Source organism: Lysinibacillus sp. FW12, assembly GCF_050817245.1.
Taxonomy (GTDB): Bacteria; Bacillota; Bacilli; order Bacillales_A; family Planococcaceae; genus Lysinibacillus; species Lysinibacillus irui.
This window is the reverse complement of the sequence record NZ_CP139094.1, coordinates 3112207-3169877: the sequence shown is the minus strand read 5'-3', so window position 1 is coordinate 3169877 and position 57671 is coordinate 3112207. Positions and strand designations below refer to the sequence as shown.

52 protein-coding genes, 2 pseudogenes and 2 riboswitches (2 of these 56 only partly in view) are annotated in these 57671 nt (G+C 37.8%); of the genes and pseudogenes, 39 read left to right on the top strand and 15 right to left on the bottom strand.

Annotated features, from left to right (window positions below; all coding sequences use genetic code 11):
- Both SJW71_RS16505 and SJW71_RS16500 read left to right on the top strand, forming a co-directional pair.
- Positions 1 to 865, top strand: the 3' portion of a protein-coding gene (locus tag SJW71_RS16505; RefSeq protein ID WP_312505778.1) for a GerAB/ArcD/ProY family transporter. Its footprint begins 215 nt before the window's first position; the window shows 865 of its 1080 coding nt (coding positions 216-1080); the start codon falls outside the window, past its left edge; its stop codon occupies positions 863 to 865.
- On the top strand, positions 862 to 1971 hold the full coding sequence (locus SJW71_RS16500; protein WP_274796412.1) for a Ger(x)C family spore germination protein: 1110 nt from the start codon (positions 862 to 864) through the stop codon (positions 1969 to 1971). The genes SJW71_RS16505 and SJW71_RS16500 overlap by 4 nt, the downstream gene beginning before the upstream one ends.
- Positions 1972 to 2028: 57 nt before the next feature.
- On the opposite strand, the gene pgeF is transcribed toward SJW71_RS16500, so the two are convergent.
- Entirely contained in the window at positions 2029 to 2790 is a 762-nt protein-coding gene (gene pgeF, locus SJW71_RS16495) for a peptidoglycan editing factor PgeF (RefSeq protein WP_322610430.1), read from the bottom strand.
- Between the two features lie 168 nt (positions 2791 to 2958).
- Between pgeF and SJW71_RS16490 the strand changes: the two genes are divergently transcribed.
- The 5 genes from SJW71_RS16490 (at position 2959) to SJW71_RS16470 (ending at position 7922) form a co-directional block, all read left to right on the top strand.
- Positions 2959 to 3585: a hypothetical protein gene (locus SJW71_RS16490; protein ID WP_322610431.1), complete on the top strand. Its 627-nt coding sequence runs from the start codon at positions 2959 to 2961 to the stop codon at positions 3583 to 3585.
- A 210-nt stretch (positions 3586 to 3795) separates the two neighbouring features.
- Positions 3796 to 4404: a CAP domain-containing protein gene (locus tag SJW71_RS16485; protein ID WP_313470601.1), complete on the top strand. Its 609-nt coding sequence runs from the start codon at positions 3796 to 3798 to the stop codon at positions 4402 to 4404.
- A 201-nt stretch (positions 4405 to 4605) separates the two neighbouring features.
- On the top strand, positions 4606 to 5649 hold the full coding sequence (locus tag SJW71_RS16480) for a beta-propeller fold lactonase family protein (RefSeq protein ID WP_431811223.1): 1044 nt from the start codon (positions 4606 to 4608) through the stop codon (positions 5647 to 5649).
- A gap of 365 nt (positions 5650 to 6014) precedes the next feature.
- A complete protein-coding gene (locus tag SJW71_RS16475; protein WP_313470599.1) occupies positions 6015 to 7010 on the top strand; it encodes a VanW family protein in 996 nt (331 codons plus the stop codon).
- 87 nt (positions 7011 to 7097) lie between these two features.
- A complete protein-coding gene (locus SJW71_RS16470; protein ID WP_274796417.1) occupies positions 7098 to 7922 on the top strand; it encodes a methyl-accepting chemotaxis protein in 825 nt (274 codons plus the stop codon).
- 51 nt (positions 7923 to 7973) lie between these two features.
- Here the strand turns inward: SJW71_RS16470 and SJW71_RS16465 are convergent, their stop codons facing one another.
- Complete coding sequence (locus tag SJW71_RS16465; RefSeq protein ID WP_312505583.1) at positions 7974 to 8591, bottom strand: HAD-IA family hydrolase; 618 nt, start codon at positions 8589 to 8591, stop codon at positions 7974 to 7976.
- Between the two features lie 349 nt (positions 8592 to 8940).
- Between SJW71_RS16465 and SJW71_RS16460 the strand changes: the two genes are divergently transcribed.
- From SJW71_RS16460 to SJW71_RS16420, 9 genes and pseudogenes are all read left to right on the top strand, one after another.
- Complete coding sequence (locus SJW71_RS16460) at positions 8941 to 9108, top strand: hypothetical protein (RefSeq protein ID WP_274797400.1); 168 nt, start codon at positions 8941 to 8943, stop codon at positions 9106 to 9108.
- Positions 9109 to 9358: 250 nt separating this feature from the next.
- A complete protein-coding gene (locus SJW71_RS16455; protein ID WP_431811222.1) occupies positions 9359 to 10987 on the top strand; it encodes an ABC-F family ATP-binding cassette domain-containing protein in 1629 nt (542 codons plus the stop codon).
- 112 nt (positions 10988 to 11099) lie between these two features.
- Positions 11100 to 11225, top strand: a riboswitch (FMN riboswitch).
- Positions 11226 to 11414: 189 nt separating this feature from the next.
- A riboswitch (FMN riboswitch) is annotated at positions 11415 to 11540 on the top strand.
- Between the two features lie 221 nt (positions 11541 to 11761).
- Positions 11762 to 12400 (top strand): riboflavin synthase, encoded by a 639-nt coding sequence (gene ribE, locus SJW71_RS16450; protein ID WP_274796420.1) that lies wholly within the window; start codon positions 11762 to 11764, stop codon positions 12398 to 12400.
- A 16-nt stretch (positions 12401 to 12416) separates the two neighbouring features.
- Positions 12417 to 13016 (top strand): annotated as a pseudogene (gene ribB / locus SJW71_RS16445) (3,4-dihydroxy-2-butanone-4-phosphate synthase); the annotation flags it as partial.
- A gap of 54 nt (positions 13017 to 13070) precedes the next feature.
- Positions 13071 to 13538 carry a 6,7-dimethyl-8-ribityllumazine synthase gene (gene ribH / locus SJW71_RS16440; RefSeq protein ID WP_274796421.1) on the top strand — a complete coding sequence of 156 codons (468 nt, stop codon included), beginning with the start codon at positions 13071 to 13073 and terminating at the stop codon, positions 13536 to 13538.
- Positions 13539 to 13690: 152 nt separating this feature from the next.
- Positions 13691 to 15136, top strand: coding sequence for a spore germination protein (locus SJW71_RS16435; protein WP_312505580.1), 1446 nt, complete (start codon positions 13691 to 13693; stop codon positions 15134 to 15136).
- Between the two features lie 289 nt (positions 15137 to 15425).
- A complete protein-coding gene (locus SJW71_RS16430) occupies positions 15426 to 16733 on the top strand; it encodes an ATP-binding protein (protein WP_274796423.1) in 1308 nt (435 codons plus the stop codon).
- Positions 16734 to 16834: 101 nt separating this feature from the next.
- Entirely contained in the window at positions 16835 to 17383 is a 549-nt protein-coding gene (locus SJW71_RS16425) for a histidine phosphatase family protein (RefSeq protein ID WP_431811221.1), read from the top strand.
- Between the two features lie 13 nt (positions 17384 to 17396).
- Complete coding sequence (locus SJW71_RS16420; protein WP_312505575.1) at positions 17397 to 18242, top strand: GNAT family N-acetyltransferase; 846 nt, start codon at positions 17397 to 17399, stop codon at positions 18240 to 18242.
- Positions 18243 to 18340: 98 nt separating this feature from the next.
- On the opposite strand, the gene SJW71_RS16415 is transcribed toward SJW71_RS16420, so the two are convergent.
- Both SJW71_RS16415 and SJW71_RS16410 read right to left on the bottom strand, forming a co-directional pair.
- Entirely contained in the window at positions 18341 to 19684 is a 1344-nt protein-coding gene (locus SJW71_RS16415; protein ID WP_431811220.1) for a TldD/PmbA family protein, read from the bottom strand.
- A 3-nt stretch (positions 19685 to 19687) separates the two neighbouring features.
- Positions 19688 to 21076: a TldD/PmbA family protein gene (locus SJW71_RS16410; RefSeq protein WP_274796427.1), complete on the bottom strand. Its 1389-nt coding sequence runs from the start codon at positions 21074 to 21076 to the stop codon at positions 19688 to 19690.
- A 169-nt stretch (positions 21077 to 21245) separates the two neighbouring features.
- Here SJW71_RS16410 and SJW71_RS16405 point away from each other — a divergent pair, with 169 nt between their 5' ends.
- Both SJW71_RS16405 and splB read left to right on the top strand, forming a co-directional pair.
- A complete protein-coding gene (locus SJW71_RS16405; RefSeq protein WP_431811219.1) occupies positions 21246 to 21470 on the top strand; it encodes a transcriptional regulator SplA domain-containing protein in 225 nt (74 codons plus the stop codon).
- A gap of 9 nt (positions 21471 to 21479) precedes the next feature.
- Positions 21480 to 22508: a spore photoproduct lyase gene (gene splB, locus SJW71_RS16400; RefSeq protein ID WP_274796429.1), complete on the top strand. Its 1029-nt coding sequence runs from the start codon at positions 21480 to 21482 to the stop codon at positions 22506 to 22508.
- Positions 22509 to 22536: 28 nt separating this feature from the next.
- Here the strand turns inward: splB and SJW71_RS16395 are convergent, their stop codons facing one another.
- Positions 22537 to 22983, bottom strand: coding sequence for an NUDIX hydrolase (locus tag SJW71_RS16395; RefSeq protein ID WP_412926696.1), 447 nt, complete (start codon positions 22981 to 22983; stop codon positions 22537 to 22539).
- Between the two features lie 132 nt (positions 22984 to 23115).
- Here SJW71_RS16395 and SJW71_RS16390 point away from each other — a divergent pair, with 132 nt between their 5' ends.
- Both SJW71_RS16390 and SJW71_RS16385 read left to right on the top strand, forming a co-directional pair.
- Entirely contained in the window at positions 23116 to 24051 is a 936-nt protein-coding gene (locus SJW71_RS16390) for an arginine deiminase family protein (protein ID WP_431811218.1), read from the top strand.
- A 16-nt stretch (positions 24052 to 24067) separates the two neighbouring features.
- Positions 24068 to 25381: an amino acid permease gene (locus SJW71_RS16385; RefSeq protein WP_431811217.1), complete on the top strand. Its 1314-nt coding sequence runs from the start codon at positions 24068 to 24070 to the stop codon at positions 25379 to 25381.
- On the opposite strand, the gene SJW71_RS16380 is transcribed toward SJW71_RS16385, so the two are convergent.
- A complete protein-coding gene (locus tag SJW71_RS16380; RefSeq protein ID WP_431811216.1) occupies positions 25328 to 26134 on the bottom strand; it encodes a YqcI/YcgG family protein in 807 nt (268 codons plus the stop codon). The two genes, SJW71_RS16385 and SJW71_RS16380, sit on opposite strands and share 54 nt — an antisense overlap.
- 115 nt (positions 26135 to 26249) lie before the next feature.
- On the opposite strand from SJW71_RS16380, the gene SJW71_RS16375 reads away from it, so the two are divergent.
- Entirely contained in the window at positions 26250 to 26612 is a 363-nt protein-coding gene (locus SJW71_RS16375) for a hypothetical protein (protein ID WP_431811215.1), read from the top strand.
- A gap of 807 nt (positions 26613 to 27419) precedes the next feature.
- Positions 27420 to 27701, top strand: coding sequence for a hypothetical protein (locus tag SJW71_RS16370; RefSeq protein WP_431811214.1), 282 nt, complete (start codon positions 27420 to 27422; stop codon positions 27699 to 27701).
- Positions 27702 to 27945: 244 nt separating this feature from the next.
- Here the strand turns inward: SJW71_RS16370 and SJW71_RS16365 are convergent, their stop codons facing one another.
- A complete protein-coding gene (locus SJW71_RS16365) occupies positions 27946 to 28383 on the bottom strand; it encodes a MarR family winged helix-turn-helix transcriptional regulator (protein ID WP_431811213.1) in 438 nt (145 codons plus the stop codon).
- 119 nt (positions 28384 to 28502) lie between these two features.
- Here SJW71_RS16365 and SJW71_RS16360 point away from each other — a divergent pair, with 119 nt between their 5' ends.
- Positions 28503 to 29090, top strand: coding sequence for an NAD(P)H-dependent oxidoreductase (locus tag SJW71_RS16360; RefSeq protein WP_274796436.1), 588 nt, complete (start codon positions 28503 to 28505; stop codon positions 29088 to 29090).
- A gap of 23 nt (positions 29091 to 29113) precedes the next feature.
- On the opposite strand, the gene SJW71_RS16355 is transcribed toward SJW71_RS16360, so the two are convergent.
- From SJW71_RS16355 to SJW71_RS16340, 4 genes are all read right to left on the bottom strand, one after another.
- On the bottom strand, positions 29114 to 30187 hold the full coding sequence (locus tag SJW71_RS16355) for a sensor histidine kinase (protein WP_431811212.1): 1074 nt from the start codon (positions 30185 to 30187) through the stop codon (positions 29114 to 29116).
- Positions 30184 to 30861: a response regulator transcription factor gene (locus SJW71_RS16350; protein WP_322610448.1), complete on the bottom strand. Its 678-nt coding sequence runs from the start codon at positions 30859 to 30861 to the stop codon at positions 30184 to 30186. Before SJW71_RS16350 ends, SJW71_RS16355 begins: the two co-directional genes overlap by 4 nt.
- Positions 30862 to 30875: 14 nt before the next feature.
- On the bottom strand, positions 30876 to 32633 hold the full coding sequence (locus SJW71_RS16345; protein WP_407133410.1) for an ABC transporter ATP-binding protein: 1758 nt from the start codon (positions 32631 to 32633) through the stop codon (positions 30876 to 30878).
- A gap of 191 nt (positions 32634 to 32824) precedes the next feature.
- The gene (locus SJW71_RS16340; RefSeq protein ID WP_274796440.1) at positions 32825 to 34543 is read right to left on the bottom strand and encodes a PucR family transcriptional regulator; all 1719 of its coding nucleotides are present in this window, start codon (positions 34541 to 34543) and stop codon (positions 32825 to 32827) included.
- A 214-nt stretch (positions 34544 to 34757) separates the two neighbouring features.
- On the opposite strand from SJW71_RS16340, the gene SJW71_RS16335 reads away from it, so the two are divergent.
- The 8 genes from SJW71_RS16335 (at position 34758) to SJW71_RS16300 (ending at position 43722) form a co-directional block, all read left to right on the top strand.
- A complete protein-coding gene (locus SJW71_RS16335) occupies positions 34758 to 35366 on the top strand; it encodes an ankyrin repeat domain-containing protein (protein ID WP_312505549.1) in 609 nt (202 codons plus the stop codon).
- Positions 35367 to 35397: 31 nt separating this feature from the next.
- Positions 35398 to 36276, top strand: coding sequence for a DUF2877 domain-containing protein (locus tag SJW71_RS16330; RefSeq protein ID WP_431811211.1), 879 nt, complete (start codon positions 35398 to 35400; stop codon positions 36274 to 36276).
- A gap of 2 nt (positions 36277 to 36278) precedes the next feature.
- A complete protein-coding gene (fdrA, locus tag SJW71_RS16325) occupies positions 36279 to 37832 on the top strand; it encodes an acyl-CoA synthetase FdrA (protein WP_274796443.1) in 1554 nt (517 codons plus the stop codon).
- Entirely contained in the window at positions 37825 to 39252 is a 1428-nt protein-coding gene (locus SJW71_RS16320) for a DUF1116 domain-containing protein (RefSeq protein WP_431811210.1), read from the top strand. Before fdrA ends, SJW71_RS16320 begins: the two co-directional genes overlap by 8 nt.
- A gap of 32 nt (positions 39253 to 39284) precedes the next feature.
- Complete coding sequence (locus tag SJW71_RS16315; protein WP_431811209.1) at positions 39285 to 40763, top strand: cytosine permease; 1479 nt, start codon at positions 39285 to 39287, stop codon at positions 40761 to 40763.
- Between the two features lie 2 nt (positions 40764 to 40765).
- Positions 40766 to 41716: a carbamate kinase gene (gene arcC / locus SJW71_RS16310; RefSeq protein WP_407133419.1), complete on the top strand. Its 951-nt coding sequence runs from the start codon at positions 40766 to 40768 to the stop codon at positions 41714 to 41716.
- A 13-nt stretch (positions 41717 to 41729) separates the two neighbouring features.
- Positions 41730 to 42191 (top strand): nucleoside deaminase, encoded by a 462-nt coding sequence (locus tag SJW71_RS16305; protein WP_312505541.1) that lies wholly within the window; start codon positions 41730 to 41732, stop codon positions 42189 to 42191.
- 295 nt (positions 42192 to 42486) lie between these two features.
- Positions 42487 to 43722 (top strand): Zn-dependent hydrolase, encoded by a 1236-nt coding sequence (locus tag SJW71_RS16300; RefSeq protein ID WP_274796448.1) that lies wholly within the window; start codon positions 42487 to 42489, stop codon positions 43720 to 43722.
- Positions 43723 to 43799: 77 nt separating this feature from the next.
- Here SJW71_RS16300 and SJW71_RS16295 read toward each other — a convergent pair whose 3' ends face one another.
- A complete protein-coding gene (locus tag SJW71_RS16295) occupies positions 43800 to 45002 on the bottom strand; it encodes a CynX/NimT family MFS transporter (RefSeq protein WP_431811208.1) in 1203 nt (400 codons plus the stop codon).
- A gap of 132 nt (positions 45003 to 45134) precedes the next feature.
- Between SJW71_RS16295 and SJW71_RS16290 the strand changes: the two genes are divergently transcribed.
- The 4 genes from SJW71_RS16290 (at position 45135) to SJW71_RS16275 (ending at position 49609) form a co-directional block, all read left to right on the top strand.
- On the top strand, positions 45135 to 46013 hold the full coding sequence (locus SJW71_RS16290) for a LysR family transcriptional regulator (RefSeq protein ID WP_431811207.1): 879 nt from the start codon (positions 45135 to 45137) through the stop codon (positions 46011 to 46013).
- 243 nt (positions 46014 to 46256) lie between these two features.
- Positions 46257 to 47465, top strand: a complete 1209-nt coding sequence (locus tag SJW71_RS16285; RefSeq protein WP_431812218.1) for an MFS transporter — start codon at positions 46257 to 46259, stop codon at positions 47463 to 47465.
- Between the two features lie 372 nt (positions 47466 to 47837).
- A complete protein-coding gene (locus SJW71_RS16280) occupies positions 47838 to 48800 on the top strand; it encodes a S8 family peptidase (protein ID WP_274796451.1) in 963 nt (320 codons plus the stop codon).
- Entirely contained in the window at positions 48800 to 49609 is an 810-nt protein-coding gene (locus SJW71_RS16275; protein ID WP_431811206.1) for an endonuclease I family protein, read from the top strand. The genes SJW71_RS16280 and SJW71_RS16275 overlap by 1 nt, the downstream gene beginning before the upstream one ends.
- A 577-nt stretch (positions 49610 to 50186) precedes the next feature.
- Here SJW71_RS16275 and SJW71_RS16270 read toward each other — a convergent pair.
- The 3 genes and pseudogenes from SJW71_RS16270 to SJW71_RS16260 form a co-directional block, all read right to left on the bottom strand.
- Positions 50187 to 50414, bottom strand: a complete 228-nt coding sequence (locus SJW71_RS16270) for a hypothetical protein (RefSeq protein ID WP_431811205.1) — start codon at positions 50412 to 50414, stop codon at positions 50187 to 50189.
- Between the two features lie 175 nt (positions 50415 to 50589).
- Positions 50590 to 50721: pseudogene (locus SJW71_RS16265) on the bottom strand (tyrosine-type recombinase/integrase); the annotation flags it as partial.
- Positions 50722 to 50963: 242 nt separating this feature from the next.
- Positions 50964 to 52829 carry a multicopper oxidase family protein gene (locus SJW71_RS16260; RefSeq protein WP_431812217.1) on the bottom strand — a complete coding sequence of 622 codons (1866 nt, stop codon included), beginning with the start codon at positions 52827 to 52829 and terminating at the stop codon, positions 50964 to 50966.
- Positions 52830 to 53148: 319 nt separating this feature from the next.
- On the opposite strand from SJW71_RS16260, the gene SJW71_RS16255 reads away from it, so the two are divergent.
- From SJW71_RS16255 to asnS, 4 genes are all read left to right on the top strand, one after another.
- Positions 53149 to 54573 (top strand): tetratricopeptide repeat-containing diguanylate cyclase, encoded by a 1425-nt coding sequence (locus tag SJW71_RS16255; protein ID WP_431811204.1) that lies wholly within the window; start codon positions 53149 to 53151, stop codon positions 54571 to 54573.
- A 406-nt stretch (positions 54574 to 54979) separates the two neighbouring features.
- On the top strand, positions 54980 to 55462 hold the full coding sequence (locus SJW71_RS16250) for a DUF5590 domain-containing protein (RefSeq protein ID WP_016994292.1): 483 nt from the start codon (positions 54980 to 54982) through the stop codon (positions 55460 to 55462).
- Between the two features lie 16 nt (positions 55463 to 55478).
- Positions 55479 to 56672: a pyridoxal phosphate-dependent aminotransferase gene (locus tag SJW71_RS16245; RefSeq protein WP_274796455.1), complete on the top strand. Its 1194-nt coding sequence runs from the start codon at positions 55479 to 55481 to the stop codon at positions 56670 to 56672.
- Positions 56673 to 56700: 28 nt separating this feature from the next.
- Positions 56701 to 57671 carry the 5' portion of an asparagine--tRNA ligase gene (gene asnS / locus SJW71_RS16240; RefSeq protein WP_312505530.1) on the top strand. The gene runs 325 nt beyond the window's last position, so the window shows 971 of its 1296 coding nt (coding positions 1-971); the start codon lies at positions 56701 to 56703; its stop codon lies off the right edge, out of view.

Here is a 57671-nt window from a genome sequence, read left to right as displayed (position 1 = left end):
TCGTATCAACGAAATATTATTAGGAAAAATCATAGGAAAGGCCATTAACCTATTTTTTGTCTTGCAATTTATTGTCTTTAGTGCAGGTATCATTAGTAATTATATGCATCTCATTCAAAGTACAGCGCTGCCTGAACAAACGATCACATTGCCTGTTATTTGTTTATTACTTTTACTTATTTACATTGTAAGTGGCGGCATAAAATCAATAGCTAGATTTTGCATGATGACTTTTTTTATAACAATCCCCATGGTCTACTTTACACGGTGGGCAATTGAAAAAGGGGAGTTTAGCCATTTACTTCCGTTATTTAATTTTAATGCGAAACAATTTTTTGATGCGTTCAAAGATGGCTATTTATCAATCCTTGGTTATGAATTAATCATGATTTATTTTCCTTATATTATGGATCAGAAAAAGGCATTTCGCCATTCGCTAATCGGGATTTGGATTAGTATTTTTCTTTGTTTTTTCACAACAGTCGTAAGTGTCATCTATTATTCTGAATGGCAATTGAAAAATGTGGAGTTTTCTGTATTGAATTTATTTAAAGCTGGTGAATTTACGTTTGTTGAACGAATAGATATTATTGGGATCACGCTATGGGTATTTTTAATATTATCATCCGTAACTGCCTATGTATGGTGTGCCAAAATAGGAATTGACTCAGTATTTAAAAAGAAAAAAATTTATATACTCTATTTAATTGCAGCTATCATATTTGTGATTGTCAAGATGCCTTTTTCCCGCGAGGTTCAAGAAAAGCTATTTGCAGCAAGTAACTATATAGGCTATATGCTAATTATTTGGCCAGTCATATTAATGCTCGTATATGCAGTTAGAAAAAAGAAGGTGGAGCAATGAATAAAAAGCTTCTATGCATCATCCTTTCCTTGTTATTGTTACTAGTTGGTTGTGCAAGAAAGGAACAAAAGGTTCCACTAGAGGATATAGGTATGGTTGGTACAATGGCTTTTGATTATATAGATGATAAGCAAATGAAATTAACTGTAGCCATTCCGCAGTATTCGCCCGAAGCACAAAAAAACACACAAATTTTCTCTGTTGCTACTGACCTTGTTTCAAATGGAATAGTAGAAATTGAAAAGCTATCAGATAAAAAGATTGTCTTTAACCAATTACGTGTTGTCTTAGTCAATGAAGAGTTTGCACGAAAAGGGCAGGTGCGAAAGGTTATTCAGCATTTATACAGAAATGCAGAGGTAGGCAATAAGGTACTTATTGCTATTGCAAAGGACAATGCAGAAACTATTTTAAAGGGAGATTATCCTGATAAACCAAACATTAATTTTTATATTAATGATCTTTTAGAGCCAAGTATTAATACGGCGTTTAATCCCAATACAAATGTCCATGATTTCATTTACACCATTTCAAATCCAGTGATAGACACAATTCTTCCTTATATTGAAAAGCTTGATGATAAGTTAGAAATAAAGGGTGTTGCTATTTTTAAAGGGAGCCATATGCATGAACTAATAAAGCCAGAGGAAGCGCTCATTATTCAAGCTTTACAGGGACGAAAAAATCTGGCGCCGCTCCATTTAGATTTGCATGAGGGACATGGTGAAGAGAAGCTGATGATTGATTTAATTGAGAGTACGGTCAATATACAAAGCAATAAGGATATTGAGTCACCTAAGATAACCATTAACCTTAACATTAAAGGGACATTAAGCGAATATAAAGGCGCAAGAGAGTATGAGCTAAAAACTGCTGAGAGCATTAGTCATTTGGAGAAAGATGTTAATAAGCAGCTGAAAGAGGATATCACTAAATTTCTAGATAAATTAAAAACGATGGATGTGGATCCTAGTGGATTAAGTGAGAAATTTAGAATGTATTATCACGGAAAATGGACGACTAAAAAAACAAGGGAACTAATTAGAAAGCTAAATACAGAAGTACATGTTAAGACATCCATTATTAGTACAGGAACCTTAAAATAAAAGGACAATCAAATCTGCAATCCATTAGAGCGCAGAGCTGTTCGTCCTTTTTTATGTTTATGATTTGCGCATAATAAAGCTTAAATGTCTGCCTGCTTTTTTGTCCTGACGGTAAGAGAAGCCATCAGGGCTAAGGAATGTGCAGGTTGCATCAATTTGTATTTGCTCTGCTGGAATACCTGCAAGCTCACATTGTTTTTTGACGGTTTGTTGATTATCAATATGATATTTATTGGTTTCAGCATTAAAATACATGAATTGTTCAGCATAGCCCAGGCTATGGAATTTTTCGTAGACATCTGCGTCAACCTCAAACTTTTGCTGACTTAGAGCCATTCCGATTTGAACATGAAAATCCTCAGGTCGGCATTGTTCTTCATGTACTAGATGTTGGAATAACTTTAGGGTTATTTCTTTGACTGTTCCTTGCCAGCCTGAATGGATAACACCAACTAGTCCATTCACTGCATTATAAAAAATAACGGGAACGCAATCTGCGGTAAAGCTACATACTAATAAATTGGGCTCTGTGGTATAAAGAGCATCCGTATTTTTAACTGCTGTATCCATTTGCTCAGCTCCACGTCCTTTATCGGCCAATGTAACCTTGTGGAAATTAGCACTATGGGTTTGCTCTGTACAAATAAATTGTTGTAAATCACAGTTCAACGTAGCAGCTAATTGTTGACGATTTTCAATCACATCTTGAACATTGTCGCATATGTGCAACGCCATATTATTTTGCTCCAATTCCAATGGATCTTTTAAGGTAGTACCCGCAATAAATTGTTCATTATCTACATAAATTTTTGTTTTCATTCTAATCACCTCGTTTTACTATATAGGATTACTTATGGAAAGTATAGGTTGCAGTTATTTGTTATTTAGCTCTCTTTTACCCGACTATCAATCTTTTAGACATAATGAACCAATTTCCCTACATATAGTGGAAGGAATGATATTGATAGCTAGAGGAGAGGGCAAATTTTGAGTGAACTAAACATATTATTGATTTGCCAATTAGGTATGGGCCTTTTTTGGATTATTACATATATACTCGTTATTTATAAAGGATGGCGAGATAAACAATATGGCATGCCCATGGCGGCAATTTGTGCCAATATTTCATGGGAGTTTATCTTTGCTTTTTTCTACCCGCAAAATGATCTCCAACGATTCATTACGCTCATTTGGTTCCTATTAGACATCTTTATTTTAATGCAATTTTTACGCTATGCTCCAAATGAATACCGTAGAATGCTTTCAAAAAAATTATTGTATTTCTCCTTTTTGCTGACTTTAGTTTTCAGCATGTTGACGATTTTAGGCTTAGTCCATGAGTTTCATGATTACGAAGGGAAGTACGCGGCCTTTTTTCAAAATCTCATGATGTCCGGTTTATTTATCGCTCTATTGTTGCAAAGGGGGAATTTGGCGGGCCAGTCGATGGCAATTGCTATCTGTAAAATGTTAGGTACATTGTTTGCCTCAGTTGGCTTTTATCTCTACTTCCGCACGCCACTGATTACCATTATTTCTGTGGCAACGCTCTTTTATGATTGGCTTTATATTCTCTTAATCTATCGTTGGCAGAAGCAAAAACCAAAATTATAACAGATATACCTATTGGTAATGTATGCTAATTACAAATAGATTGCAACTTGATGACAAGGGAAAGGATAAAGAAGGGCGTCAAAATGGGCTTTTTCTGTTAATGTTGGGGGCATGTCATACAATTGTAAAAATCCTTCCAAATATTTTGTGATGATTATCGCACTAAAACTATTTACGATAGTAGTAGAGCAAAGAGGAAGGATGATTAACATGTTGAACAAAATCAAAAAAGCAGCATTTTCTTCAGTAATAGCAGCTTCTTTATTAGTACCAGTAGGAGCAATGGCAGCTGAATCCTATACTGTAGCATCTGGAGATACTCTATGGAAAATAGCGTTGAAAACAGGAACTGGAGTACAAGAATTAATTGATGCCAATCCACAGCTTGCGAATCCAAATCAAATTTCCCCTGGACAAAAAATCACTGTTTCTGTAAAGGAACAAGCAAGTGTTGAACAAGAGGTAGTTAAACTTGTCAATGCAGAGCGCGCAAAAGCAGGTCTACCAGCATTACATGAAGATTTAGAGCTATCAAAAGTAGCAAAAAACAAATCTCAAGATATGCATGATAAACATTACTTTGACCACACTAGTCCAACATATGGCTCACCTTTTACTATGATGAAAAACTTCGGCATCACCTATAAATCGGCTGGCGAAAATATCGCGAAGGGCCAACGTTCAGCTCAAGAGGTTGTCACAGCTTGGATGAATAGTGAAGGACACCGAGCTAATATTCTCAACAAAAGCTACACACATATTGGGATAGGCTATGTACAGGATGGGAACTACTGGACACAAATGTTTATTCAAAAATAATTATACAGAACTGCCCGAATTCAGTTGTCACTGATGAGGGACAGTTCTTTTTATGTAGATAAATAAAATCAAATCAATCCATTTAAAGTATATTAAACATCCCTTAATACTTTTCATAAACAATATGTTTGGGTAAAACGCACAAGAAATTACAATTTTTTCGGCATATTGTATCCATATATGATAGAAAGGGCGTTTATTGTGGGAAAAGAACAAAAATTTTTTAGGTTTAAGTTTAAATCCAATCCTGCTTGTCATTGTCATTGTTGTGGTTTTTGTTGCCCTTGCCGTTGTAAGCCACCATTTTTACCAGAACCACCAATACCAGTCTGTGATTATTTAGTATATGTGACGGATGCTGGGCAGTTAGAAACCCCTGATAATAGGGTATCAGTGATTGATACAGCGACAAATACTATTGTTGCTTCCATTCCAGTAGGAACGGCTCCTTTAGAGGTAGCGATCACACCAAACGGAGCATTTGGTTATGTTCCAGCACTCTTCTCCGATAATGTCACAGTTTTTAATACTGCAACAAATACGGTAGTCACTACGATTCCTGTAGGAGATGAGCCGCTTGGTATAGCGATTTCACCAAATGGTGCCCTTGCTTATGTCTCAAATCATGGACCAGCAGCTAACTCTGTATCCGTCATTGATACAGCGACAAATACCGTAACAGCTACCATTCCAGTTGGGCTCCAACCTCAAGGTATCGCTTTTACGCCGAATAGTGCGTTTGCCTACGTGGCAAACGAAAATTCAGGTACTGTATCGGTTATTAACACAGCTACTAATACGGTGGTTGCTACAATCCCTGTTGGAATTCGCCCAAGATCCATTGTTTTTACTCCAAGTGGACAATTTGCTTACGTTACAAATGAAAATAGCAACAATGTATTTGTCATTAATGTTGCAACAAATACAGTAATCAATACAATTCCTGTGGGAACAGGGCCTGTAGGAACAGCCATTACGCCTGATGGCACACTTTTGTATATTGTCAATAAAGGTAGTAATACTGTTTCTGTCATCAGTACAGCAACAAATATGGTGATAGCTACAATTCCTGTAAGATCATCTCCTGATCAAGTAACCATTTTGCCAAATGGAATGTTGGCATATGTCACAAATCAAACGGACAACACAGTATCTGTTATAGATATTGCAACCAATATGGTAGTGGATACAATTCCAGGATTTAATGGTCCGACTGGTATAGATACTGGAACAATCTGCCTATAGTAAATGAGCTAATTTTTTGAAGTACTCAAAGATTGCAAACAAAATTAAACTAGTAGCCTCCTAAAAATCAACACCACTAAAATTCAAGACGTCATATTGGGGTGTTAAAGAAAGTAATGGCCAAAAGATGTTCTGATAGAAAGTTACGAATGAATTGTATAGCCTGATTTTGGATAGCTCTCTCATTTTAAATTTTAGTATGGCTATCCTAACACTACATAATTTTATTAAATGTTGATTTCAAAGGTCGTTATGATTTATGTTTCCCATTAACAGATAAATAAATTTCCATAAAAACCACACACTATTAGCAATATACGAATAAGATGTCTCTGTAGTATGAAGATAGAGGTAGGTGTACATTGTTGAGAAAGAAGTGGATGGTTGCATTTTGCGTATTAAGTATGATAGGACTAGTGGGATGTCAAAAAAATGCCGCAAATGAGCATAGGCTAGAGCAAGAAAATCAGCAATTAAAGCAACAAATCGAAGAATTACAAAAGCCTGTTAACTCCGAGCAAATAACGCAAAATGAGCCGGCTATTGTAGAGATAGTGGATCCTACGACAAACACGATTATTGAAACGATTTCACCAAAGGAAAGTGGCTATGAGACAAATCCGCAAGCCTATCAGCAGTTTATCGAGCAAGTCGCTAAGGAATTAGCGAGAGGAACGAAAACAACCAATGGCTATGATCAGCGGATGGTGCTTGATCGATTGGATGAAACAGGGAATATAATTAAGGGAAGACCACAAACGATTTTAAAAGAAAGTGAATTAGTGGAGAGAGTTTTAGAAGCCTCAGCGACTGGTGGTCAAGTGGAAGTGCCACTTTATACCACTCAAAGTGGCTATTCGCTTGAGGATATTCCTTATTTAGAGGAGGTTGTTGTCGCATCCTTTACAACCTATTTTAATAGCGCTGATGTGGGGAGAAATAAAAACATTGAGCTTTCTGCCAAGGCCATTGATAATGTGATCGTTGGCAGTGGAGACCAATTTTCGTTTAATACGGTTGTGGGACCACGAGATGAAGCTCATGGCTATCAGCCTGCACCAGAAATTATTAATAAAAAAGTTGTCATGGGCATCGGCGGGGGGATCTGTCAAACATCTTCAACCCTATTTAATGCAGTGGATCAAATTCCAGTTAAATATGTGGAGCGCCATCACCATTCCTTAGACGTAGGGTATGTACCAAAGGGGAGGGACGCAACGGTGTCCTATGGTAGTTTAGATTTTAGATTTCAAAACACTAATGATGTACCATTTTTAATAAAGACTAGCTATGGCAAAGATTTTCTAACAATCGAAATACGAACAGCAGAGAAATATGTAGAATTATTGACAAAGCAATAATATAGTGAAAAGACACTAATAGACATTGGTGTCTTTTTTTAGGTGCCATGATATAGTTAATTTGAAAAGCTCTGGGAGGGGAAAACCATGCATCCAAAAATACAGGCAGTAATTGATTCTATTGATTTATACCAAGCGACATATCCAGAAGATGCTTGTGTCATAGTGGCAGATACAGAAAGGGTTCTTGCCTACAAACCAGGTAAACATGTTGACCTGAAAGTAGGGATAGGTGAATCCGTCCATACATATAGAGGAACCGCAACGGAAATAGCATTAAGTTCAGGTCGATTTGTGAAGGAAGAACGAAGTGCAGAAGGATTTGGTATGGCCTATATCGCCTCTGCACAGCCTATTTTTGATGGTGGACAAGTTATAGGCGTATTAAGTGCCATTATTTCGAATGAAAAAATGGATAATATGCGTTTATTAGCTACAGAACTTTCAAGTACTGTGGAAGAAATGACTACTACAAATGAAGGGTTAGCCACTGCTAGTATGGATGTTTCAAAACGTTTGGAAGAGCTATCTAATTTCTCTGAATCGATGGCTGGCGACATTGAACAAATCAATGTCATTGTTAATTTAGTAAAAGATTTGGCAATGAAATCAAAAATTCTTGGCTTAAATGCTTCGATTGAAGCTGCACGTTCTGGTGAGCATGGGCGTGGCTTCGCGGTTGTCGCTTCAGAAATTCAAAAAATGTCCCAAAGCAGTACTGATAGTGCAGATAGTATTACAAGACAATTAGAAAGCATTAAGCAATCTATTGATCAAGTGAATGCTTCTGCTAATCAAATTGCTGCCTTTACCCAGCAATTTGCAGAAAGTATGCACGAATTAACGGATGCCTATAAAGGGGTTAATAATACAGCAGAAAAGCTCATGCATATTAGCGAGATTAAAGGATAGCATAGAAAAAAGGATAATAGCCAAGTAGATTGCTATTATCCTACTCTATAATTAAATAATTTCTAAAATTTCTTGAGGAGTTGCTACCTTGTATTCAGGCTCTTCATTTTTAACCACTTCCTTGGCATCATAGCCCCATTCCACCCAAGCAATGGGCACACCTGCTTTTTTACAAGCCACAATATCCCGTTGTTCATCCCCGATATATAGCACATCGGATGAGTGAACATTCGATTCCTTTAAAAACTTTTTCATCACTTTATCCTTGCCGAAAATTCGGTTTGAGCAAAGAACATCGGCTACACAATGAATACCGTTCATTTTTAGAAATTCTAAAATATTGTCCTTAGAATTTGAGGAAATAATGAGGATTTTATAGCCTCTTTTATCAATTTCCAGCAGTACTTCTTTCATTCCATCAAAAAGATGAACATCATTTAACGATTGGCGATACAATTTATAAAATTGCGGTAAAATCATCGGCAATTTATACATTGGAAAATCAAATAATTTACTCCGTTCAGAAATCGATAATTTTTTCAAGGCATCAATTTCCTTTAATTCGATGCCTTTAAATTTATATTTTTGAGCTAATGTATTCCATGCTGATGCAAACACGGCAGTTGAATCTGCCAATGTTCCATCAAAATCAAAGATAATATGCTTCATTGCAAACTTTCTCCTTTACCATCTAGTTGTATTGACGTTTTATGCTTAAAAATGTTACATGGAATGGGCTAACAACTGCCTCATGAAACAACAACCATTTTGAGCGTACGTAAACATCTTATGGTAAATATTATCAAAAAATACTGCGATTGCAACGGAAATGGTCGTACAAAAAAGCGCTCTCTCAAAAGAAATTGGGCTTTCAAACGATAGACGCCAACTCAAAAAAATAAGTGTTTGCCTATTGTTTATGCATTAAAATGAAAAAAGCCAGTATTTAAAAACAATTGTAATCTCTAAAAATTTGTGTTAGATTAATTGATACTATTATTCGAAAGGAGGTAAAAAAGTGATGGAAGCTAAATTCGCAAAAGGTTTGATTGAGATAGAGGTGAAATCTTACAATTTCTGTGGGGACTTGCTGGCAAAGGGAGAGGTCTGCCCTTTTTTAAGCAAATTTCATATGGAAACAGGTTCCGGAAGCTTTTTACCTTCAAATTATCATAATTATTTTTAGTAGTATTACTGTAAAATAGAAAGCAGGGTAAGCGCCGGTTCTTGATCGGCGCTTTTTGTGTTTTATTGTGAAATATAGAATAAAGCCTCTTCATTACAGAGGTTTATTTTTTCAAAGGTGCCGTTTATTACGGTGCCTTTTTTTATTGGGGGAGGAGAGAGAAGTGATGTGTAACCTTATACGTCCATTTATTTCTTAAGTGCTAACGCTTGGTGAAATGATGGCCAAAATAAATAAGGAGATTGAAAAAATGATACTTCAATTAAATGGAATTAGTAAAAGCTATTTAGGAGATCCTATTCTCTCAAACATTACCTTAAAACTGGAACGTGGGGACCGCATGGGCCTTATTGGGGTAAATGGAGCTGGAAAATCAACGTTACTGAAAATAATTGCAGGAGATCTTCCATACGATCAGGGGGAGATTTTCATGGGGAAAGGGGTTAAAGTAGGCTATTTAAAACAGGACAGTGGATTGCAGATGGAACAAACGATTTGGTCTGAAATGCTCGGGGTATTTACGGAGCTACTAAAGGTTGAACAGGAACTTCGAGAACTGGAGGCGCAAATGAGTGAGCCATCTTTAGTCCATAATCCGGATAAATTTGAGCAAATAATGACACGCTATGCTGGCAAGGCGGATTGGTTTACGCAACAAGGTGGCTATGATATTGAGCCAAAAATTAAAAGTATGTTAAATGGTATGGGTTTTGGCGACATCCCCAACGATACACTGATTAAGAAGCTCAGTGGTGGCCAAAAAACAAGGCTTGCTCTTGCCAAAATCCTGTTAGCACAACCAGATTTATTACTTTTGGATGAGCCGACAAATCACCTGGATTTCGAGACATTAAATTGGCTTGAAAATTATTTACGTGTCTATCAAGGGGCCATTTTAATTATTTCTCATGATCGTTATTTTTTAGATGCCCTTGTCCATCAAATTTATGAGATTGAGCGTACAAAAGGCACAAAATATAGCGGTAATTATTCTCAATATGTAGAAAGTAAAGCTAAGAATCGTCAGTTGCTAGAGAAAAAATATTCGATGCAACAACAACAAATAGCTAAAATGGAGGATTATATTCAACGGAATATTGCCATGGCAACTTCTTCGAGAAGCGCTAAAAATAAACGGAAGCAACTTGAACGAGTTGAACGGATTGATCAACCACAAAAAGATTTAAAACATGCACAAATGGCATTTGCTATGGATAAGAAATCTCATAAAGAAGTATTGAAGGTAAGAGACTTAGAGATATCGTTTAAGGTAGAAAATATCCAAAAAACGCTGTTGCGAAATATTTCCTTTGACTTATACAGAGGCGATAGGGTTGCTTTAATTGGGCCGAATGGTGTTGGAAAATCAACATTAATTAAAGCACTGCTTAAAGAGATTGAGCCAGATAGTGGGGTAGTGGCTTGGGGGCATGGTGTTACGATTGGCTATTACGATCAAGAACAGGCAACATTAGACCCCGATAATTCGGTACTACAAGAGGTTTGGAGTGCATTTCCAACGATTGAAGAAGCAAGAGTACGAACGACGCTAGGTAATTTTTTATTCACAGGAGAGGATGTTTTTAAAAAGGTTTCCTCTCTAAGCGGTGGGGAAAAGGCTCGTGTTGCCTTAGCGAAGCTGATTTTACAGAAAGCGAATGTCCTTATCTTGGATGAACCGACCAATCATCTCGACTTATTTAGTAAAGAAGTATTAGAGGAAGCACTTTTAAAATTTGAGGGGACATTATTGAGCATTTCACACGATCGCTATTTCTTAAATAAATTAGCAGGTAAAATGCTTGAACTTACTCCTTCGAATGTGACTGTTTTTCAGGGGAATTATGATGATTATGTTCTTCGAAATATAAGAAATTAACATTACTACTCGCCACCTCTTAAGCAAGGGGTGGCCCTTTTTTTGAAAAATTTAAGATAGAAGGATGGATAATATAATAAAATAGTGTTATTGTTAGAACTAGCTAAATAAAAATATCCTTCAGGGTAGGGTGAAATTCCCGATCGGCGGTGATGAAGTAATTCAAAGTCCGTGAGCGCAAGCTGATTTGGTGCAAATCCAAAACCGACAGTTATAGTCTGGATGGGAGAAGGGTATAAATGCAAACTTTTTAAATTTAAAATAATTTAGAGGGTTTATTTGACTATGCATTTATTACAAACTTCCCATTCATTATGCGGGAAGTTTTTTTGTTTTCGTTTAATAACGAGTACGCAATACAACCACCTCAAGGATAGAGATGCATAGTAGATCTCACTGATTTAGCGAACAAACTAATTGAATAGAAGATGTTCTTCGGGGTAGGGTGAAATTCCCAATCGGCGGTGATGAAGTAATTCAAAGTCCGTGAGCGCAAGCTGATTTGGTGCAAATCCAAAACCGACAGTTATAGTCTGGATGGGAGAAGAACAAATGAGATAGTAGTCTATGGAAAAAAAGTTAATCCAAATAGGCTTATTTGTTGATGTCTTATACTCCCAAAACCCCTTTGTCAAAGGGGTTTTTTCTTTTTTTGTTAGCTAGGAAGGGAGACTGATACAACGTTTAAAATGACGGATAGAAAACTAAAATTAACGGAAACACTCCGAAAAGTGACGGATAAAAACTGTCAAAAAAAAGAAAGAAGGTGGAGAAATGTTTACGGGGCTTGTAGAGGATATTGGCACAATTAAAGCCGTGCAAAGCGATAAGTACAGTATGAAAATTACTGTTCAATCACCCAAAATAGTGGAGGATGTAAAGCTTGGCGATAGTATAGCAGTCAATGGTGTTTGTTTAACGGTGACACATTTTACGCAGCAGGAACTTACCATGGATGTTATGCCTGAGACAGTCAAAGCAACTAATTTACAGCAGCTAGCGATAGGAGATCCCGTTAATTTGGAGCGCGCTATGCCTGCAAATGGGCGATTTGGTGGTCATTTTGTAGCTGGACATGTGGATGGAATCGGGAAAATTTTACGAAAGCGTCCGGTTGCTAATGCAGTCTATATCGATATCGAGTTATCAGAGGAACTCACAAGCTTTTGTATTCCAAAGGGTTCCATCACAATTGATGGCACGAGTTTAACCATTTTTCATGTTGAATCGAACAGTGTCACTATTTCATTGATTCCGCATACGTATAAGGAAACTGTTTTAGGTATGAAGAAGGTTGGAGCAATCGTAAATATCGAAACAGATTTGGTTGGTAAGTATATTTTGCAGCAACTGAAAAAAGGACAAGTTACGTCAACCATTACAAGAGATTACTTAGCCCAACATGGTTTTTAATATAAAAAATGAGGAGATGACACTAGTGCTGCATGCAATTGAAGAAGCCCTAGAAGATTTAAAGCAAGGCAAAATAATTGTGGTAGTTGATGATGAAGATCGAGAAAATGAGGGGGACCTTCTAGCACTTGCTGAATTCATCACACCGGAAACAATTAACTTTATGGCAACCTATGGTAGAGGTCTTATTTGTACGCCTATTTCACAGCAGCTAGCACAAAAGCTAGATCTACATCCAATGGTTCAGAACAATACAGATAACCATCAAACAGCATTTACGGTCAGTATCGACCATGAAGAAACAACGACAGGAATTAGTGCCTTTGAACGCGCGTTGACAATTCAAAAGATGATTGAAGATCAAGCAAGGCCAACTGATTTTCGTCGACCTGGCCATGTTTTTCCTCTAATTGCAAAGGATAACGGTGTCTTAGAGCGTAGAGGACATACTGAGGCAACTGTTGATTTAGCAAAGCTTTGCCAGAGTGTGCCTGCGGGTGTTATTTGCGAAATCATGGGTGATGATGGACAGATGCTACGTTTTGAAGAGCTGACAAAGTACGCAGCTCAACATGGCTTAAAAATGATATCGATAGAAGCATTGGTTGCCTATCGCAATCGGTTATTCACAACAGAAAATACACTATCTATTTAAAAAGGAGAAAGAACAATGGGTAAAAAATTTGAAGCACAATTAATTGGAACAGATTTAAAAATAGCGGTAGTCGTAGGACGTTTTAATGAGTTTATTACAAGCAAATTATTGGATGGAGCAATGGATGGTTTAACACGACATGGAGTAGATGAAGCATCTATTGACGTAGCGTGGGTTCCTGGAGCTTTTGAAGTTCCATTTATTGCTAAGCAATTAGCAGAAACAAAGAAATATGATGCCATTATTGGATTAGGAACTGTTATTCGTGGATCAACAACACATTATGACTATGTGTGCAATGAGTCGGCAAAAGGTATTGCCAATGTGTCCTTAACAACAAATGTCCCTGTTATTTTCGGTATTGTCACAACAGAAAATATTGAACAGGCAATTGAACGTGCTGGCACGAAGTCTGGTAATAAAGGCTATGATGCTGCAATGTCAGCAATTGAAATGGCAAATCTGAAAAAAATGATTGGATAAGAACATGTTCTAATAGCCATCACATCATTTGTTTTCTTGAATATTTTTAATATCCATGGGAAAAATATGCTTAAGTGTATTTATTGAAAGTTGTTTATCATAAATGTACTAATCTTGAGCTGGCTCAGTAGGAGATGAGAAGTATTTCATCAATGGAACAAATGATTAATTTGAAAATGCTGAAATCACTATTTCAACGCTCTGCTGATGTGATATTCCAACAGTATAAATTTCAGCAATATACGGTACATTTTATAACTTGTGATGCGATGGTAGACGAGCAAATACTTCAAACAGTGATTGTTCAACGGGTTCAAGACTTATTAAATAATAGCTCTGACGAAATGCTAGAAGAACAAATAGAACAGCATTTACAAATTCCTTATCTTCAAAAGGTACTAACGAAAGAGGATATACTGACAAGAGTTTATAAGGGCCACGTATTATTGTATTTTGAGGAAAATCAATTATTATATTCGAGCAATATTTCAAAACGACCTAACCGAGAGCCTGGAGAAACAACACTTGAATTAGTAGTTAAAGGACCTAGAGATGACTTTATTGAAGATATATTCATTAATATTGCTTTGTTAAGAAAACGATTACCAACCAATTCATTTAGTGTCGAGACATTAGAAATTGGTAAACGTTCTAAAACTACAGTAGCGATCCTTTTTATGGAAGATATTGTGAACCTCAATATGCTGGAGCAAATTCGATTACAATTACAAAAGATTGATACGGATATCGTTGTCAATGGTGATTTATTAATGGAAGCAATCGAGAAAACTGCCACGATTCTTCCAAGACATGACTATACCGGAAGACCAGATTTTGCAGTCCAGGCATTGATTAGGGGAAGAATACTTCTCATGATTGATGGTGTTTCGTATGCCATGATTACACCAACAAATATTATGCTGCTTTTTAAATCGGCAGAAGATAATGAATATCCTATTATTGTCAGTTCAATGGAACGAGTGCTACGAATTGTAGGCATAATGATTAGTATGTTATTACCCGGCTTTTGGCTTGCATTAACAACTTTCCATCAAGAACAGCTACCTTTTCTACTTCTTGCAACGGTTGTAGAGTCAAGAACGGGTTTACCATTTCCAACGATTTTAGAAATACTACTAATGCTATTTATGTTTGAACTGTTTCGTGAAGCGAACTTACGTCTACCCAGTGCTGTCAGTGGCTCCGTTAGTGTGGTCGGTGGCTTAATTATCGGCGATGCTGCGATAAAAGCTGGTGTTACAAGCCCTTCGATGATTGTGGTGATTGCCATTTCAAGTATTGCTGCTTTTACACTTGTTAATCAATCATTCGTGACAGCTATGAGTATTTTCCGATTAATCATCATTATTGCATCTGCATTTTTGGGTTTATTTGGGTTTTTTATTTCAGTCTTCTTCATTCTACTGTACACAGCAAATATGCAAGTACTAGGTGTACCATATATTAACTTTAGTGCAGATTTTGAAAAAGGCAATATTAGAAAATCTTTATTACGTGTTTCTCCAAAGGGCTATAGCAAGCGACCTTCCTTTTTAAAGCCACAAGATCGAACACGTACTTCAAGTAAAAATAAATAACTTTTCAAAGAAGATCAGGTATTGTTAGTACCTGGTCTTTTTCTTTGTTTTATTTTAGTGAAAAGAGACATAAAACGTTACTATTTACCTTTTTAGTTTACTTTCTTGTTAAGGATTATTAAACTATTTGTTAAGTGTATAATTTTAGTAATGGAAAAATAAAATTTGATTTTATGTTTTAATTTATGTAGGATATACAAGCAATGTTCGCAATACAAACGATACAATAGAGTTAATTATAATATAATAATATTCTAGAATATTTATAGATGAGGAAGTCCCGTTTTATATGAAAAATCGAAAAGTAAAACTAATATTAATTCTATCAACGTTTTTATTATGTTTGTTTACAAGTTTAAACATCTTTACATCCTATGTAAAAATTAAAAAGACCGTTGAGGAGTCGATTGCCAATCAAAGTTTAGAGGCTGCCCGTTCCATTGCTTCATCTATTGATACGGATGCTTATCAGCAATTTTTGAATAATCCACAGGAAAATGCGTATTATTGGAAAGTAAGAAGCTATTTAAACGATGCAAGAATAAAACTGGGTGCACTATTTGTTTACACCCTAAAGGTGGATAATCCAGAAGTATCGACAGCCATGATTACAGGGATGCCAAAAGAAATGAGAGAGGGCTTCGAAATTGGGGTAGTTTGTACCGTTCCCGCGAAGGAAGTTGAAAAAGCTTATAACGGTGAAACCTATGTTACAGAGGTCATACATGACTCTATACATGGTTCCTACTTATCAGTTGGCGCACCCATCAAAGATGACAATGGGAAAATTATTGGGTTTTTAGGTATTGATATTAGCGCAGATACTTTAAATGGTATTAAAGGTAAAGTCATTGAAGACAATCTATTTATTTTTATCTTTAATGGAGTCTTTATTTTAATTGTCATTGGTTCTTTTTTATTTTTACAGAGATGGTATCAAAAGGAAGTAGCGAAAGAAGTTGGTGCTACTGAAGACACATATCAAGCAGAAATCAAAGCATTGATTACGTCGGTGTCATCATTACGTCATGATTTTACGAATCATATTCAAGTATTACACGGTCTTCTTCAATTAGAAAAGACTGAGCAAGCCAAACAATATTTGTCTTCACTATCCAAAGAGGTTCAAGCAATTAAATCATTAAAGTTAAATATTGATCATCCAGGTTTATCCATATTATTGCAAACGAAAAAGTTAACGGCACAGAATCATAACATCGATATGGATTTTACTATCTCTCAAGATGACTTTAATAAGATTAAAACGACAGATTTAATCAAGATTCTATCAAACTTAATTGATAATGCCATAGATGCTGCAGTAGAGTTACCGGAGGGACAACGTAAAATAATGATTTGCTGTCGAGCAGATGAAGCACAATATGAATTTAAAATTACCAATACAGGTCCAAATATTGCTCATCCTGACCAAATATTTAAACAAGGTTTCTCAACGAAAAAACTTGAGAATGGTAGACTAAGAGGACAAGGATTATTTATAGTTAAAGAAATTGTTTCAAAATATAATGGTCATATTTCGATCGATTCATCAACACATTTAGAAACGACTGCCATTGTTAATATACCAATAAAATAACAGGAAAAAAGCTTTCTACAAAACAATTGTGGGGAGCTTTTTTTAATATGTAGGACATACATTACAAAGTATAAAGTGATATGATGGAGGAGATGAAGAAAATGGAAAAGAGCCTCCTGGCATTAATGAAAAAGGGCGGGCTTATTTTGTATGGAAGGCATGGGGCAGCAACGGTTGGTGTAGATCAACCCTATGGTACATTTCATAGTTGTCAAAATCAGAGAAACTTATCAGAACAAGGGCGTAGGGAAGCTGTTTATTTTGGTCAAATGCTACGTTATTGGCAAATCCCTATCCTTTCTCCTATTGCAACAAGTCCATTTTGTCGAACAATTGAAACCGCTCGGCTGGCATTTCCAAATTACGATGTACAAATTGTGCCCTTTTTGTATGACATCAATAAGTTAGGTGGCGATCTTCCTAGCAGTGAGCAAACTAGAATATTAATAGCCCTTTCATCTATGCTGGAAATAATTCCGCCACAGGGCATGAACAGTGTAATCATTGGCCATAGCTTTCCTAGAGATGTGGGACTTGGCATCCTCCCCGATATGGGAACGGTAGTAATACGGCCAAAAGGTCCAGGTCAAGGATATGATATTGTGAAGAAATTAACTTTAGAAGATTTAGCAAAAATAGATTCCATTTGAGAAGAGGGACAATATGAAGATCAAAACTGTTTCACAGTGCACGTTAGAGGAAGTATTGAAAGCATGGAATAAAGGCTTTGAAGGATATTTTGTTGAAATCAACATGACGGCAGAAATGTTTTTGCATCGATTAGTTGGGGAGGGACTGTCTCCAACGCATTCTATTGTTATTTTTGACAAGGATGAGCCAATTGCAATCGTTCTAAACGGTTTTCGTATCGTCAATGGCAAGAAAACTGCTTGGAATGGTGGCACAGGTATTTCACCAGACTATCGTGGTAAAGGAGTTTCCCGTTTATTAATGGAAGAAGCCCTAGCTATCTACGAGCGAGAACAGGTGGAGATCGCTACGTTGGAAGCGATCAAAGAAAATAAGGTAGCCATTGCGTTATATGAGAAATATGGCTATGCTATTTCCAACCAATTGCTATTTTTAAGTGGGGAATATGAAGGGAAATTAGAACAGACAGCTCGCATTCATATAGAAACTATTCGCCCTGAGCAACTACCCCAATTCCCGTTCTATCAGGAAGATGTGCCGTGGCAATGTAGCTGGCAGAGTGTGAAACAGGGAGAAGCCAAGATTTTTTATAACGACGATAATAAAGCACTGGGCTATATGCTATACAAAACCGTTTGGAATGATAGTGGTGAAGTGGAGCGAATACTACTCTACCAATTAGAGATACTTGAAGATCGACATCAAAATTTACTACCCAACTTTCTCGAAAGCGTCATAACATGTCCAGTCCAAATGACGGCTGTTAACTTTTTAGCTAATAATCCCGCAACTAGCTTTTTAATAAAGAATGGCCTAAAGGTGACGACAGAGCAGGTACAGATGAAAAAGCAATTTTAAGCAAACTATTGTAATAAAGAACCCGGAATAAAAAATGAAGAACATGTCTTTTATTGAAATAGCGAGCCTCCGGAAGTAATGGATGGCTCGCTCTTCTATTATTCTACTGTTACTGCTAGTTCTTTAACAATGAAAGAGGGAGAACCATGGCCACTTGGTAAGAAGTACAGATCTGAGCTAATGGCTTGTATATCTTTTAATAATGTGAAGAAATTACCTGCAATGGTCATTTGTTTGACTGGTGAGGCAATTTGACCATCTTGAATATGGAATCCTCTAGCTGCCACTGAAAAATCACCAGAAATACTATTTGTTCCTGAATGAAGTCCTGATAGATCCGTAATAAGCACACCTTCAGTTAAAGAGTGGATTAATGAGTCCTGTGTCTCTTGGCCGGGTGCAATATAAAAGTTTTGTGGGGCGACAGCCAAAGTGTCCTTATAAGATTCTCTTTGTGCATGACCTGTTGACTCACAGCCGTCTTTTTTGGCTGTTTTTCGATTGTGCAAGAGTGTTTGTAATGTGCCATCGGTAATTATGGCTTGTTGTTTAGTGGCAACACCTTCACCATCAAAATTGCCTCCTGATAACGCTTCAGGATGATACGGTGCAGTGATGAGTGACAATATGTCAGAAGCCACTTGCTGTCCTTCTTTGCCTTTTAGCAATGACTGATTTTTTTGTGCCTTCTCAGCGGAGAAAATCGGCATAAAGGTACTTAGTAATTCCGCTGCGGCATCATGACGGAGAATGATGGGATATTTGCTTGAAGGGATGGATTGCTCACCTAAATGGGCGAGAGCCTCCTCAGCAGCAGCCTTGGCAATAGCATCTACATCAAGGGAATGAAAATCTCTTGTCATTTTCAAATAACTACCAGCTTTTAATTCGTCACCTTGCTTGACAACTGTGGACAGGAAGAGGACTAAGCCGTTTTCCTTATGTGATAAAGATAAATTATTACTATTCGCTAAAGCACGTTCAGTTGAATAGTATTGAAGTATACAATAATCGAGCGTTATAATGCGGGGATCATACGCTCTGATTTTTTGCTCTATAGCCTTTAAACATTCAATCTTTTCTGGAATACTCACTGCTTCTAGTTCTTCATTATAAAAAGAATGTTGAGCATATTCCTCGCTACCCTCAAAAATAGAGAGATCTTCAGGCTCATCGAGTACATCCGCATTGGCTTTCACCTGATCAATTAAAAAAGCGATAGAATCATCATCTACTTTTTCTGTATATGCATAGCCCATCTTTCCATTATAGAGTCCTCGAAGACTGAGACCGCCATCGTCTGATGTTTCATAGCTATCCAATTCACCTTCATAAAGTGTGCACTGAAATGAAGTTTTCTGTTCATAATAGACTTCTGCTTCTGTTAATCCAGCTTCTACTGCTTGTTGTAAAAGATTTTTTTGGTATTGTGTAATGCTCATAGTTTATTCCCCCTTTGTTCCACCAACAGTTATTTCACTCACGCGAATCATCGGCTGACCAACATTGACAGGAAGGCTACCACTAAGTGATCCACACATGCCGGCTCCGTGTGCAAGATTATTGCCAACTCGATCAACTAGCTGCAATGTTTTAGCTCCATTGCCAATAAGGGTTGCCCCTCGCACAGGTCGTTCAATTTTGCCATCTTTGACGATATAAGCTTCCATTACCGCAAAATTATAATCACCAGTGGAAGGGGAAACTTGTCCACCACCCATATATTTTGCATAAATTCCGTATTCTGTAGAAGCGATAATATCGGCTGGCGTAGATGTGCCAGGTGCGATAAAGGTATTCGTCATGCGTGATGTTGGGTTAAATCGGTAGGATTGTCGGCGTGAAGAGCCTGTTGGCTGCGCATTCATGCGTCGAGCATTAAATTTATCAATTAGGTAGCCCTTTAAAATACCATTTTCAATTAAAACATTTCTCCTTGTTTTTTCTCCCTCATCATCAATATTGAGCGAACCCCATTCATTCGGAAGTGTGCCGTCATCAATATATGTAACAATTTCAGGAGCCACTCTTTCCCCAATACGATTCGCAAAGACAGAATTATTTTTAGCAACAGCTGTTGCTTCTAAGCCATGGCCACAAGCCTCATGGAAAATAACGCCACCGAATTCATTATCAATGATGACAGGGAATTTTCCGCTTGGACATTCATCTGCATGAAGCATCGTTACAGCAATACGTGCAGCTTCTCCTGCGTAATGATTAAGATCCAGTCTTTCAATAAATTCAAAGCCTGCATGGGCACCAGGACCATAGAAACCTGTTTGCACTTCAGTACCTTCTTCAGCAGTTGCTCGCATGCTCAGCCTACTATAAATACGTGTGTCCTCTACAAATTTACCTTCAGAATTAGCGATTAGTACGTTCTGCTGTTCGTCTAAATAACGGACAAATACTTGACTAATACGGGGGTCATAATTTCTAGCGATTGAATCTGCTTGTCGCATGATCGCGGTTTTCCTGCTGTGCTCCACAGTATTAGGCATACGCAGGATTTGATGAATAGGTGTCACCATCTCCTTATGAAGAGGGTGAATAGTACCTGACGCACCACCTTTGATAGCTAGTGCTGCTCGTTTGGCTGCTGCCAATAAGCCTTCCTCAGAAAAATCATTAGTGTAGGTATAGATACTTTGAAGGCCTGAAAAAATTCGGATGCCAATACCAAAATCACGTCCAGCAATACTTTGATCGATTTGTCCGCTTTGTAAAACGAATTCATTAGCATACTTATCTTCAATGAAGATTTCAGAAAAATCACCACCTGTAGCAAGAGCTGCTTCAAGCACATTTTCTATAATGGATTGTTTAATCATATAAATTCCTCCTTTTCTTGATTATACCAAATTTTTAAAAAGTTCTGTATTATTCTATATTTCTAGATTGGTGATATACAAATTTATGTATATTGCCAATAAAATTTTTTATGACATAATTTTTATGCAATTTCACCAAACTAATGGAAAGACAGAGGAAGGTGAAGAGATGCAGCAACTATATAATGCTGGTGATATAGTTTATATTTTTTATCGCAATCCACATATTCAGGATGTAGCGAATATACAGGAAGCGGCGGTAGTCAATCATCCAGAGCAACCAGAGGAGCTAGCTCTATTTTTATTCGAAACCTATTATCCGATCACGAATGATATGTTAATTTTTTCAAGTGAGATGGCAGCTGAACAAGCCTATCATCAGTATTTTCACTAGGAGGTGGACATGATAAAGCCTTTTACACCTCAGCTTGTCTATTTTGAACCCGATGCACTTCAGTATCCATTAGGGCAGGAGCTCAAAGAGAAGTTTGAGAAAATGGGGATTGAAATTCGCTATACGACGTCGCACAATCAAGTAAGAAATCTGCCAGGAGACAATGATTTTCAAAAGTATCGCGTAGCTAAATCCACCTTAGTGGTTGGGATTAGAAAGACGTTAAAGTTTGATACATCGAAGCCTTCAGCAGAATATGCCATTCCATTTGCAACAGGCTGTATGGGCCATTGTCATTATTGTTATTTACAAACGACAATGGGCAACAAACCTTATATTCGTACGTATGTAAATGTCGATGAAATTCTAGAGCAAGCTGATCATTACATGGCCGAAAGAGCTCCTGAAATCACACGCTTCGAGGCATCTTGTACCTCTGATATTGTAGGGATTGATCATTTAACACATACATTGAAACGTGCTATTGAGCATTTTGGGCAAAGCGAGCTTGGCCAATTGCGGTTTGTTACGAAATTCCATCATGTAGACCACCTATTGGATGCCAATCATAATGGCAAGACAAGGTTTCGTTTTAGCGTTAATGCAGATTATGTCATCAAACATTTTGAGCCAGGTACATCCCCACTTGCAAAGCGCATAGAGGCGGCAGGTAAAGTGGCAAGAGCTGGATATCCACTTGGATTTATTGTGGCCCCTATTTATCTCCATGAAGGGTGGCAGGAGGGATATTACCATATGTTTGAACGATTAGATGCAGAGCTACCTAAGGATGTACGCGATGATATCACATTTGAGTTTATTCAGCATCGCTTTACAAAGCCAGCTAAACGAGTAATTGAAAAAAATTACCCGATGACGAAGCTAGAACTCGACGAAACTGTGAGAAGGTATAAATGGGGCAAATATGGAATTGGCAAATATATTTATCAAAAAGAAGAAGAGGAAGATATTAAAGAACATTTATATGGCTATATGCAAAAGTTCTTTCCACAAGCGAAGCTAGAATATTTTACGTAACTATGAGAGAGAACAATATGTTTTCTCTCTATAGTAATAATTGTGCTATATATGGTTCAATAAAACGACGATCTGTTAAATTTTGTGGTAAATGGCTCAGTGAGAAATAGCGCATCGTCTCTGATTCATTGTAATCAATCACTAAATCACCGTGAACATTTCTTGTATAATAGACAGCTGTAACAGAATATAATTCATCTCCATTTGACACTTTAAGATAGCAATCAGGTCCAGAAAAAACACCCAGTAACTGTAAGTCTGAGATGATCAGACCTGTTTCTTCTAACACTTCTCTTTCGGCGGTATTTTCTAAGCTCTCACCCAATTCCATTAATCCACCTGGAAGCCCCCAGCCGCCATCATATCTTTTTTGTAGTAACACTTCGTTTGCACTATTTAACATGATGACAACAGATCCAGGTAAAATAATCGGTTGATGTCCTACGTATTGTCTTAAAAATTTATAGTATTCCATGATAACATCCTTTTCTTTAATTGATTTTCCCTCTGTATGAATTAACCATAAAATGAAAAAATCCTGCTTATGTTCATATTTGTATAATCCAAAAAGCAATGGTAACGCTAATGAAAAAGGGGAGAAAATAGAGTGGATTCATTCCAAGTAAATTGTTGGTCAGAGCATGAAGAGCTAAAGGTTGTCATGCTTTGTGCACCTTCAATTGCAGATGTCTCAGATTTAACGATAGCGGAGCAGGTAGGTTGGAGTGATACGGTTAATCATAGTAAGGCACTGGAAAGCTTCATGGCACTAAAGATGATATTAGAAAACGCGGGGGTTAAAGTTATAGATTACGCAAAAGAACTTCCTATTGATCAGCAGTTATTAAGTGAACAGTTGATTAACCGTTATTTTGTACGTGATCTTGCGTGTGTTATCGGCAATCGAATAGTACCTGGTTATGCAGGAAGCTCACTAAGGCAACCAGAATATCCTCTTGCTCATGCACTTTTAGAAAAATGGTTTCCCCAACAATTGATGCCAATGTTGCAACCACTACATTCATTCGAGTGTGGAGATGTGTTGATTTTAAATAAGGATGCTGTACTTATTAATCTCGGTATGCGAACGACAATAGAGGCTATCGAAGGTATAATGGAAACTATTTTACATGAGGGATTTTCTGAAATCGCAGTCATTGATTTACCAAAAAGCAATGATACGCTTCATTTAGATATGAATTGTAATGTTGTGAACAAGAATTTGGTCATCGCTAAAAGTTTTGTTCGTCACTTTCCAGTACAGGTGTTGACAGCGCAAAGCAGACGTTTTGATATGGTGGAATCATTTTTAAAGCATCATGGTTTTGAAGTTTTCTGGCTAGACACCTATAAGACAATCCCTGATATTAATTTTATTAACCTAAATCCTGAAACATTAGTGATTAGCAAACAGGCATCGAAACAGCAATTATTGGCACATCCACTACTAAAGAAAAAGAACTTGCTTGAGGTTGACGTCACAGAGCTTGAAAAAGGCGGTGGTGGAATTCGATGCATGACAATGCCATTGGTAAGAACGTAATGAAAGGCTGATAATAATGACATCAAAAACAAGTAAGGGTAGAATGTCTTGGTGGCAGCTTTCACTTCTCGGTATCGGCTGTACATTAGGAACAGGCTTTTTTCTTGGAACAAGTATGGCCATTCATAAAAGCGGACCAGCCGTGCTCATTCCTTTTTTATTAGCAGCCATTTGCACGTATATAGTTTATGATGCTCTTGTCAAAATGTCTGTGGAAAACCCTGATAAAGGCTCCTTTCGTACTTATGCCAAGCAAGCCTTTGGACGATGGGCAGGGTTCAGTAATGGCTGGGTATACTTGATGTCAGAGTTATTAATCATGGGAAGTCAGCTGATGGCGCTCGGAATTTTTACGAGGTTCTGGTTTCCAGCACTGCCACTCTGGATTTCTGCAGCGATTTATGCCGTATTAGGATTAGTCGTGATTCTAACAGGAATGAAGGGCTTTGAAAATTTCCAAAATATCTTCGGAGCTTTAAAAGCTGCTGCCATTATCATGTTTATTATCGTTGCCGTTATTATCATCATGAAAGGCACGCAAGCAGCAACTCTGGATTCATTACAAGCCAATTATGAATCCTTTTTTTCACAAGGAATGAAAGGAATATGGCTTGGACTGCTCTATGCCTTTTATGCCTATGGAGGAATTGAGGTAATGGGGTTAATGGTTATCGATTTAAAAAATCCGCAAGAGGCGCCGAAAGCAGGAAGAATTATGCTTGTTGTCATAACAATCATCTTTATCCTAGCTATTGCACTTGCATTGGCACTTGTATCATGGAAAGACTTTGCGATAGATGAAAGCCCTTTTATCACAGCACTTCATGGGTATCATATACCTTTTGTAGCAGATATTTTTAATGGTGTATTAATCATTGCTGGTTTTTCAACAATGGTCGCTTCGCTTTACGCGGTTATCACCATTCTTATAACACTGGCAGAGGATCATGATGCTCCAGATATTTTGGCGAAAAAAGGGAAAATGAAAGTGCCATTTCCCGCCTTTATTTTTTTAACGAGTGGTTTAGTCATCACGATTGTTATTGGCTTTCTGATGCCAGAAAAAATTTTTGAATATTTAATTACCGCAGCGGGTTTAATGCTAATCTACAACTGGCTCTTTATTTTAGTGACCTATAGGAAGCTCATGGCATTATCAAAGTGGGCCTATGTGAAAAATAATATAGGGATATTACTCATTATAGTGACGGTGTCTGGGACTTTAGGCGAAAAAACAAGCAGACTCGGTTTTTACGTGAGCCTGCTCTTTATTGTTCTAATTGGATTGGCGACCTGGTTCGTCGTGAAAAGGCAAAGGAATATTACGTAATGAACCATTTTCCTGTGACATCCGTAAAAAAGGGCATTTGGATGGACTTTGATTATCGTCACTTAAAAAATACTGCTTCCATTCATAGCTATCCTCTTGTCCATACCATTTTAAATCAGGATGTCCTGGAATTTGGTCATAGTCTGCAATGCGCTGGCGGATGAGCTTTTTCATTTTTTGTCCAAATGCAGTAGAGTCGTTTATATCATTAAATATCCAGCGAGGTTGAATGGCCATTAACAAAGTAGAAAAATGACGGCTCTTCCGCAATTTATGTGCTGGTGTAGCACAAGAAATAAAATAGGGATCCCCGTTAAAGCAAAACTCCCATTCATTATGGACTGGATCTGTCGGTATTTCTTCAGGCCAAGCTACCTCATCTATGTTGGTTAAATGGTTTAAGACTGACCAAAATAACTGTTGATAATCCTCCACCTTAAAGCTTTCTAGCATATCAAGAGGGGTATGAAAAAACACTGTAAGGGTTGTATATTTTCCACAAGATCGCGAGACTTTCGCGTATTCCTTTAAGCACTGAGCTAGCAAGTTAATCGATTGCTCCTCCCGTGAATCGCCAACAAAACTATAACGTAAATGATTAGATAAAAAGCCCATTCTGGCTGGTACACACGGAAACGTATTTGCTTCATCAGCAATCGTGGCAGCAAAGTCATTATAGGCAGACTGTTGCCATAATGGAAGTGCTTCAAAATGATCCTCAATCCACTTCCTATCAAACACTACACCTTCCACTTGAGACTCCTCCTTCTACTCACTTTTATACTATTAAAGAAAAAGCAAATGGGTTACGAATCTGTCGCGAGTATACGAGGTATTCTTTCGAGAGACTGCTAGGGTATGAGCGGCTTTGACCAATAAGGATCACCTGGAGCAAGGGTATGAGCGGAATGGAGCCAAGAATGATCACCAGAGCAAGGGTATGAGCGGAATGGAGCCAATAAGGATCACCTCGATCAAGAGTATGAGCGGGATGGAGCCAATAAGGATCACCTCGATCAAGAGTATGAGCGGAATGGAGCCAATTATGATCACCTTGAGCAAGGATATGAGCGGTTTTGAACCAATAAGGATCACCTCGATCAAGAGTATGAGCGGAATGGAGCCAATTATGATCACCTTGAGCCAGGATATGAGCGGAATGGAGCCAAGAATGATCACCACGAGCCAGGGTATGAGCGGAATGGAGTCAAAGGTGATCACCTCGAGCTAGGGTATGAGCGGAATGGAGCCAATAAAGATCACCTTGAGCCAGGATATGAGCGGAATGAAGCCAATTATGATCACCACGAGCCAGGATATGAGCGGAATTGAGTCAAAGGTGATCACCACGAGCTAGGGTATGAGCGGCTTTGACCAATAAGGATCACCTCGATCAAGGATATGAGCGGTATTGAGCCAATAAGGATCACCTCGATCAAGAGTATGAGCGGAATGGAGCCAATTATGATCACCACGAGCCAGGGTATGAGCGGAATGGAGCCAATTATGATCACCTTGAGCCAGGATATGAGCGGAATGGAGCCAATAAGGATCACTTCGATCAAGGATATGGGCGGAATGGAGCCAATAAGGATCACTTCGATCAAGGATATGAGCGGAATGGAGTCAAAGGTGATCACCTCGAGCTAGGGTATGAGCGGAATGGAGCCAATAAAGATCACCTTGAGCCAGGATATGAGCGGAATGGAGCCAATTATGATCACCTTGAGCCAGGATATGAGCGGAATGGAGCCAATTATGATCACTTCGAACAAGGATATGAGCGGAATGGAGCCAATTATGATCACTTCGAGCCAGGATATGAGCGGAATTGAGTCAAAGGTGATCACCTCGAGCTAGGGTATGAGCGGCTTTGACCAATAAGGATCACCTCGATCAAGGATATGAGCGGTTTTGAGCCAAGAATGATCACTTCGAGCAAGAGTATGAGCGGAATTGAGTCAAAGGTGATCACCTCGAGCTAGGGTATGAGCGGTTTTGACCAATAAGGATCACCTCGAGCAAGAGTATGAGCGGAATGGAGCCAATTATGATCACCTTGAGCCAGGATATGAGCGGAATGGAGCCAATTATGATCACCACGAGCCAGGGTATGAGCGGCTTTGAGCCAAGAATGATCACCACGAGCCAGAGTATGAGCGGAATGGAGCCAATTATGATCACCTTGAGCCAGGATATGAGCGGAATGGAGCCAATTATGATCACCTTGAGCCAGGATATGAGCGGAATGGAGCCAATTATGATCACTTCGAGCCAGGATATGAGCGGAATGGAGTCAAAGGTGATCACCTCGAGCTAGGGTATGAGCGGCTTTGACCAATAAGGATGACCTCGAACAAGGATATGAGCGGAATGGAGCTAATTATGATCACCACGAGCAAGAGTATGAGCGGAATGGAGCTAAGAATGATCACCTCGAGCAAGGGTATGAGCGGTATGGAATCAAGAATAATCACCACAAGCAAAGGTATGAGCAATAATGCAACATCAACTACCTAAAAAGAACCAGCCTGCTATTGTAGGAAGCAGCTAGCGGGGTGGTCTTAAACTTTCTGTTGAAAAACCTTTTGCTCTAGGATGGTTAGGGCATGTTGGATTTCCTTTAGATCCTGTGGAGAAGCATGTTGAATAAGCTGGGAAAAGCGTTCCTCTATACAGGCGAAGGCCTCTTCCATCATTTTTTCACCTTCATTGGACAAGCGAACATATTGCTTTCTTCGGTCTCCGGTGTCGTTAAATTTTTCAATTAGCTGTCGTTCTTGTAATTTTCGTAGTTCACGACTCGTATTTGGTAAGGACATGTGTTGGCAGTCACTAATTTCGGTTGGTGTGACAGGCTGGCTTACTTTAATATATTCAAGAATTTTATATTGTAGCGGTGTGATATTTGCATCCGTAACATTTTGTGTAAGATCGTGTGTCACTTGATGGATAGCGGCAGTAAACGATACAAATTGATGAAATAAAGATCTATTATTCATTGGGATCACCTCTACTGTCAAGATACCAAATAACTTATCACAAAACAATTATCATTTGACAACTAAAAAGCGCTCGATTATTATTTTATTATCAAATGATAAGTAATGAGGTGCACGAAATGAAAACATTAATTGTCTATACATACCCAAATCATAAAAGTTTAAATTATGCTTTTCTACAGGAAGTAATTAAGGGGTGTCGTGAGAATCCTGCCATCGAGGAGTTACAGATACTAGATTTATATGAAGAAGACTTCGATCCACGTTTAATGTTCCATGAGCACAAACGACGACGTGATATGTATCAGGATCCGAAGATGGAAAAATATCGCCAACAGCTTTCTTGGGCAGATCAACTAGTTTTTGTTTACCCGATTTGGTGGGGGAGGCCACCAGCTATGCTGTTAGGCTATATTGATCAATTATTTGCAGCGAACTTTGCTTATCGCGATACAAAGGGGTTATTTCCAGAAGGGCTCTTAAAAGGGAAGTCTGTTGTCTGTGTGTCTACAATGAAGGGGCCAACCAATTATCCATTTTTATGGTTGAATAACGCACATAAAATTTTGATGAAGCGTGCATTGTTTAAGTTTGTTGGGATGAAAAAAGTGAAGTTTTTTGAGTTTGGTAACATGGAAAGTAAAAAGGGGAAGCAACAGCAAAAATTGAATAAAGTATATCAATATTTTAGAAAAGTAGCTTACTAAAAAATAACTCGTGCAGAACGGTGTTAATCGTTTGCACGAGCTGAAATACTGACGATCGGTATTGTAATTAAAAATCTTGTCCATTCGGCTAGCTTGCTTTCCACAGTAATCGTTCCATTGTGCATATCAATAATTTTTTTAACAATCGCTAACCCTAATCCACTGCCACCATTTGTGGCTGTTCGGGATTGGTCAGCCTTATAAAATCTTTCAAAGATATGCATTTGTTGTTCCTCCGTTAGGCCAATGCCAGTGTCTTGAACAATTACGGTGATTCTATTTGAGTCCAACCTCATGGACAATGAGATGGTACCTTTATTGGGGGTAAATTTGATGCTATTAGTCAGCAAATTCATCCATACTTGGTTCATTAAATCCTCATCAGCTGTGATGCAAATGTTGTCAAGATGGAGATCAAAGTCGAGCTCTTTTTCTAGCCAATTCGGTTCTAATGCGAGAACAACATTGCGCAATTGTTTATCTAATCGATATTCTTTAGGCTCAAAAGGATGATGCTGGGATTCTAATGATGTTAGTTTAAGTAAATTCTCACTAATTTTCGATAAACGATGACTTTCTAATTCGATAATGTCTAAATAATGTTGGCGTTTTTCCTCAGGCAGATTGATATTTTTTAGTGCCTTTGCAAAGCCATTAATAGACGTTAAAGGTGACTGTATCTCATGTGAAACGTTGGAAATGAACTCTTGACGCATTCTTTCGAGTTCGCCTAATTCAACGGCCATATGATTGATGCCATGAATTAATTGCCCAAATTGGTCTTCCTCATCTGCTTTCAAATCTAATTTGACATCAAAATCACCTTTTGCCATGCGACTTAATGCATCTACAATCGTATCCCAATAGTTACGTTGTCGATTTAGCCCGATTAAAAAGATAATAGCGGCTGAACAGGCAAAGAGCACAAATACACCAATTACTGTTCCTAACTGTAGCCAAAATCCTTGGGGCTCTGCACCCAATCGACTATAAAGCCATGTGGTTGCATGATAGGCAAGCAAAGCAAATACAGTATTTGCAATGAGAAACAGGCAAAGGACCATGATCAACTTTAAAAAGAATCTTCGTTTTCTCATGTGGCTAGTTCCAAGCGGTAACCAAGGCCACGAATAGTGCGAATGACAAAGCCGCTAACTTCCTGTGGAAAACGCTCGCGTATTCTTTTAATATGGACATCGACTGTTCGTTCATCACCCTCATAATCAAAGCCCCAAATTTCTTCGATTAATTGTTCACGTGAAAAGGTTTTACCAACATAGCTTGCTAGTGTGAATAATAGCTCGAACTCCTTTAAACGAAGTAGAATAGTCTCCCCGTCCAAATCCACTTCATGCGTACTGCGATTCAATTTAACGTTACCAGCTTCTACAACCTGTGAGAGGGAAATGCGGTATCTTTTTAAAATGGACTTGACCCGCACGATGAGCTCGACTGGTTCAAATGGCTTCACGAGATAATCATCTGTTCCTAAATGAAAGCCCTTGACCTTTTGGGAGGTTTCTCCTTTAGCTGTTAGCATAAGGATAGGGAGATCCGTATCGAATGAACGTATTTCCTCACATAATGCCCAGCCATCCATGTTTGGCATCATAATATCCATCACAACCATATCTACTTTTTCAGCGGCTAATTTGGACAGTGCATCTACACCGTCCGTAGCCTCTATAACCTCAAGACCTTCATTTTGAAGAAATACTTTTACTAATTCTCGAATATGTGCATCATCATCCACCACTAATAGTTTTGTCATTTCAACAAACCCCTTTATTCATTCTCTTTAATACGTAATTGCTGCATGGCAAATTCACGATACATAGCATGTGTTTCAAAGAGCGTTTCGTGTGTACCACAGCCTGTAATATGTCCTTTTTCAATAAATAATATTTGATCGGCGTCTACCACGGTAGATAAACGGTGCGCAATTACTAATGTTGTGCGACCTTGCATTAAGTTGTCTAAAGCTTTTTGTACATAAATTTCTGACTTACTATCTAGACTTGATGTTGCTTCATCCAACATTAATATTTGGGGATTGCGTAGTAACGCCCTTGCAATCGAGATACGCTGACGTTGCCCTCCTGATAGCTTAATGCCTCGTTCTCCTACTTCTGTGTCAAACTTATCTGGCAGCTCATTAATAAATTGATCCGCATAGGCCATTTTAGCGACTCTTTCTAGCTCATCATCTGGGACGTCTCGCTCTATACCATAGCAAATATTTTCTCGAATCGTACCTGAGAGCAGAGCACTTTCCTGTGCCACATAGCCAATTTGACTGCGCCATGAATGGAGAGAGAAAGTTTCAATGGGGGTATCTCCTAGTGTGATGCTACCATTAGTTGGCTGATAATATCGCTCTAACAACGAGAAGGTTGTAGTTTTTCCGCCACCACTTGGCCCCACTATGGCTGTAACCTTGCCTGGTTCAATCGTGAAGTTAATATTGGATAAAATCGGTTCTTCAGCATAAGAGAAATCAACGTTTTTAACATAGATCGGTTGATTGATTTTTTCGACAGTTAAACCCTCATCAATATGTTCCTCTTCATGTTCCAGTAATGCACTAATTCGTTCTGTAGCCCCCATTGCTTTTTGTAGCTGAGTAAAGAACATTGTTAGTTGTGTCATTGGCATAATGATTTGGATTAAATATAAAATAAATGCCACCATATCACCAGCAGTCAGTTCCCCAGAGGAAACGCGAACACCACCATAGCCAATGATCGCTACTAGCACTGACATGAGAACGAATGAAATGAGCGGTGAAATCAGTGCATGAATTTTCGCTTCTTTTAAGCCGAATGTAAAAAGATTTGTAATGCCTTTTTTGCCACGCTCATATTCCACTTGCTCAGCATTCGAAGCCTTTACTAAACGAGTTTCAGGCAAAACTTGACTTAACACCGCTGTAAACTTCGCTGTTTCATCTTGCATACCTTTAGAAATCACAAACATCCGTTTACCTAGCAGCATTAAAATCAGCATTGCGAGTGGGACTGCAATTAGCATCACTAACGTCATTTTCCAATCTAAGATTAAGAGAATGATGATGGAACCAATAATCGAAATAACCCCAGATAAACAGTTTGCTAAATGTTCTGTAATGAGCTCTTTTACAACGGCTGTGTCATTCGTAACACGGCTTAATGTTTCACCTGTATCATGTTGATCATAGTAGGGTATGGGTAAATGTAAAAGCTTTCGCCATAACTGGTCTCGCAATCTAGCGACAACATGCTGACCAACACGATTTAAATAGTAGATGGATAATCCGCTAGCAATAGCTTGTGCGATAAAGGCAATACCGAGTACAATAATTTGCCAATAATCAAGTGATTCTAATGAAAAACCATCCACCAATTGTTTTGTAAAGAGTGGGACGATAAAGCCTACACCCGTCGTAGCTAAACTCATTACTAAAGCGATGACCAGTAACCAAATTGGGGGTTCGGCTCGTTTGATTAATTGGATAAAGCGTCGCCAATCTTTTTGATTTGTCTTGTCTTTTGATGTCTCTTGCAAAGAAATAAGCCTCCTTCAATGTATAAAACAACGTATTTCGTTTCTATGGCTTTACTATAGCATGCGTTTATGAACTGAATATGAAATGAAGCGTATCATATATCATATAAAAGAGAGGGTCTGCTATACGTGATGTTTAGGTTGATTCAAGTTAAAAAGGCGATGCACATATCGGGCATCACCTTGTACAATTAATCTGCGAATTCATCATGGTATAAAGACTTTCCAAGCAAACGATAAATTCTAAGGGCTAATTGGATTTGCAGCAGTTCCTCATAGCTTTTTAAATCTGTTTTTAGAATCTCTTTAATCTTTTCGATACGATAAATTAATGTGTTACGATGAACAAACATTTCCTTAGCTGTTTCACTAATATTCATATGATTAATAAAATAGTTTTCTAATGTAACGAGGTAGCTTGTCCCATGTAAAAGATCATGCTCAAAGACAGCTCCTAAGCTTTCTAAGAAAAAGTCCTTTAATTGCACCTCATTCATATTTGAATCTAAAAAATGATAAATTGAGTGATCGGCAAAATGGGCTACAGCTCCACGTTCCTCAAACCGTTGCATTAGTCGAAGTGCTTCATGAGCTTCTGCAAAGCTTTTATGAACAAAGCGAATATGTTTATATTCTTTGCCAATACCTACCAAAAAGGAAGTTTGGCTATTATGCTGTATTAATAATTGCAGAATAGTATCTGCGTATTGTTTTGTTTCATTAATCGTCCTGTCTTGCTTCGTATCCTGTTGTCCTATTAGTACGATGATTTGATTGTTTCGATAAAGACATGTAATTTCTCCATTGATGGTACTAGAGTGTTCATAAATTAAAGTCACACATTTTTTTGCTATATTATCAGATTCGTATTTTCTTGAAATTAAATCAAGGTGTTCACTCAGGTTGTCATGACTGATCGAAATGACGATACAATAATATTTATAATTGATATTTAAGCCGTGTAGGTCACAGAGTGTTTGCAGCGTTTCACTGGATTTGATTTTACCTGTCAATAAATCATCAAAAAATTCCTGTTTAATTTTTAAACGCACACCCTCAATTTCCTTCTGTTTAATCCTTTCTAACGCAACAATCGTGGATGCTTGCTCCAAAACGATGAAATCAAACTCCGTCAAATCACGTACGGTTTGCCAAATTACAATATAGCCGTAAATGTAATTTGCAACTGCCACGGGTAGTATTCGACATTTCACAGCCACATCTTCTAAATGATACATCCTTGTAATTGATTTTTGCATTTCGTTTAAATCTTTTGGAATTGTATCAATGAAATCCTTCGAAAACGTAGGCCGATTCTTCTTGAGGTTGATGCCATAGGCAAGTGGCACAGGATTCGAATCGAGATCTGTATAATGCAGTAAATTCCAGTCACTATCCAAAAAGATAATCGGGTTATTAATCGTTTCGGCTAACATGCAAGAGATGGATTCAATGCCTCCACCTTCAAGTGCCACCTTAAACAACGTATTATGCATATCCAATGACTTCCTATTTAATAAATCATAGCCTCCTGAAGCCTTTTCATTGATGATCGAGATGACCTTGGACAAGGTGTAGTTATAAGGTAATTCTATTAAGGGCAAACCATATTGGTTGGCAATATCAATCATGTTTTGAGGCGTTTTTTGTAAATAGCGCCTCATTTTAATGACAAGGCCAGCACAATTTATTTTAGAAATTTCTTGGATAATTTTATTTTGTAATGCTTCATCGTCTTGAAATATATAACCAGTTGTTAATAATAATTCATTCGGTGTCAGCCAATCAAATGCATCGGGATTTTCAATAATGTTCACAAGTGCAATTTTATTATGAATCCCTTGTTCTCCGGCAACAATTTTAATTCCTTCGAGTGCCTTTGTTTCTAGAATATCTTTGATTGTTAGCAAATGATTTCACTCCTTTGCCATAATCTTATCACAAAACATTGTACACATTGCCTAAATCATCTACATTCTTTTTGGTTTTGCTAAACAATGATATATACGTCTTAAGAGAATAAAATAAAGCGTGTAAGACGGTAATGTGAAAAAAATAACATTGCTGCGGTTCATTTCCCTTTAGTTGAAATGAACAATAGGTCGGATTAATGGAGGTAAGAATGTGGAAGATACAAATGTGGTGTCGGAATTTTTAGCTGCGGCTGAAACAGGGGATATTAACGCTTTGAAAGGTTATTTACAACAAGGTGTAGATATTAACTCTCGCAATAAGCGTAAACGTACGGCAATTTTACTTGCTGCTATGAATGATCAATTAGAAACAGTAAAATTTCTAATTCAGGAAGGGGCAGATGTCGACCTTCAAGATCAAATTTGTTTAAATCCATTCTTATATGGATGTATTAACGGAAAGTTAGAGCTTGTGAAAATAATGCTTGAAGCAAACACAGATTTAGAACGTTTAACCCGCTTTGGTGGTGTAGGTGTTCACCCTGCAAGTGAGAAGGGATTTGTAGATGTGGTACGTGAACTTGTTACGACTACAGATATTAATGTCAACCATACGAATATTTGTGGTTGGACACCATTAATTGAAGCAATTCTTTTAAATGATGGTGGAGAGAAGCAACAGGAAATTGTTCGTTTATTAGTTGAACATGGTGCAGATACACAATTAGTGGATCAATATGGGGTGACACCGTTAGCGATGGCGAGAGAAAAAGGATTCACTGAAATTGAAAAGATTTTACTAGGAGCAGGGGCAAAATAGTAGTATTTCTAGGGCATAAAGAGGTGTACATATGATACACGCAATATCTGGTGATGGCTATTTTCTTCAGCAAATAGGTGCATCGGGGTTTACGGGAATGGTTCATAGTGTTTTTACGCATGCATTGAATATTCAAAGCGAGGCTAATGGAGAAATTTTCACACTTGCTACGAAAGCAATGGATAATGCACCCAATACACTGATTATCGATCTCGATACTTTAGGCAACCTGCACATTCACCAACATGACAGAGTATCGGTTCAACATGACCAACTATTAATAGAAGATAAAGTACAAATAGCAATGCAGACCGCCACTCGTTGGCAATGTCAACTACCTATTTTCCCAACTGATCAAACCTGTTTAAAAACGAATGTAGTCACTGTAAAACAATTTATTGATTTACATGGCAAAAGTGGAGGAATGAAACGTAGTAATTCATCAATTAGTGAGTTTGAGGCTGAAACATCGAGGTTGCTTCAGCAACGTACAAGTTTACTCCGAGAGGAATTAATGAATCAGCGTTTTGATCATTTTCAGAGTTATGCAATTGATTTAGTAGGCTTGGGACCTGGGCTAACACCATCAGGTGATGATTTTTTAGTAGGCTTATTTGCCATCATTCACTTAGAAAATAGTCCTTGTAATATTTACAAGCGACTGTGTGAAAGCGCCATCAACATGATGAAGCCTTTGACCAATGCTATTAGCTATACAACATTGAAAAAGGCAGCAAATGGACAAGTAAGGGAATCCATCTGTTCACTCATTTATTCCATTTTATATGGAACGGAAGCGGATTCAATTCAGGCTCTTAGAAAGGTGCTTGCAATTGGCTCCTCATCGGGGACAGATATCGCCTTAGGGCTTATAAGTGGCTTAGAAGCCAATATAAAATTAGGAGGATAAAGATGAGTATTAAAGTCGTAATTAAGCGAAACACATATTTTGATTCAGTATCATTGATGTCACTATCAACAAAAGCGAATCAAATTGAAGGCGTTGAGCAAGCAATTATTGGTATGGGGACTGAAATGAACAAAGGAGTCATTCGCAACGTTGGTTTGATGACGTCAGAAGTAGAGGAAGCAACAGCTGGTGACTTAATGATTATTGTAAAAACTGCTAATGCGGAGCAAACGGAAAGCGCTTACTTAGCAGTAGAAGAATTGTTAACAAATAAAAACTCAGCACAAGCAAAAAGCGATATTAAATATGCAACGATTGATTCTGCCGTACAAGGTATCCCAGATGCAAACTTTGCCGTTATTTCGGTAAATGGTGCATTTGCTGTTCGTGAAGCTCGCAAAGCTCTTGAAAATAATCTGCATGTTATGTTATTCAGCGATAATGTGAGCGTAGAGGACGAAGTAGAATTAAAAACTTTAGCACATGAAAAAGGTTTATTAATGATGGGGCCAGACTGTGGAACAGCAATCATTGGGAATACAGGTCTTTGCTTTGCAAATGCTGTAAGAAAAGGCAGCATCGGTATTGTTGCAGCTTCAGGTACTGGTAGCCAAGAGGTAAGTGTGCGTATTCATGATTTCGGTGGTGGGATTACCCAACTTATCGGGACAGGTGGACGCGATTTAAGTAAAGAAGTAGGCGGTATTATGATGCTTGACGGTATCAAAGCTCTTGATGCTGATGAAGCAACAAAAGTAATTGTTCTTGTATCGAAGCCACCTGAAGCAAGTGTTGAGAAAAAGGTACTTGCGCAAATTAAAGAGTGCAGTAAACCTGTTGTTGTTTACTTTATTGGTGGTAATGAAGAGGCAGTTGTGGCTGCTGGTGGACAATTTGCAAAAACGTCTAAAGAAGCAGCATTAAAAGCTGTATTACTAGCAGGTATTGATGAAGCAAGCATTAACAAGCGTGCACTTAATCTTCCGTTAATTGAAGAGGTTCGCGCTAAATTATCACCAGAACAAAAATACATTCGTGGTTTATTCTGTGGCGGTACGTTATGTGATGAATCTATGTATCTAGCTATGGAGAAATTCTACAATGTTTATAGTAATATCCAAAAAAATCCGGACTTCTTATTAAAGGATATCAGTGTAAGTCAAGAGCATACATTCATTGACTTCGGTGATGATGACTTTACAAATGGTAAGCCACATCCAATGATCGATCCATCTTCTCGTATTGAGCGTTTCCTACAAGAAGCGAAAGATCCATCTGTTGGCGTTATCGTGATGGACTTCGTATTAGGCTTCGGCTCTCATGAAGATCCAGTGGGCGTTATGCTTCCTGCCATCATGGAAGCTAAGCAATTAGCTGAAAAAGAAGGTAGGCATCTAGAGATCATTGGGTATGTCCTTGGAACTGACTTAGATACACCAAACATAGATGAGCAAGTGAAAAAATTAGTCGATGCAGGTGTGACACATGCAAGCAGTAGTACAAATGCAGGATTACTTGCAAGAGAAATGGTTTTGAAAGGAGAAAATCATGAGTAAGATTAATGAACTTTTCACAAGTAAAATTAACGTTATTAACGTAGGTATTGAACTTTTTAAAGATGATATTTTAGCACAAAATGCAAGCGCAACACACCTAGAGTGGTCACCACCGGGTGGAGGTAAGCCAGAAATCATTGCAGCTCTTAACAAAATTGATAAAGCAGAACTAGCAGAGAAAATCGAAGCTGCAAACCGTATTGCTGTTGAAAAAATTGTGAACTCCCAACCAGTGCTAATTGGTTTTGACCAAGCCATTAATGTAGTACCAGGGATGACGAAGAAAACAATTTTACACGCAGGCCCTCCTATTACTTGGGAAAAAATGAACGGACCAATGAAAGGTGCCGTAATGGGTGCTCTAATATTTGAAGGATTAGCAAAAGATCTAGAGGAAGCTGCAGCGGTTGCTGCATCGGGTGAAATCACGTTCTCACCATGTCACGAACATAACGCAGTTGGATCAATGGCTGGTGTAACTTCAGCTTCTATGTTTATGCACATCGTAGAAAATAAAGCTTATGGCAATATAGCCTATACAAACTTAAGTGAGCAAATGGCAAAAATCTTACGTATGGGTGCGAACGATGACAGCGTTGTCGAGCGATTAATTTGGATGCGCGATGTGTTAGGTCCAATTTTACGTGATGCGATGAAGCTGAATAAAGAAGGTATTGATCTTCGTTTAATGCTTGCACAAGCGCTTCATATGGGTGACGAGTGTCATAACCGTAACAATGCAGGCACGGCTTTATTAATTCAAGCATTAACACCTTTTATTTTAGAAACAGATTACCCTGTAGAACAAAAACGTGAAGTATTTGACTTTGTAGCAAGTAGTGATTACTTCTCAGGTCCTACATGGATGGCTTGCTGTAAATGTGCATTAGATGCTGCACACGGTATTGAATACAGTACTGTTGTCACTACGATGGCACGTAACGGTGTAGAATTTGGTGTTCGTATTAGTGGTATGGCAGGTAATACATGGTTTACAGGTCCTGCACAACAAGTAATCGGACCGATGTTTGCTGGGTATAAACCAGAAGATTCAGGTCTTGATATTGGAGATAGTGCTATTACGGAAACATACGGCATCGGTGGCTTTGCAATGGCTACTGCACCAGCAATTGTTGCTTTAGTAGGTGGAACAGTAGATGAAGCAATTGGATATTCACGTCAAATGAAAGAAATTACAACAACAGAGAACCAAAATATTACCATTCCATTATTAAACTTCATGGGAATTCCTACGGGTATTGATATTCGTAAAGTAATTCAAACTGGTATTCTTCCAATCATCAATACAGCAATCGCACATAAAGAGGCTGGTATTGGCATGATTGGTGCTGGTATTACTCATCCTCCAATGGAAGCTTTCGAAAAAGCATTAATCACAATTAGTGAGAAGTGGGCTTAAGCCCACTTCCTTATAAGTAGGAGGAGCTTAATATGGAACATACAAAAATTGAACAGTCCAATCAAGACTATAGAGCACTTGGCTATTCGGAAGATCTATTACCAAAAGGGCCTCAGGAAAGGGATTGGGGGATTTTTAACTACATCACAGTTTGGATGGGCGCAGTTCACAATATTATGTCTTATATGACGGTGGCTGGATTTTTCATCTTAGGATTATCTGTCAATCAAGTTTTCTTAGCCATCATGCTTTCGGCATTGATTGTTTCTGCAGGTTACGCATTAAATGGATATTCTGCTTCTAAATATGGTATACCATTCGCTATATTACTAAGAGATTCATTTGGAGTGAAAGGTTCTATTATACCAGCATTATGTCGAGGATTGGTTGCTGGGGTTGTATTCTTTGGGACGACAACAGTTGTAGGTGCTCAATCCCTTAATGTGTTATTTTCAAGATTCATTCCGAATTATATGTCTATCGGTGGAGACTTCAATATTTTTGGCTTAGATGTTCCAACAATGATCTCCTATGGCATTTTGTGGTTAGTTACAGTGTTGCTATTTTTAGGTGGCATGGATATGTTAACTGTCTTTGGTAAATATTCATCACCGATTGTTTATATCTTCATCATTGGAGCAGCTATTTGGGCAATTAATATTGCTGGTGGAATTGGACCAATTTTAGAATATAAACCTTCTGCAACAATGGAAAGTCCATTAGTCTTTATTGCATGTGTCAGTGCGTTGGTTTCGAACTGGGCTGGTCCCGTGGTTAATATTGCAGACTATACGCATAGAGCAAAATCACCAAAAGCGATGATTTACGGTTTATCTATTGGTATGATCGGTTCTTATCTATTATTTGCTATCACTTGTATTAGCTTAATTGCAGGAACAGAGATTGCTTTCGGACAACCAATTTTTAATATCGTCGATGCAATTGATAAAATTCAAAATCCATTCTCTGTAGTGGTGTTAATTTTAGCATTAAATGTAGGGGCAACAGCTTTTGTAGTTTTTGGTAACTTACTACCATCTGGATTACAAATGACAACATTATTCCCTAAAGTATTTACAGTGAAATCTGCAGGTGTTTTAACAGCTGTTATTGGAACAATCATTTTACCTTGGAAACTAGTATCGAGTACAGAAACTTTATTCTTCTTTTATAGTTTCATAGGTTCTATGTTTGGTCCAATAGTGGGTATTATGTTGTCTAGCTTCTTTATCGAGCGTAAAAGACATTTAAATTTATCAATGCTTTACGTAGAAGAGGGAAAAAACGGAGCCTATAAATCTGGCTATAATATCATCGCGTGTATCGTCCTTTTGATTAGCTTCCTGTTACCAATGTCTGGTGCCTTTCTTAAGGGTGTACCGTTCTTAGTGAAGCTAAATGACTTTGCATTCTTCAGCGGTCTAATCATGTCATTTATTTTATATACGGTGCTATATAAATTCAATCAGCAAAGTGTTCATAATAGTGTAGAAAATAAAGTAGGGGTGTAGTTGTGAGTAAATTAGTAATTGTAGCAATCGGCGGTAATTCGCTAGTTAAAGATAGCGGAAGTGAATCTATTCAAAGTCAGCAAGAGGCAGTTGCACAAACGGTCGAACATATCGCGGATATGATTCAAGAGGGCTATAAAGTAGTTGTCACACACGGTAATGGACCACAAGTTGGTTTCACATTACAAAGAAGTGAAATTGCTAACGAGGTAGCTGGTATGCCAGCAGTACCACTAGTAAACTGTGTGGCTGATACACAAGGTGGAATTGGCTATTTAATTCAACAAGCATTAATTAACGAACTATCTAAGCGTCAAATTGATAAAAAAGTAGTAAGTGTCATTACACAAGTTGAAATTAATGAACATGATCCAAACTTTATCAACCCTACAAAGCCGGTGGGCTCGTTCTTTACAAAAGAGCAAGCGGATGCAATGTTAATTGAACATCCAGATTGGAAAATGGTAGAGGATTCTGGTCGGGGCTATCGTCGTGTTGTGCCTTCACCAAAACCAATTGATATTGTAGAAAAGGATGCTATTAAATCATTAATTGATAATGATTATGTCGTGATTGCTGTAGGTGGCGGTGGCATTCCAGTCATTAAAAAAGAAAATAATGTCTATGAAGGCGTTGATGCAGTCATTGATAAAGACTTTGCGACAAGCTTATTAGCAGCACAAGTAAATGCAGATTCCTTAATTATTACAACTGGTGTTCCTCGTGTGTTTATTAATTTTGGTAAGCCAGAACAACAAGCACTTGAAGAAATTACAGTAGAAGAAACAAAGCAACATGTTCTAGATAATCAGTTCCCACCAGGAAGTATGCTTCCAAAAATTGAAGCGAGCCTAAGCTTCATAGAAAATGGTGGTCACCGAGTGATTATTACAAACCCTGAAAGTCTAAAAGAGGCAATTAATAATCAAGCTGGTACTCATATTATTAACTAGGAGGATTCATGGTATGGATTATATTCAATTAGCAGTTGAAAAAACAAAAGAAGGTATCGATCAAAATATTGGCGGACCTTTTGGTGCAACAATTGTACGAGGTGACGAAATCATTGCCGTTGTAGGGAATACAATGAATCGTGATACAGACCTTTCTGCACATGCAGAAATTGTGGCTATTCGTGAAGCTTCTAAAAAGTTAGGAACAATGGACTTATCTGATTGTGTTATTTATGCTACTTGTGAGCCATGTCCAATGTGTGTTTCAGCAATTATTTGGGCAGGTATTAAGGAAGTACATTATTGCAATACAGCAGAAGATGCTCACAAAAATGGCTTCTCTGATATGCATATACGCGACTATTTTTCAGGTAAAGATACAAGCGTGCTAAACATGCACAAAATCGAGACTAGAGAAGACTGTGACAACCTGTTCGTGCATTTTAATAAAAAAATGGCAGAAGAAGTAAAATAATAACCCGTTAGCTAGCTTTGAGCATTCAAGCCTAACAAAATTAGGACTGCTCAAAGCTTTCCGCAGACATACATTAGAGGAGGGATCTCGTCAAGGAGAATCCCTTTTCTAATTTTAAACAAAAAGTTGTAAGATTCTTGGTACAATGAAATAAATAATCATGCTGTTAACTTGATTCAGCAATATTTTTTGTACGAAAAGCAAAGCATTGAGCAGCTATTGCGTTAAGGCGTGGGCAACGAGCATTATTGGGTCAAATTTTCATCTTCGTAATTCATAAAAAGGAGCTGTTTACATGGTCTATAAAGAACGATATCAACAATTACTAGATAATATGAATCAATATAATTCAGGAGAGAAAGGGATTACGAGAGTTGCTTATACGAATGAAGAACAGGCTTGTTTACACGCTTTTATTCGTTTATGTAAAGATGAAAATCTTCAAATTCATATTGACCATTGTGGAAATCTTATTGCTCGAAGAGAAGGTAGTGTACCAGGACTACAGCCTGTTGTTATAGGGTCCCATTTAGACACTGTTTATCAAGGTGGTAAATATGATGGTGTTGTTGGCGTAACGGCTGGACTTGAGATTATCAAGCGATTAAATGAGCGTTCTATTGTGACAAAGCATCCGATTGAAATTATCGCCTTTGCTTGTGAGGAATCCTCCCGATTCGGTGTTTCAACAGTTGGAAGTAAAGCGATGGCGGGTCTGATAGAGAAAGAAAAGTACCGTCATTTAGTAGATCGAGATGGTATTTCCATGGAACAGGCATTTGCACATTGTGGACTTGATTTTAGTAGTATTGATCAAGCAACAAGAGTAGAAGAAGGATTCCATGCATTTTTTGAATTACATATTGAACAAGGACCATTGCTAATTAACTATGAAAAGAAAATTGGTATTGTAACAGGGGTTGCCGCACCAGTTCGTTTATTGATGAAATTAAATGGGAAAGCGTCCCATTCAGGCACGACACCGATGAATATGAGAAAAGATGCCCTTTTAGGTGCATCAGAATTGGCATTAGAATTGGAAAAAGCAGCGATAGCAGAGCAAGAGTTTGGAACAGTGGCAACGGTAGGAGTATTAGACGTTGTAGCAGGTTCCATGAACGTTGTCCCAGGGGAAGTAGAGCTGACAGTAGATATTCGATCATCTTCTGTAGAATCAAGAGAGCGAGTGCTTCAACATTTGTATACAACTATTACAAACGTGCAAGAAAGGAGACAGCTTTCCATTGAATACAATGTCATTAGTTCAGAGGAGCCTGTCCTACTTTCTCCAACTCTAATGAAAGAGCTCGAAACTATTTGTGTCGAAAAGGAACTCTCCTATCATTATATGCAAAGTGGAGCAGGACACGATTCCATGAATATGACGAGACTCGGACCAGTTGGCCTTATTTTTATTCCATCTCTAGATGGATTAAGTCACCATCCAGATGAGCATACAGATTTGGAGGATATATTATTAGGGATAGATGTCCTAGAAGAAGCTGTTTTAAGATCGGCTTCTGTCATCTAAAGTTGGGCTTTGTTTAGCAATTTTTGGAGGATTAAAGTAGTTTATAATCTAGTCAATAAAAAGACGACCTTTCTATACTAGAAAGTCGTCTTTTTTATGTGAACAGAATGGTTAATCGGTTTCTTCTGATTGCCAATTTTGATTTGAATGAGCATCATCGCAATGACCATAATAATCATACCAATAATGGCAGTTGTAAAATTGCCTGTGAAATCACGTATGAGACCGACAAAGAAAGGACCAAGTGCAGCAAATACAAAGCCAACTGATTGTGTCATAGCGGCTAAGAAGCTAGCCTCCTGAATATCTTTGGCTTCATCAATCGGTAATGTTAGACCTAATGAAAATAGCCCACCTGCACCAAGACCAATTAAAATACTGCTTAGCCAAGGATTATAACTAAACAATAGCATCAATAGACCAATTAATTCTAAAGCTGAACAGCCGAGGAGCCATACAGCTCTATGCTGAAAGCGGTTATTTAAAATAGGTACTAAAAACGTTGCCGGCATTTGCGCGACTGTTAATAGTGTCAGCATCATACCAGCATCTCGTTTATTGTAGCCCATATTTTCGGCAATTGGTGGTAACCAAGCCATTACGGTATAAAACATGATGGCCATTATGCCAAAGAAGCCTGTTAAAAGCCAAGCCTTTTGATTGGTTAACATGTGCTTCCTATAAATGTCTCGATCCAAAGTATTTTGGTTGGGAGTAGCAATCTCCTTATGCTCGATTGGCTTCCACCAAAAACATATAGCGATGAGAGCGAGAATAGCCCAAGAGGCAGTAGCAACTTGCCAGGAATGAAACATATTATTTAATGGAAGCGTAAGCCCAGAGCCTAATGCAGCTCCTACCACTAATGCTAACGAGTAGATACCAACTATACGAGAAGGATTTGAAAATTGCTCTTTAATATAGCCAGACAATAAAGGGCTAACAATTGCAATACCGATGCCGGATAAAAAGGCAGTTAGAAGCATCACCCAGCTAGAATAAGCAAAAAATCTGGCAGCTGTTGCTAGTCCAATAAGAATTAGGGAGTAGGCAATGGTCCGCTCTATGCTCCAACGATTGGCAAGTTTAATAGCAAAAGGGGCAAATAAGCCCATACACAGCACTGCCAAGGATGTTAGCAAACTAGCGGTAGCCGCACTCATGTCTAATGATTCGCGGATCGTTCCTAACAAAGGGGAGACAGAGGTGATGACCGGTCTTAAATTAAAAGAAGCTAAAATTATAGCGATAATCGGCACAATCGTACGTTTTATATTCATTCTCTTTCAACTCCGTTATATCAAATAAATAAATAGATTTCCCAATTGAAGTCTAAACTAATTTGAATGATTGAACAATACTATTATTACTATTACAATAATAGTTATAAACTATGATAGGATGTGGTCGTTGTGGAAATACGTCATCTTCATTATTTTATGGGGGTCTGTGAGGAGCTACATTTTACAAAAGCTGCTGAGAAACTTGGTATATCACAGCCAACATTAAGCCAGCAAATACGCATATTAGAAAATGAACTGGGTATGCCTTTGTTTGATCGGATAGGTAAAAAAATTGTTGTGACAGAGGCTGGTTCTCTTTTGTTTAGCTATGCTACAGAAATGCTTAATACATTACAAAATGTCAAAGATGCTATTAAAGATTTACAGGAGCTGCAAGGTGGGCAAATAAGTGTTGGAATTATGCCTTCAGATTTAGACTATCGGATTACACAGCTTGTTATTGATTTTCATGAAAAATTTCCAAAGGTAAAACTGAAGATACTAGCATCCATTGATATTATGCGGCAAGTTCTTGAAAATGAAGTGGACATTGGAATTGGAACGAATGTAGAGGCGGATGATCGTTTGGTCATGATTCCTTTATGTCGGGAGGAATATGTGTTAGTCGTTTCAAAAGAGCACGCATTGGCGAAGCAAACTGCAATCACAATTGCCGAATTAAAGGAGCTTCCGATGGTTATGTATCCAGAAGGTTTTCTTGGGAGAGAAGTGGTAGAAGATGCTGTAAAAACACATGGTTTTCAGCTGCATACTATTCTTGAAACAAGTTCTGTTACTTCCATTATGAATCTTGTTCGAGAAAATATTGGCGTGACAGTGCAACCTTATCCCTTGATACAACAAATGAATGATCCTAATCTATGTAGTATACGTATCTTGAATGGTGCCCCAAGCCGTAGCCTATCAATTATTTATCGAATAGATCGCTATGTCAGTCAAGCAACGACAGCTTTTATTGAACAACTCAAAGAATATTTTACGGGCTAAAGCACAAACGACTGTTAAAAAAATTGTAGAAAAAAGTTCCTTTTTTTGAAGAGTTCACATATACTATTATAAACCGACAGTCAGTCTATATATGTAGGACAGGTGAAAGAAGTTTTTCATTTCTTCATCTTGTACCTACATTTTTTTACAGTCGTAAATGACCGACTGTCGGTCTAAAATGGTGTGAGGTGATTTTAATTGAACAGATCCGTTAAAGTAATAGGCTTTTCCCAAGATTTTTTAATGATGGTTGTTGGTCAGATTATTTCTATTTTAGGCTCAGCCCTCCTAAGATTTGCCCTATCACTTTTTGTCTTGGATTTAACGGGAAGGGCAGATCTTTTCGCTGTGCTCTTTGCTATTTCAAGCCTTCCTATTTTATTTACACCATTTGGTGGTGCTATAGCAGACCGTTTTAACCGACGCAATTTAATGGTTGTATATGATTTTATTAGTAGTTTTATTGTTCTAATTTTCTATTGTATGTTACTGACAGATAATTATTCTGTGTTAGGGATCGGCCTTGTCCTTGTGTTACTTTCCTTTATTAGTGCGATGTACGCACCTGCTGTCATGGCTAGTATTCCATTATTGGTTGAAGAACAGAAGCTTGAGCAAGCCAATGGAATCATTAACGGGGTTCAAGCATTAGCTGGTGTGACTGCACCAGTACTAGGGGGCATCTTGTATGGGGTGCTTGGTCTGAAAATTCTTGTCATCATGAGTGGATTATTATTTTTCTTAACAGCTATTTTAGAAATGTTTATAACGATACCATTTGAGCAGCGTGATTATCATGGACAATTAGTACGTACATTGATCAGTGATATGAAAGGAGGGTTTAGCTATGTCATAAGGCAAAGATTTATTTTAAAATGCATATTACTAGCCGCTTTATTGAATTTATTTTTTACACCTCTATTCATTGTGGGTGTGCCAATAATTCTTCGTGTCACAATGGAAACTGGTCATACATTGTATGGAATTGGAATGGGCAGCATAGATTTGGCAACCATTTTAGGCGCATTAGCAATGGGCTATTTTGCCACAAAGCTTCGCATACACAGCCTATACATTTGGGTGTTTGTGACAGCTTTATTCGTAATCCCTATGGCTATTGCTGTCTTGCCTCCGTCGCTACAAATGGGTCTTTATCCTTCATACATTCTATTTATAGGGTGTGCTGTTGTGATCGCGATGATCATGACGGTGATTTCCATCTACGTCATGACACTTGTCCAAAAGGAAACGCCAAATGAAAAAATGGGGAAGGTTATGGCCATTATGATGGCAGTATCACAATGTATGGCTCCTCTTGGGCAAATTGGATATGGCTTTTTATTTGAGGACTTTCGTAGCCATATTTATATACCAATCCTCATGATATGTGTGGTTGTCCTATTGTTAGCGTTCCTGACCAATAGATTATGGCGATTAGAGGCTAAACGATGAAAAAAACCACCATTAGTTTTATCAAGACCTAAATTGTAAAAGTCGTAAAATATAAATGGTGATACATATTAGTCATATATAATATGTATCACCATTTTCTTCTTGCTCAACAATCGCGCATGATTATGGAACATCATAAGCACCTGTTTTGTAATACTAACGCAGTTTAATTTAAGTACAAACATTCACAATCTTTAAGATGTTATCATGTGTGATTGACTAATAGATACCAATACTATTTTCACTGTAAAAATTTCCGATAGTTAGATAAAAATCCATCTATTGTAACTGTTTATATAAATTCAGAATTGTTAAACTATTATTAAATACCAAGAATACACTTGAAACTTAATTCTTTCAGGAGGGATACAAATGGAGCAAAAGTTACATTTAATTCCGTATCAAGTGAATGAAGTGGTCGAAGTGGTCGAAATGGTGCCAAAAGGTATTGAACTTATTGCAGCACCAAAAATTTGGGAGCATTCTAAAGGGAAGGGAATTACTGTTGCGATATTGGACACAGGCTGCGACGTCACCCATCCTGATTTGGGTGGGCGTATTATCGGCGGACGGAATTTCACTCGTGATGATGATGGACAACCTGATGTATACACCGATTATAATGGCCATGGAACCCATGTGGCTGGCACAATTGCTGCAATCAGTAACGGCACAGGAGTAGTTGGTGTTGCACCTGAAGCAAGTTTATTGATATTAAAAGTGCTTGATAAAAGTGGATCAGGGCAATACGACTGGATCATAAATGGTATTAACTATGCAGTTGAACAAAGGGTGGATATCATCTCCATGAGCCTCGGAGGTTCTGTCGATGTACCTGAGTTACACCAAGCTATTCAAAATGCAATCACTAATCAAATTCTAGTAGTTTGTGCTGCTGGTAATGAGGGAGATGGACAGAGTTCTTCAAATGAATTGGCCTATCCTGCCTGCTACAATGAAGTCATCAGCGTCGGATCCATTAACCTGCAACGCAGTTCTTCTGAATTTTCAAATTCGAATAATGAAATCGACATAGTAGCCCCTGGTGAAGAAATCCTTTCAACGTATTTAAACGGAACTTATGCAAAACTAAGCGGAACTTCGATGGCAACACCGCATATATCCGGTGCACTTGCACTCATAAAAGAGAGTGCCAACAGAAACTTTGAGCGAAATCTGACCGAGGCTGAGCTGTATGCACAATTAATAAAGAGAACGATTCCTTTAGGAAACTCGCCAAAACTCGAAGGCAACGGATTGCTGTACTTAACAACAGAGGAATACTTATCGGATGTGTTCAACCAAAAATTATCTGCACAGGCGTTGAAAATATAATGGAAAAACTAGATTTGTTATACAGTGAATGGGAAACGGCCAAGTCAGACTTTTTAAACTATAAGGAAAATCGACCCTATTATGATGAAAAGAAAGATAAGGAAGTCAGAAATCAATACTATCAGAGCATTTCATTCACGGATGCTAATCTTTTAGACAGCCTTCATATATTGCTTGAAAAAACACATACAGATCAGTTAAACTACAGCCCGCACCGTTATGTGTACCCTTGGGTTGATTTGCAGGAAAACGGTTCATTAAAAAGCCTTTATTCTGGAAATAGAATGGATCCACTTTCTGTCATAGATGAGGACGTTCGGCTCCATGAAATGCAGGCAAAAGGGTTAATCAGCATCTTTTCGGATGATTTATTAAACTGTGAACATGTAGTGCCTCAATCATGGTTCGATAAAAAAGAACCGATGAGAGGAGACTTGCATCATCTATTCGCCTGCGAACCGACCTGCAATAGCAGTCGCAGCAACTACCCTTACTACGATTTCCACGATTATATCCCTGAAGGATTAATTTTAGGAATCAAAGATGGCTGCGGCAAAGCTGAAGAAAGTAAATTCGAACCAGAATACGGGAAAGGAATCGTTGCTAGAGCAACACTCTATTTCCTAATTCGGTACCCAAACACTATAAAAAAAGAACTAGAGAATGTCTCTTTATTGTTAAAATGGCATCAATCTTTCCCAGTATCTATCTATGAAAAGCATCGCAACTTAGCTATCCATGAACTTCAAGGCAATCGGAACCCATTTATTGATTTTCCAGAGATTGCAGAAAGTTTCGTAACAAATTAAAAAACACTAATTCCCTTATAAAAGTACAAGGGAATTAGTGTTCGCTTTTTTTATATTAAACGCAACTAATGGTATAATTGCTACATGTTAAATCCACTCTTCGTTCACAAGCATATTTTTATAGGTAACTATAGCATTTGCCCTGACTTATAAATTGATAACAAGCCCCTAAACTATCGTTTGGGGACTTTTCTTTGTTTACCGTCTTTTTTATAAACATCTCAACTTTATTTCAAAGCCACAAATTCGTTGCTTTGAAATAAAGTTTGAGCAAAAATACCTCGAAAACCCTAATAAGAAGAATCCCTTTTGAAAAAAGATTGATGAAAACGGATGCTTCCTCTGTGAAGTATTGTTTAATTTTTATAAAAAAGTTTGAGCATTTTCTGTGATCTAATCTTCAACAATACCAATTCCTTTTCCTCTCTTAAAATGCAGGTATCGATTTAGTAGCCTTCTAAAATTTTGACAAAGATGATTTATGAAATTGATTCAGTTAATTTTAAACATAATAAAAAAGCACTCTCTCAAGAATCTATCTCAAAATATTGCTGATACCTGTTGAAATAAACTTTCTTTAATCAGCTTGATTTTTAGGATGATTTTTACGATGAAGCTCAGTAAGATCTTTTATATAAAATAATGAATAGTCATCTCTAATATCCACTTCAAAAAAGTAATAATTTTTAGTTTCTATATCTTTAACTTCTATTTCAAACAACCCCATTCCTCTTAGGTAATTGATTTCTTCAGATTTTAAATTTTCTCTACCAATGCCATAGTTAGTTTCAATATAGTTTTCCACATAGTTGTATACGATAGCGTTTCAAGATTTAGAATTAAAATAATTGTAATTAACAAAAATAACTACTATACAAAATAATAGATTAAAGATAATTATTTTTTTTCATTTTCCTCTCCTTCCGCCATATTAAGTATCAAGATTATATTTATTAATAATTACAATTTGTCAAACTATAAGTATTAGGGGTTTTTCCTGTTTTGTCTAAATACTTTAAATATTTCATAGCTGGGATTACTGGAAATCCCTTTTGATTAAGCAATATGTACCTCTTATTGTTGTTCTCAAAGATAACCTCTTGGACCTTAATAGCACTTCACCTCCAAAGTTATTAAATATTACTTGGTCTAAAGCCTTCACTAACTGTAGGCTACATACATTGCCGCCAAAAAAGGTTCATTATATACATATTAAACTATATTTTCAATATCTAAATAACAAATCTAATATGGATAAAAAAGAGAATATACGCTCTTATATTGAACATAATATCCTCTTATTAGTTTAGTCTATTTAATTATTTGGTGGTTTTCCTTGGAAGGAACCTGTTAATTAAAATCTTCTTGTTCTACGACGCTGTAGCCTATTGCTATTAGACTGAGCTGAAAATGATGGCATGAGCAATGGAGGTCGCTGCTGTGCATTATTTCCTACATGAACAGTAATAGATTCCTCTTCAATTATAGGATCTTCGCTCTTTTCCTCATGTAAGCGAGCTTCTGTAGTATTTAATAATGGTGCGGGAGACTCGTTATGATGGGTAGTACTTGTCGTGGTGTTAGTAGCATTTGTCGTACTAGTTGTATTTGCTGTAGCAGTCTTTTCTTGATGTTGGGTAGCGTGTTCAACTGCTGCATGTGGTTGTTGGACTGCGTGGACATCCTTCATGACAAGAATAGGACGCATCATATCGTGGTCCTCATGCTCAAGGAAGTGACAATGCCACATATAATGACCGATATGATCTTTCCAGTGCATAATAATTTTAGTGACCTTACCAGCATCTGCTTTCACGGTATCCTTCCAACCTTGCTCATAGTCTCGTGGTTCTTCAGGAGGCCCTGTGAATTCTACGATGCCTTCATTTTGATAGCGTTCAAGGTCAAAAGGTCTTCGTTCCAAAATTTTAAATTGGATAAGGTGTAAGTGAATAGGATGTATGAAAGGTGTAGCATTAATAAAGTTCCATATTTCCACACTATCCAAAGATGGTTTTTCTGTTGCTGGATCATGGTACATACGATCATTTAATAATAACATTGGTCGGCCATATTCATCGGTTGTAGCTGTCAGTGGCAATTGTCTTTCAATATGTGCATGGTGTGGATGAAGATCCATGGAAACAGCAAGTCTTTCTGGAATTTCACTTGTATCCTCACATTTTAAAGGAAGTGTTACTCTAAATAGCATAATGACATTTGTGTGTTCATCACTGAAATCGGTATCAACATTCATTAAGGTGATTTCCTGTCCCTCGCAGCTTGAAAAATCGATAATGATATCTGTACGCTCAGCGGGTAGAAGCTCAACATATTGAATGGTCTTGGGTGCGTTTAAAAATCCGCCGTCTGTACCAATTTGAACCATTGGCTGATCATTTGAAAGTCCGATGACATAGCCCCTACGATTGGAGCCATTGAGAAAGCGAAATCTATATTTACGGGGCTCCACTTCTAAATAGGGCCATAGTTTTCCGTTGACAACGATTGTATTGCCAACAAAGCCAGGGGTGATGGAGGGATGGACAGGAACAGGGAATGGTGGTTCATCTGGATAAAACAAGGAGCCATCCTCATTAAATGATTTATCTTGAATTAAAATCGGATATTCATAGTCTCCGCAAGGTAAATTAGAACGTTCCTCAAGTGCATCTCTTAATAAATAAAAGCCTGCTAAGCCTGCATATACATTTAGACGTGTTAAAGCCATTGCATGGTCATGGTACCACATAGTAGTACCTGGCTGGTGATTAGTATATTCATGTATTTCTTTAGTAAATTTTGGTCCAGTATGGCGGTAGTCTCTTGTGTACCACGCCTCTGGATGACCATCACTTTCCCAATCCACATTGGCTCCATGTAGGTGAGTGACGGTTCTTACCTCTTGTGAATCGTTGGCAGCGTGGAGCGTAAAGTCTATTGGCAGAAAGTGCTGTAAGGGTAGCTGGTTTTTATATTTCACATAGATGGTTTTATCTTTTGTAGCTTCAATGGTCGGCCCCGGATAAAGCCCATTGTAACCCCAAATTAAAGATTTTGGAAAATGCTTATGGAAACGGTGCTCGCCTTCCATCATGACCAATTCATAATAATCATTTTTTTGTTGCCCTCGACAATATTTAGGTTTAGCTACGACAGGTTTTGGAAGTTCATCTACAAATTTTGGAATAGTTGCTGGATCAGAGGGGTTTATTTGCATACTCACAACATCACGTCCCTTTTCAATACTTTAAATTTGCTCATTATCTCATCATATGGGTGAAAACAATAGGTAACGAGGACAATAATGGAGAAAAATGTGTAAAAACATAAAAATTTTAGCTGCGGTGCATTTTCTTATTATTTAGGTGGAAGGTGAACCGATATAAGATTATATATTGTTATGCCTAGAGATTTTTGAAACGCAGGTAATAGTTGGTATGTTGCTGAAAAACATACCAAGCAAATAAATATGCCTTATAATTGAGAAAGTAGAAGTGAAATTGGATGATATAGGGGTTTGGAGAAGTGGTGAGACGGTGGAATTAACATTAGAAGAATTAAATAAAACGATCATGGAAATGCGCGCAAAGGGGTACTTAACAGAGGCATTAAAACTAGCAGATCAAGGTCTTTTAATAGCTTTAGAGAACAATAATTATACGTATATATTGGATTTATACTTTCAAAAAATATTAGTTCATCATTCATTAGGCGATACCTTAAGCATGGTTAGCCTTATACATGATTACGAGGCCATTTGTCAAAAATATGGTTCTAGTAAAGATTTAATGCATTACCATTTAGTGATGTCATTAATCTATGATTTGGTTGACATTCGTGAAAAAACAGTGGAGATGACGAAAAAAGCCATTGTCTACGCACTGGAGTTACAGGACCCCATTATGCTTGTTCGTTGTCATAATAATTTATGCTATTTAGAGGTAGAGAAGGGCTGTACGACAGAGGCACTTCAAGCAGGGCTATTGGCGAGGGAGTATAATAGGTCGTTAACGGAATCAATGCCTGATTTAGCAAAATTGCACGATATACGGATTAATAACAATTTAGCAGATGTTTATATTTTAGAAGGGGATTTTAAAACGGGGAAGGCATTGCTTGACGATTCATTAACGTCTGACATTATTGATCACCATAAGCGTGAAAAAGTAGCGGCTTTGTTTGGCTATGGTTTTTTATATGAAAAGCAACAAAAGCTTGATGAAGCAGTATCCTATTACAAACAGGCTATAGAACTTGCCAAATCCTATGGAGATAAGCCGAATACAAAAAAAGTAATGCGATTATTATTAAACGTATTGTATCAATTGGATTGGCGAGATGAAATCTTTGAATTACAGCGTGAATACATTGATCTCACAGAGAAAATGAGTGTTGCTAATTTACTACAACAAGTAATGAATTTGGAATTTAAGCGGCAGAAGGAAAAGCTGGAGAAAAAAGCCCACTATGATCCTTTAACAGGCGTATTAAATCGTCATTTTTTAGATTTTGAACTACAGGAGTGGTTAAATACAGCCAAACTTACGCAATGCTATGTGTGCATTACTGTGCTAGATATTGATTATTTTAAACTATTCAATGACATGCATGGTCATTTGTTTGGCGATATGATTTTACAGCTATTAGCAAATGGTTTAGAGGAGTTTTTACAGGACGAAGATGTGAAAATAATTCGTTACGGTGGAGATGAATTTATCATTTGTATGAGACATCAACAAAAGGATTATATTAAATCACTTGTCAAAAATACACATGCTTTTTTACTTACATTGAAGCTGGAGCAAGAACAAGAAAGCTACCCTGTAAAGGTAAGTATGGGTGCTTGTATCAACGATCAGAAAAATTATCATTACAAGGAGCTTTTTGAACAGGCAGATAGCTGTTTATACCAGGCGAAAGCTAATGGCCGTGCCAGCTGTGTTCTTTACGAGCTATCATAGGCATACTCATTCCTATTCATTGTTGAATAGGAATTTTTATGTTGTTGTAGTAGTTGCTTTTGCACCAAAAGTGAAACAGAAGAGAAAAAAGATGCTCTCTAATAGGAGATGTTCGGAACTTTGCAAATGGCACAAATTTTTAAAGAGGAGCTCTTTAAACAAGCCTGAAAAAATGTAGAATGAAATTTACTGCGCCAATCATTTGAAAACGTTGTTCTAGCAACGTACAATATATGAAATTAAGAAACACGACAGCACAAATTTGTTGTATAATGTTGTGGTATGCGGAAAGAAAGCAGGTTGACAAAATGGAAAGCAAAATGATTAGTTACGCAATTATAGACACACGCAAACATCGGCTATGTGTTATGCGAAATATGCTTGATGTGAAACATAGGGTGAATAGATGAAAAACTGGTTGATTTTCATTTCTGTTTTTATTGTTTCGTTGTCACTTGTCATTAGCATTTTAGTACTCTGGAAAGCCGAGGCTCCATTCCGTTCAATTGAAGAGCAGGCTGAACAGTTGGCACTTGATGCCAAAGCCCTCGCAATTGTATCGGAGTCCTACACATATAATGGCAAACATTCGTATGTTACTGTGTTCGGGGTAGACGAATACGGTGATAAAAAAGCTGTCTTTGTTCCGACGAATCTGGACGAGGATTCCATTCAGGAAGTGTTATTAGAAGATGGTATTACGGAAAAGCAAGCATTATCGGTTTTTAAAAATGAAGGAAATGTCCAAAAAGTCCTCCACATGAAATTAGGCTATGAGGAGCCTGGCGCTGTTTGGGAAATTACATATCTAAACGACCATGATCAGCTCAACTATGTCTATATTTTGTTTAAGGATGGCGACTGGTGGAAGCGCATTACGAATTTATAAGAGGAGTAGATCCCGGATGAAAAATTTATTAGCAACACGTGTAAAAACTTTAACACCATCTTCAACATTAGCTATTACTGCAAAAGCAAAAGCATTGAAAGAGCAAGGTATTGATGTTATTGGTCTTGGGGCTGGTGAACCAGACTTTAATACACCTCAAAACATTTTAAATGCAGCCATTGATTCAATGGAAAAAGGGTATACAAAATATACACCTGCTGGCGGACTACCAGTTCTGAAAAAAGCGATTATTGATAAGCTTCAACGCGACAATAACCTTGCCTATCAACCAAACGAAGTAATTGTTGGTGTAGGGGCAAAGCATATTTTATATACGCTATTCCAAGTGATTTTAAACGAGGGCGATGAGGTTATTATTCCAATACCTTATTGGGTGTCTTATCCAGAACAAGTGAAATTAGCTGGCGGTGTACCTGTATATGTTGAAGGTACACGTGAACAAAGCTATAAAATTACAGCGGATCAACTGAGAGCGGCTGTGACTGATAAAACGAAAGCAGTTATTATCAATTCACCTAGCAACCCATCAGGCATGATTTATTCTCGTGAAGAGCTAGCAGAACTTGCTGCTGTTGCAGAAGAAAAAGATATTTTAATCGTGTCAGATGAAATTTATGAGAAGCTTGTATACAATGGTATTGAGCATTTTTCAATTGCACAACTTTCTGATGCAGTGAAAGCACGTACAATCGTTGTAAACGGTGTGGCAAAATCTCACTCTATGACAGGCTGGCGTATTGGGTATGCTGCAGGTGACGCAGACATTATTAAAGCAATGACTGACCTTGCATCACACTCAACATCTAATGCGACAACAACTGCACAATATGCAACTGTGGAGGCGTATAATGGACCACAGGACGCAGTAGAAGAAATGCGACAAGCATTTGAATCTCGTCTTGAGAAAATTTATCCACAGTTAAGTGCAATTCCTGGCTTCCATGTATTAAAACCACAGGGTGCATTCTACTTATTACCAGACGTAGCAGAAGCTATGGCTCATACTGGCTATGATTCAGTAGATGCATTTGCTGCGGATATTTTAACAGAAGCAAACGTAGCAGTGATTCCAGGCTCTGGCTTCGGCGCGCCAACTACAATGCGATTATCTTATGCTACATCTTTAGACTTATTAGAAGAGGCAGTCCGCCGTATTGATTCATTTGTTAAATCAAAATGGCAAGACTAATCCTTCTAGTCGACTTTGGAGGATTTCTATGAAAAAAATTATGATTAAAGATATGCCTCAGCATATCGGTGAAACAGTCAAAATTGGCGCTTGGTTAGCTAACAAACGTTCAAGCGGAAAAATCGCTTTCTTACAACTACGTGATGGCTCTGGCTTCGTGCAGGGCGTTGTAGTGAAAGAAGAAGTAGGCGAAGAAATTTTTGCAACGGCAAAAGGGATGACGCAAGAAACTTCTATGTATGTTATTGGTGAGGTTAAAGCAGACGAACGTTCAAGCTTTGGCTGTGAACTTGCTGTAACAGGAATTGAAGTACTACATGCAGCAACAGATTTCCCAATTACACCAAAAGAACATGGCCCTGAATTTTTAATGGATAACCGTCATTTATGGCTACGTTCTCGTAAACAGCATGCCATAATGAAAATTCGTAACGAAATTATTCGTGCAACATACGAATTTTTCAACAACAATGGTTTTACAAAAATGGATCCACCAATTTTAACAGGATCTTCGCCTGAAGGTACTTCAGAGCTATTCCATACTAAATATTTTGATGAAGATGCGTATCTATCTCAATCTGGTCAACTTTACATGGAAGCGGCTGCAATGGCATTAGGGAAAGTATTCTCATTCGGTCCAACATTCCGTGCTGAAAAATCTAAAACACGTCGTCATTTAATCGAGTTCTGGATGATCGAGCCGGAGATGGCATTCGTGGAATTTGAAGAGAATTTAGAAGTACAAGAGCAATATGTAGCGCATATCGTACAGTCTGTTCTGGCAAACTGCAAATTAGATTTAGAGCGATTAGGCCGTGATACATCGAAGCTTGAAAACATCCAAGCGCCATTCCCTCGTATTTCTTATGATGATGCTATTAAGCTTCTACACGAACAAGGCTTTGACGATATTGAGTGGGGCGATGATTTTGGTGCGCCACACGAAACAGCAATTGCCAATTCGTTTGACAAACCAGTATTTATTACGTGTTACCCTGT

Coding starts and splice junctions, on each gene's coding strand:
- SJW71_RS16500 (WP_274796412.1), top strand. CDS start 862: ATGAATAAAAAGCTTCTATGCATCATCCTTTCCTTGTTATTGTTACTA.
- pgeF (WP_322610430.1), bottom strand. CDS start 2,790: ATGAAAACAAAAATTTATGTAGATAATGAACAATTTATTGCGGGTACT.
- SJW71_RS16485 (WP_313470601.1), top strand. CDS start 3,796: ATGTTGAACAAAATCAAAAAAGCAGCATTTTCTTCAGTAATAGCAGCT.
- SJW71_RS16470 (WP_274796417.1), top strand. CDS start 7,098: ATGCATCCAAAAATACAGGCAGTAATTGATTCTATTGATTTATACCAA.
- SJW71_RS16465 (WP_312505583.1), bottom strand. CDS start 8,591: ATGAAGCATATTATCTTTGATTTTGATGGAACATTGGCAGATTCAACT.
- SJW71_RS16455 (WP_431811222.1), top strand. CDS start 9,359: ATGATACTTCAATTAAATGGAATTAGTAAAAGCTATTTAGGAGATCCT.
- ribE (WP_274796420.1), top strand. CDS start 11,762: ATGTTTACGGGGCTTGTAGAGGATATTGGCACAATTAAAGCCGTGCAA.
- ribH (WP_274796421.1), top strand. CDS start 13,071: ATGGGTAAAAAATTTGAAGCACAATTAATTGGAACAGATTTAAAAATA.
- SJW71_RS16435 (WP_312505580.1), top strand. CDS start 13,691: ATGGAACAAATGATTAATTTGAAAATGCTGAAATCACTATTTCAACGC.
- SJW71_RS16430 (WP_274796423.1), top strand. CDS start 15,426: ATGAAAAATCGAAAAGTAAAACTAATATTAATTCTATCAACGTTTTTA.
- SJW71_RS16425 (WP_431811221.1), top strand. CDS start 16,835: ATGGAAAAGAGCCTCCTGGCATTAATGAAAAAGGGCGGGCTTATTTTG.
- SJW71_RS16420 (WP_312505575.1), top strand. CDS start 17,397: ATGAAGATCAAAACTGTTTCACAGTGCACGTTAGAGGAAGTATTGAAA.
- SJW71_RS16415 (WP_431811220.1), bottom strand. CDS start 19,684: ATGAGCATTACACAATACCAAAAAAATCTTTTACAACAAGCAGTAGAA.
- SJW71_RS16410 (WP_274796427.1), bottom strand. CDS start 21,076: ATGATTAAACAATCCATTATAGAAAATGTGCTTGAAGCAGCTCTTGCT.
- SJW71_RS16405 (WP_431811219.1), top strand. CDS start 21,246: ATGCAGCAACTATATAATGCTGGTGATATAGTTTATATTTTTTATCGC.
- splB (WP_274796429.1), top strand. CDS start 21,480: ATGATAAAGCCTTTTACACCTCAGCTTGTCTATTTTGAACCCGATGCA.
- SJW71_RS16395 (WP_412926696.1), bottom strand. CDS start 22,983: ATGGAATACTATAAATTTTTAAGACAATACGTAGGACATCAACCGATT.
- SJW71_RS16385 (WP_431811217.1), top strand. CDS start 24,068: ATGACATCAAAAACAAGTAAGGGTAGAATGTCTTGGTGGCAGCTTTCA.
- SJW71_RS16370 (WP_431811214.1), top strand. CDS start 27,420: ATGGAGCCAATTATGATCACCTTGAGCCAGGATATGAGCGGAATGGAG.
- SJW71_RS16365 (WP_431811213.1), bottom strand. CDS start 28,383: ATGAATAATAGATCTTTATTTCATCAATTTGTATCGTTTACTGCCGCT.
- SJW71_RS16360 (WP_274796436.1), top strand. CDS start 28,503: ATGAAAACATTAATTGTCTATACATACCCAAATCATAAAAGTTTAAAT.
- SJW71_RS16355 (WP_431811212.1), bottom strand. CDS start 30,187: ATGAGAAAACGAAGATTCTTTTTAAAGTTGATCATGGTCCTTTGCCTG.
- SJW71_RS16350 (WP_322610448.1), bottom strand. CDS start 30,861: ATGACAAAACTATTAGTGGTGGATGATGATGCACATATTCGAGAATTA.
- SJW71_RS16330 (WP_431811211.1), top strand. CDS start 35,398: ATGATACACGCAATATCTGGTGATGGCTATTTTCTTCAGCAAATAGGT.
- fdrA (WP_274796443.1), top strand. CDS start 36,279: ATGAGTATTAAAGTCGTAATTAAGCGAAACACATATTTTGATTCAGTA.
- SJW71_RS16320 (WP_431811210.1), top strand. CDS start 37,825: ATGAGTAAGATTAATGAACTTTTCACAAGTAAAATTAACGTTATTAAC.
- SJW71_RS16315 (WP_431811209.1), top strand. CDS start 39,285: ATGGAACATACAAAAATTGAACAGTCCAATCAAGACTATAGAGCACTT.
- SJW71_RS16305 (WP_312505541.1), top strand. CDS start 41,730: ATGGATTATATTCAATTAGCAGTTGAAAAAACAAAAGAAGGTATCGAT.
- SJW71_RS16300 (WP_274796448.1), top strand. CDS start 42,487: ATGGTCTATAAAGAACGATATCAACAATTACTAGATAATATGAATCAA.
- SJW71_RS16295 (WP_431811208.1), bottom strand. CDS start 45,002: ATGAATATAAAACGTACGATTGTGCCGATTATCGCTATAATTTTAGCT.
- SJW71_RS16285 (WP_431812218.1), top strand. CDS start 46,257: ATGATGGTTGTTGGTCAGATTATTTCTATTTTAGGCTCAGCCCTCCTA.
- SJW71_RS16280 (WP_274796451.1), top strand. CDS start 47,838: ATGGAGCAAAAGTTACATTTAATTCCGTATCAAGTGAATGAAGTGGTC.
- SJW71_RS16275 (WP_431811206.1), top strand. CDS start 48,800: ATGGAAAAACTAGATTTGTTATACAGTGAATGGGAAACGGCCAAGTCA.
- SJW71_RS16260 (WP_431812217.1), bottom strand. CDS start 52,829: ATGCAAATAAACCCCTCTGATCCAGCAACTATTCCAAAATTTGTAGAT.
- SJW71_RS16250 (WP_016994292.1), top strand. CDS start 54,980: ATGAAAAACTGGTTGATTTTCATTTCTGTTTTTATTGTTTCGTTGTCA.
- SJW71_RS16245 (WP_274796455.1), top strand. CDS start 55,479: ATGAAAAATTTATTAGCAACACGTGTAAAAACTTTAACACCATCTTCA.